Source organism: Streptacidiphilus pinicola (genome assembly GCF_003258295.1).
In the GTDB taxonomy this organism is placed as follows: Bacteria; Actinomycetota; Actinomycetes; order Streptomycetales; family Streptomycetaceae; genus Streptacidiphilus; species Streptacidiphilus pinicola.
Map to the genome: position 1 here is coordinate 1 of NZ_QKYN01000007.1, position 55,699 is coordinate 55,699.

The following is a 55,699-nucleotide window of genomic DNA, read 5'->3' on the forward strand; positions in this document are numbered from 1 at the left end:
GGCCGGGGCCGCGTTCAGGGTCCGGCCGGTGGCGCCGCAGGCCGAGGCCGGGTTCGCGCGCTGGTGCCGGTTGTCCACCAGGCTGACGACCGGCCCCAGCCCGTGGCACCGCCCCCACCGCGCCAGCTTCGCCTGCGCCCCACCCGGCCCGGGCGCGTCCAGCGCGTCGTTGACGCAGACCCCCGCCACGACGGCCAGCACGACGCCGACCCCGAGCGCGGCGTAGGCGACGCGGCGTCGCCGGGAGCGGCGGTCCCGCGCGGGACTGGTCTCGGCGTCGCCGCCGGGCGGGTCGGCTTTCGGGCGCAGTTGCATGAGCGAAGGGGTACCCGGCCCGAGCCGGGCAGCGCCGCACAATCACTCGGGCGGAGCAGTTGCCCTCACCTCAGGGGCGCGGGGCTCTGCGCCCTAGGGGTCGTGCGGCTCAGGCCCTTGCCGTCACCGCGCGGTGCGCGGCGACCGTGCCCCACGCCGTGACGCCCGTGGCCAGCAGCATCGCGGTCAGCGCCACCGCGACCGTGCCGCTCCAGCCCTCGGCGTGGTACGCGCTCGCGCCCACCGCGCCGCCGAGGCTGTTGCCGATGTAGTACGCCGCCAGGTACAGCGCCGAGGCTTGGGCACGACCGTGGGTCGCCGTGCGGCCGACCGCCGCGGAGGCGACGCAGTGGCCGGTGAAGAAGCCCGCGGTGATGAGGACCAGGCCCAGCAGGGTGAGTGGGAGCGACTCCGGCAGGGTGAGCAGCAGGCCGGCGGAGGTCGTGGCCACCGCCGCGTACAGCGCGCCCCGGCGGCCCAGCCGGGCGCCGATCCGGGCGCTCGCCGCGGAGGCGACCGTGCCGACCAGGTAGACCACGAAGATGGACGAGGCCAGCGCCTGCGGCAGGTCGAACGGCGCCGCGACCAGGCGGTAGCCGAGCACCGTGTAGACCGCACCGAAGACCGTCATGAACAGCAGGCCCAGCGCGAAGAGCCGCCCGAGCAGCGGGTTGGTGACGTGGCCGGTGACGGTGTGCCAGAGGGCGCGCGGGTTGACCGGGCCGGGGCGGAAGCAGCGGGCGCGGGGAATCAGCACCCGGAAGGCGACCGCGCACAGCAGGGACGCGACCGCGACGGCGGCCAGACCCGCGCGCCAGCCGTACGCGCCGGCGACGACGCCGGACAGGAGCCGGCCGCTCATGCCGCCGATGCTGTTGCCCGCCACGTAGAGGCCCATGGCCGAGGGCAGCGCCGACGGGTGGACCTCCTCGGCGAGGAAGGCCATCGCCGTGGCCGGCAGGCCGGCCAGCGCCACGCCCTGGAGGGCGCGCAGGGCGGTCAGCGTGCCGAGGTCGCCGGTGAAGGGCAGGACCAGGGCGATGGCGACGGCCGCGAAGACCGCCATCGTCATGATCCGCGTGCGGCCGAAGCGCTCGGACAGGGCGCTGACCGGGATCACCGCGACGGCCAGTCCGATGGAGGCGGCGGAGACGGTCCAGCTGGCCTGACCGGGCGTCAGGTGCAGGTTCGCGGAGAGGTCCGGCAGCAGCGCCTGGGTGGAGTAGAGCAGCAGGAACGTCGCCAGCCCCGCGCCGAAGAGCGCGAGTTGGGTGCGGCGCAGGCCGGGGGAGCCGGGCAGGTGGCGCAGGTCCTGCGGCTGGGCCGCGGAGCCGGAGCCGGAGGCGGCGGGAGCGGAGAGGGGAGTGGGGAGGGTGGCTGAGGCGGGGTCCGCTGGCATGCTTCAGACGCTAGGACTCTGCAATTGATGCGTCCAATACATCAATGGGCGATGATTGATGCTGTGACGTATGACCCCAGTTCGGAGCCGTCGACCCTTCCTGCGGAGCAGGTGGAGCTGTCGCCCACGTCACCCGCGGCCCGGCTGTCGCCCTTGCTCGCGCAGTTCGCCGCCGTCGCCCGCGCCGAGCACGTCACCCGGGCGGCGGCGGAGCTCGGCATGCCGCAGCCGACGCTGAGTCGGGCCGTGGCCAGGCTGGAGGCGGAGCTGGGCCTGGTGCTGCTGGCCCGCGAGGGCCGCACCGTCCGGCTGACCCGGGCCGGGCGGATCTTCCTGGCCGCGACGGAGCGGGCGTTGGCCGAGCTGGAGCGCGGCGCGGACGCGGCCCGCGCGGAGGCGGACCCGACCGGGGGCCGGGTGGCGTTCGGCTTCCTGCACACCATGGGGACGGAGGCCGTGCCGATGCTGCTGCGCGGTTTCCGTGCACGGCTGCCCAGGGTGCGGTTCCAGTTGGTGCAGGGTTATACCGACGAGATGCTGGCCCGGCTGCGGGAGGGCGAGTTGGACCTGTGCCTGCTCTCACCGCGGCCCGAGGCGCCGGATCTGACCGCCCGTCGGATGGGCGAGCAGCGGCTGCGCCTGGTGCTGTCGGCGGACCACCGGCTGGCCGGCCGACGGCGGGTGCGGCTGGAGGAGGTGGCCGAGGACCCGTTCGTCAGCCTGGAGCCCGGCTACGGTCTGCGTCGGATCACCGACGAGCTCTGTGCGCAGGCCGGCTTCACCGCGCGGATCTCCTTCGAGGGGGAGGAGGCCGACACGCTGCGCGGTCTGGTCGCGGCCGGCCTGGGCGTCGCGGTGCTGCCGCCCAGCGCGCTGCCGCGCCCCGGCGTCGTGGAACTGGCCATCTCCTCGCCCCCGGCGCGGCGCGAGCTGGCGCTGGTGTGGTCGTCGGTGCGGCCGCTGCCGCCGCCCGCGGTGGCGTTCCGCGACTACGTGCTCTCGGAGAAGGACCGGCTCCCGCTGCACGGGTGAATTGTCTGGCTTGTGACCATTACCCGCGAGGTGGACGCTGTTCCTGTACCTCTGAAAGGGGGTGGATCGGCATGACGTTCATGCAGGTCATTGAATACGAAACCACCGATGAGAAACGTGTCGACCGATTGATGGACGAGTGGCTGCGGATCACCAAGGGCAAGCGGACCGCCCACCACTCGACGATCGGCAAGGACCGGGACAAGCCCTCCCACTTCATGCAGATGGTCGAGTTCCCGTCCTACGAGGAGGCGATGCGCAACAGCGACCTCCCCGAGACCCGGCACATCGCCGAGGAGATGCGGGACGCCTGTGTCGAAGCACCCCGCTTCGTGAACCTGGAGATCACCCGAGACGAGATCGTCGACGAGGACGCGATGGCGTCCCTGATGGGTCGCGTCGTCACCGACCTGGGGGCGGTGGCCCTCGCTCCGTTGCTGGTCATCGGCGAGCGCTTGGGGCTCTTCTCGAGCCTGGCGGACGGCAGGTCGCGCACCTCCACCGAGCTGGCCGATGCCACCGGTACCCAGGAGCGCAACGTGCGCGAGTGGCTGTCGGCGATGGCGGCCAGCGGTTACGTCACCCTGGACCCGGACGGCCGGTTCCGGCTCACCCCCGAGCAGATGGTCGCCTTCTGCGACCGGGAGAGCCCCTACTACGCGCTCGGCGGCTTCCAGTCGTTCAGCGCCGCGGCCTGGCTGGAGACGCGCGACAAGCTGGAGCGCGCCTTCAGGACGGGTGAGGGCGTTGGCTGGGACCAGCACCACCCGGAGCTCTTCTCCGGCACCGCGCGCTTCTTCCGTCCCGGCTACGCCACCTTCCTGGTGGGCCAGTGGCTGCCGGCCCTCGACGGCGTCGAGGAGAAGCTGCGCACCGGCGGCAGCGTCGCGGACGTCGGCTGCGGGTTCGGCTACTCGACCATGATGATGGCCCGCGCCTTCCCCGAGGCGCGCTGCACCGGATTCGACTACCACGAGCCCTCCATCGAGGCGGCGCGCCGGCAGGCCAAGCAGGAGGGCATCGCCAAGCACTGCGAGTTCGAGGTGGCGGGCGCGGCGGACTTCGGCGGCGGCCCCTACGACCTGGTCACCTACTTCGACTGTCTGCACGACATGGGCGACCCGGTCGGGGCGCTCTCGCACACCCGCGCGCGGCTCGCCGACGGTGGTGTGGTCATGGTGGTCGAGCCCCACGCCGAGGACGACGTGGCGGACAACCTGAACCCGCTGAGCCGGGCCTTCTACGCGGCCTCCTCGCTGATCTGCGTGCCCGCCTCGCAGGCGCAGCCGGTCGGCCGGGCGCTCGGCGCGCAGGCGGGCGAGGCGCGGACCCGCGAGGTCGCGGCCGAGGCGGGCTTCTCGCACTTCCGCCGGGCCACCGAGACGCCGTTCAACCTCGTCTATGAACTGAGGAGCTGAACTGAGGAGCCGAACTGAGGAGCCGAGGAACGCACCTTCATGTCAGTGGCGAATCTACGCGCGTAGGAGCTAGGATCGGGAAATGGTGACCCACAACCCCCAAACCCTCGCGGCGCAGACCCCGCCTGCCACCTCGGAGCAGATCCGACGCGCACCGAAGGTGCTGCTGCACGATCATCTCGACGGCGGCCTGCGCCCCGAGACGATCATTGAGCTGGCCGACGCCGTCGGATACGACGCCCTGCCCGAGCGGGACCCGGCCAAGCTCGGCCAGTGGTTCCGCGACGCCGCAGACTCCGGCTCGCTGGAGCGGTATCTGGAGACCTTCGCGCACACCTGTGCCGTGATGCAGACGCGCGAGGCGCTGATCCGTGTCGCCGCCGACTGCGCCGAGGACCTCGCCCGGGACGGCGTCGTGTACGCCGAGGTCCGCTACGCCCCCGAGCAGCACCTGGAGCAGGGGCTGACCCTGGACGAGGTCGTCGAGGCCGTCAACGAGGGTTTCCGCCTGGGCGAGCAGCGGGCCCGGGAGAACGGCGACCGGATCCGGGTCGGCACCCTGCTGACCGCGATGCGGCACGCCGCCCGCTCCCGGGAGATCGCGGAGCTGGCCAACCGCTACCGCGACCACGGCGTGGTCGGCTTCGACATCGCCGGTGCCGAGGCCGGCCACCCGCCGACCCGGCACCTGGACGCCTTCGAGTACCTCGCGGGCGAGAACAACCACTTCACCATCCACGCCGGTGAGGCCTTCGGCCTGCCCTCCATCTGGGAGGCGATCCAGTGCTGCGGCGCCGACCGCCTCGGGCACGGCGTGCGCATCATCGACGACATCACCGTCAAGGACGACGGGCAGGTCGAGTTCGGCCGGCTCGCCGCCTACGTCCGTGACAAGCGCATCCCGCTGGAGATGTGCCCCACCTCCAACCTGCAGACCGGGGCCGCCGCCTCCTATGCGGACCACCCCATCGGCCTGCTGCGCCGGCTCCACTTCCGGGTCACCGTCAACACCGACAACCGGCTGATGAGCGGCACCAGCATGAGCGAGGAGTTCCAGCACCTCGTCGACACCTTCGGCTACACGCTGGACGACCTGCAGTGGTTCACCGTCAACGCCATGAAGAGCGCCTTCATCCCCTTCGACGAGCGTCTGGCGATGATCAACGATGTGATCAAGCCCGGCTACGCCGCGCTGAAGGCGGAATGGCTCTTCGCCTGAGCCACCCGGCGTCCCCCGCCCCGTTCCGACGGGGCGTCAACCTCCCGAATCCCCGTACGCCGATCGGCTGACGGGGATTTGGGACGGACCCGACCTCGTGGATACCTTGGGCGGCCAGTCGGGCACGCACTGTGATCGCTGCGCTCACAGGGCCGCTCGCAGGACACGAGGAGACTGCTCATGAAGAAGGCCACCCTGCAGGCAGCCGGGACGGCGGTGCTCGGTCTCGCGGCGGTCACCGCCGTCGCCGGTCCGGCCGCGGCGGACCCGCTCGGCGGGGTCCCGCAGGTCAGCTCGCTGACCGACTCGGCCTCGTCGCTGACGGCCCCGAACGGAAGCCTGCACGAGGTGACCTCGACCGCGCAGGGACTCATCAACAGCGCGACGCCGTCCGTGCGGAGCGTCCAACGCGACGGTGGCGTGCCCGCCGTCGGCGGAACGCTCGGCAACCTGCCCGGGGGCCAGCAGATCCAGGGCGGTGTCGGCCACGCGCTGGGTGCGCTGCACGGTCTGCCCGTGCAGGCGCCGTCGATCGGCTGAGCGGCCCTCCCGCAACACCGAATGCCTGGCCGCTGAAGGCGGGCCTCCCGGACCGGGAGGCCCGCCGTGGTGTGGCGTGGGCGCGGCCGGCGAGGATCAGTACTCGGCCGGGAGCAGCAGCCACAGCGCCAGGTATATGAGCACCTGCGGGCCGGGCAGCAGGCAGGAGAGCAGGAACAGCACGCGGACGGTGAGTGCGCTCAGCCCGAAGCGCCGGGCGATTCCCGCGCAGACACCGCCGAGCATGCGGCCGCTGCGGGGGCGGGCGAGGGTGGCGGTCGCGGACATGGGTAACTCCTGTCGCTGAGACTGTCGCCAAGGGCGTTCCCCGTGGTGGGACCGGCCGTCGGCTTGATGACTCAAGCCTCTCGCGCAGGAAGGGCGGTGGCGTCAGCCCCGCCGATGATCCGGACCCTTCCGGGATTCGTGCTCCGGGAGGCCCTGTTCTCAGGGACGCTCTCAGGGTTGCCCTCAGGGGTGTGCGCCATGACGTCCGCCACGGCCGCAGGCCCGGCGGCCGTGGCGGCGCGGTGGCGCAGCCAGGCGCGGGTGGCCGGGACCACCGCGAGGTGGGTCAGCGCGATGCCGATGCAGGGCAGCAGGATGTCGTCGACGTTCAGCAGGCGCAGCGACAGCGTGGTCTGCAGCACCTCCAGACCGGTCGCGATCAGGATGCCGGTCAGCAGGGTCCGGGTGAACGAGGTGACCGGTGACGCGTCCCTGCGGCCGCCGGCCAGCGGCAGCAGCACGCCCAGCGGCGCGAGCGAGAGCAGGCTGCCGAGCAGCTCCAGGTAGTCCCGGGCGGTGCCGCCGGACAGCTCGGCGCGGACCGAGGCGAACGGCGTGAGGTTGCTGTCCGCGAGCCAGACCGACGGGGTGCTGCGGAACGTCGCCCACAGCAGCACGGCCAGATGGACCGTCAGCAGCAGCAGACCGAGCCGCCGGGCGCCCGCGTGGACGGACGGCTGCATGGGACCGCCCGGGCGGGCGGTGAAGGGACGCGGATGGCCGGTGCTCTCTCCGTGCTGCACGCCAGCAGGGACGCGCGCGGTGGCGCGCGTGGTTGCGCGCCGGGTTGTGTGCGCCGTCACGGCGCGCCGGTGGCAGCGCTGGTGCAGTCGCTGACCGAGAAGCCGCCGGAGGACCGCGTCGAGGGCGTGCTCCTCGCTGCCGCCGTCGCCGTGGCGGCCGGTGTCGGCACGGCGGACCTCGCCGCGCGCCCGGAACCGCCGACGCCGGCCGATGAGCCGGCCGACGCGCCGGCGGACGAGTCGGCCCCCGGGGCGGACGTGGCCAGCTCCGAGGCGAGCACGCCCGGCGGCATGGGCAGGGCCGAGGCCAGCGCCTCCCACGGGGTCTCCGAGGTCGGCTGCGACGGCAGGTCCGTCGGGCCGACCGGCAGCACACCGCTGGGCGCGGCCGTGGTCAGCACAGCGGGACCGGTGCTCTCGGCGGACGATGTGCCGGTGGCGCCGGGCGGGGGCGGGCACGCCGTCCGGGAGGCCGGGATGCCCGCGTCGACCGGCACGGCGGTGCTGCGGATGCCGCACCCGCTCAGCGTGACGGCGGCGACCGCCGCGACGACGCAGGCGGCGAAGGCCGTGGCGGTCCCGCGCCGGTGGGGGAGCTCCGCCCGCTCCGGGGCGCCGGCGCGGGTCGTCGTCGTTCTGCGGTGCGCGTGCTGTTCGGTGGTGCTCATTACTCGCTGCCGTTCGTGGTCGGCGGGTTGTTCGGCAGCCGGAGGGTGAAGACCGCGCCGACCCCGTCCGCGGAGTTGGCCGCCGTGATGGTGCCGCCGTGGATGCGTGCGTTCTCCATGGCGATCGACAGCCCGAGGCCGCTGCCCTCGGAGCGGCGGCGCGAGGCGTCCGCCTTGAAGAACCGGTCGAAGACGTGCGGCAGCACGTCCTCGGGGATGCCCGGGCCGCCGTCGGCGACCTCGACGACCAGCCAGTCGCCGTCCCCGTCGGACTCCTCGCGGGCACGGACCCGGACCGGCGAGCCGCCGTGCTTCAGCGCGTTGCCGATCAGGTTGGCCAGCACCACGTCGATGCGGCGCGGGTCCACCCGTGCCACCAGGCCGCGCGGCGCGTCCAGCTCCACCGCGTCCAGCCAGGCCCGGGCGTCGATGGTGGAGGTGATCAGGTCGGCGATGTCGACCTCGTCGACGACGACCTTGGCGGTACCCGCGTCGAAGCGGGTCACCTCCATCAGGTTCTCCACCAGCTCGGTGAGCCGGCGCGTCTCGCTGACGACCAGTCGGACCGCGGGCTCGATCATCGGATCGAGGGCGTCCGCCTCGTCCTCCAGGATGTCCGTGACGGCCGTCATCGCGGTCAGCGGGGTGCGCAGCTCATGGGACATGTCGGCGACGAAGCGGCGGCTGGCGTGCTCGCGCGCGCTCAGCTCGTCGACCTGCGCCTCCAGGGCTGCCGCCGTGTGGTTGAACGTCCGTGACAGCTCGGCCAGTTCGTCCTGTCCGGTGACCTCCAGCCGGGTGTCGAGGTTGCCCTCGCCCAGCCGGCGCGCGGCCTCCGCGAGGCGCGCCACCGGACGCAGCACCGTCGCCGCCGCGGCCTGGGCCAGCAGCGCCGCCCCGACCAGGGCCAGCAGTGTCGCGATACCCAGGGACCAGGCCAGGGAGTTGAGATCACGCTGCTCGTCGTCGAGCGACTTGAACATGTACGCCGTCGGCCCGTTCGGCAGCACCCTGGTGCCGCCGATCAGGTAGGGCACGCCGTCGAGGTTCACCCGCTGCCAGAACAGGTGGTACTGGCCCGGCGCCGTGGTGCAGTGCGCGCACGGCTGCTCCACCTGCTGCTTCAGCACGGCGGGCACGGTCGCGGCCGTGTAGCGGGAGCCCTGCGACGTGACCGTGCAGGTCGGCGAGGTCATCGACACCCCATAGCGCAGCCCGGTGGTGGCCACGACGTTCGCGGCCAGCTGCAGGTCCTGGCAGCTCGGCTCCAGCGGCAGCGCCGTGATGGTGCGGTCCAGCTGGTTGCGGAAGTCAGCCAGCGCCGTGTCCTGGGTGCGCTTGAGCACCGCGTCGCGGTTGAGCCAGTAGGCGATGCCCGAGGACGAGACCGCCGCCGCCAGGGCGACGACCGCGCAGACGGCGATCATCCTTATCCGGAGCGAGGTCAGCCGCAGCCGCCGGGCCAGCCAGCTGGCGCGCGGGTGCGCGGAACGGGCCTCGGCGCCGGGCGTGGTGACGTTGCCGTCGCCGTCCTCGACGCCGTGGCCGCCACGGCCGCCGGAGCGACCGGAGCGGCCGGGACGGCCGGTGGGTGCGGAGTCGGTGGAGCGGCGGGTCATCACGCCGGCGTGTCCAGGCGGTAGCCGACCCCGCGCACGGTGCGGATCAGGGTGGGAGCGGACGGCACGTCCTCCACCTTGGCCCGCAGCCGCTGGACGCACGCGTCCACCAGCCGCGAGTCGCCCAGATAGTCGTGCTCCCAGACCAGCCGCAGCAGCTGCTGCCGCGACAGCGCCTGGCCGGGCCGCCGGCTCAGCTCCAGCAGCAGCCGCAGCTCGGTCGGGGTGAGCTGCAGCTCCGCGCCGCGCTTGGTCACGGTCATCGCGTTGCGGTCGATCACCAGGTCGCCGAAGGCCGCCGAGTCCGAGCTCTCCCGCTCCCCGCGCCGCAGCACCGCGCGGATGCGCGCGTCCAGCACGCGCGGCTGCACCGGCTTGACGACGTAGTCGTCCGCGCCGGACTCCAGCCCGACGACGACGTCGATGTCGTCGGAGCGCGCCGTCAGCAGGATGATCGGCAGCTGGTCGGTCCGGCGGATCCGCCGGCAGACCTCGAAGCCGTCGATGCCGGGCAGCATGACGTCGAGCACGATCAGGTCCGGGCGCTGCTCCTTGAAGAGCTTCAGGCCGTCCTCGCCGGAGGCGGCCACGGAGACCCGGTGACCCTGGCGGGTCAGCGCGAGCTCCAGTCCGGTACGGATCGCGTCGTCGTCCTCGATGAGCAACAGGTGAGACACGCGGTTCATTGTGGCGCACCGCCCGCGCGGGATCGACCCTCCTGTGCGCCGGTGTGCACCGCGACGGGCTCTGTGACACGCCTGTGACAGTCGGCGGACAGGGCCATGAAAACCCCCGGGCAGGATTTTCCATGTCGGACGGAACCAGCAGCCCGACACCGAACACCGACCGGAACCCGAGGGAGTACCCGATGAACGCAGTCCTCGAGGCGCCCGCCGACAAGGCCGCCGCGACCCTGCCTCACCAGACGTACTCCGTCCGTCACCTTCACGCGGTGGGACGCCACGAGGCGGCGTACGGTTCCTCGGGCACCTGGGAGTCGGCGAACGCCGACGACTTCACCGCCTACGTGAAGGAGCGCCGCGCGTCGCTGTACGCCACGGCCTACCACCTCACCGGCGACCGCTTCGCGGCCGAGGACCTGCTGCAGAGCGCGCTCTTCAGCACCTACAAGGCCTGGGACCGGATCTCCGACAAGGCGGCGGTCGGCGGTTACATGCGCCGCACGATGACCAACCTGCACATCTCCGCCTGGCGCCGGCGCAAGGTCAACGAGTACCCGACCGAGGAGATGCCGGAGACGGCGGGCGACACGGACGCCATGGGCGGCACCGAGCTGCGCACGGTCCTGTGGCAGGCGCTGGCCAAGCTTCCGGAGAACCAGCGCACGATGCTGGTGCTGCGCTACTACGAGGGCAAGACCGACCCGGAGATCGCCGACGTGATGGGGATCAGCGTCGGCACGGTCAAGAGCGGCATCTGGCGCGCCCTGCGCCGGCTCCGCGAGGACGAGACGCTGGCCTCCCGGGACGGGGACCTGGGGCACGCGTTCGGCGAGCTCGTCGCCTGAGAGCTTTTCTGAGGGGGACGCTGCGGGTACGGGGGTGGCCCGCAGCAGCACGAGGCCTGAGCCTTGGCGTTGGGGGACGCCGGGGCTCAGGCCTTCTGTGTTTTCGGACGTTGCACCACCCAGGGGCGCGGGGAACTGCGCGAGAAACCACCCGGGTGCGAACGGTCCCGGCAGTTCAGGGCCCTACACCGCAGTGGGTTGCTCGCGCCCCGCGGCGGAGCCGCTGATCGCTGCGGCCTCGCGCCCCTGACGCGCCACGCGCGCAAGGGCATCGCGGCCGTTGCACGGGGTCGCGCCGAGGTCGCGCTGGCGGGTGACCACCGCGCGCTCGGCGCGCATCAGGCGGTAGCCGCGGCGGATCAGGAACGGGACGGACTTGCGGGCTTCGCGCACGTCGCGCAGGAAGCGGCGGTAGGCCGTCGTCAGGGCGTGGTTGCGCAGGCAGATCGCATCCGCGAGCAGGCCTTCGGCCTCGCAGGCGCGGACGATCTCGGCCGCGAAGATGCCCTCGGCGATGAAGACGGGGGTGTCGACCGTCAGCATGCGGGAGCCGGCACGGCCGTTGGCCGGGATGGAGTAGATCGGGACGTCCGCCGCACCCGTGTCACAGAGCGCGCGGATGGCGCTGACCGCCTCGTCGGAGTGCCAGGACCGCGGGTCGTCCCAGTCGACGCTGCCGTCGTGGAGCCGTGGCAGGGTCGGGTCGTCGCCGTCCTTGTAGAAGTCGTCGAGCTGGAGCACTGGGAGCCCGGCGCGCTCGGCGAGGGTGGACTTGCCGGAACCGGAGGGGCCGCAGAGGAGGATGACGCGGGCCGGGGAAGGGTTCACGGAAGAGGTAGCCACGGGACACCAGTGTGACATCCGAAAGCAGCGAACGGGCACGTGCTCACGGCGAGAGAGCACGTGCCCGTGTCAGTGAGGGGAGACTCACATCCCCATCGGGTGCCAGACCGTCTTGGTCTCCAGGAAGGTCAGCAGGCGGTCCGTCCCCGGCGCGGTCGTCCAGTCGTAGGACGCCGACTCCGGGCGCAGGACGCGCTTGAGCGTGTCCGCTGCCGCCGTCTCCAGGGACTTGGCCGAGGCCGGGCCCTCGTCCGCCACCACGCCGGACAGGTCCAGCGCGTTGACGTCGGCGTGGGAGGCCAGCGTCGGGGCGATGTCCTCGGTGCGGCCGGAGATCAGGTTGACCACGCCGCCCGGCAGGTCGGAGGTGGCCAGCACCTCGCCGAGTGACAGGCCCGGGAGCGGGGCGCCCGGGGCCAGGGCGACCACGGCGGTGTTGCCCGTCGCGACGACGGGCGCCAGCACCGAGACGAGGCCCAGCAGCGAGAAGCCGTGGCCGCTCTGCGGGGCGACCACGCCGACGACGCCCGTCGGCTCCGGGGTGGAGAGGTTGAAGTACGGGCCGGCGACCGGGTTGGCGTTGCCCGCGATCTGGGCGACCTTGTCCGTCCAGCCCGCGTACCAGACCAGGCGGTCGACGGCGGCGTCGACGAGCGGCGCCGCCTTCTTCGCCGTCAGGCCCTCGGACAGCGCGACCTCGGCGATGTACTGCTCGCGGCGGCCCTGGAGCATCTCGGCCGCGCGGTAGAGGATCTGGCCGCGGTTGTACGCGGTCGCGCCCGACCAGCCGCCGAAGGCCTTGCGCGCGGCGGAGACCGCGTCGCGGGTGTCCTTGCGGGTGCCCTGGGGGGCGTTGGCGAGCCACTCGCCGGACTTGCGGTCGGTCACCTCGTACACCCGTCCGCTCTCGGAGCGCGGGAACTTGCCGCCGACGAAGAGCTTGTAGGTCTTGTAGACGTCCAGGCGGAGTGCCGTCGTGGGCTCAGACATCGAGGTAGGCCTCCAGACCGTGGCGACCGCCTTCGCGGCCGTAGCCCGACTCCTTGTAGCCGCCGAAGGGCGAGGTCGGGTCGAACTTGTTGAAGGTGTTGGACCACACCACGCCGGCGCGGAGCTTGCTCGCCATCCACAGGATGCGCGAGCCCTTCTCGGTCCAGATGCCGGCCGACAGCCCGTAGGGGGTGTTGTTGGCCTTGGCGACGGCCTCCTCCGGGGTGCGGAAGGTCAGCACCGACAGCACCGGGCCGAAGATCTCCTCGCGGGCGATCCGGTGGGTGGCGGAGACGTTGCTGAACACCGTCGGGGCGAACCAGTAGCCGGCGGACGGCAGCTCGCAGGCGGGGGACCAGCGCTCGGCGCCCTCGGCCTCACCGGCGGCGGTCAGCTCCTGGATCCGCGCGAGCTGCGCGGCGGAGTTGATGGCGCCGATGTCGGTGTTCTTGTCCAGCGGGTCGCCGACGCGCAGCGTCGACATGCGGCGCTTGAGGGCGTCCATGACGTCGTCGTGGACAGACTCCTGGACCAGCAGGCGCGAGCCCGCGCAGCAGACGTGGCCCTGGTTGAAGAAGATGCCGTCGACGATGCCCTCGACCGCCTGGTCGATCGGCGCGTCGTCGAAGACGATGTTCGCGGCCTTGCCGCCGAGCTCCAGCGAGAGACGCTTGGTCGTCCCGGCCAGGGTGCGGGCGATGGCGCGGCCGACCTCGGTCGAGCCGGTGAAGGCGACCTTGTCGATCTCGGGGTGCGCGGTCAGCGCGGCGCCGGTGCGGCCGTCACCGGTGATGATGTTGACGACGCCCTTGGGCAGCCCCGCCTGGCGGCAGATCTCCGCGAAGCGGAGCGCGGTCAGCGGGGTGGTCTCGGCGGGCTTGAGGACGACCGTGTTGCCGGTGGCCAGCGCCGGGGCGATCTTCCACGCCAGCATCAGCAGCGGGAAGTTCCACGGGATGACCTGGGCGGCCACGCCCACCGGGCGCGGGTTGGACCCGTAGCCGGCGAACTCCAGCTTGTCGGCCCAGCCGGCGTAGTAGAAGAAGTGCGCGGCGACCAGCGGCAGGTCGACGTCGCGGGTCTCCTTGATCGGCTTGCCGTTGTCGATCGACTCCAGGACGGCCAGCTCGCGCGAGCGCTCCTGGATGATCCGGGCGATGCGGAACAGGTACTTGCCGCGCTCGGCGCCGGGCAGGGCGGACCAGGAGGTGAACGCCTTGCGGGCGGCGGCGACGGCGCGGTCCACGTCGGCCTCGGTGCCCTGGGCGAACTCGGCGAGGACCTCCTCGGTCGAGGGGTCGATCGTCTTGAGCGCCTCGGAGCCGGTGGACTCGACGAACTCGCCGTCGATGAAGTGCCCGTACGTCGAGGCGATGTCGCCGGCGGCGGCGCGCGACTCGGGCGCGGGGGCGTAGTCGAACAGTGCCATGGTGATCAGTCCACCGTCACGTAGTCGGGACCGGAGTAGCGGCCGGAGGCCAGCTTCTGCCGCTGCATCAGCAGGTCGTTGAGCAGGCTGGAGGCACCGAACCGGAACCAGTCCGGGGAGAGCCAGTCGTCACCGAGGATCTCGTTCACCATGACCAGGTACTTCATGGCGTCCTTGGTGGTACGGATACCCCCTGCGGGCTTCACTCCCACCTGGACGCCGGTGGCGTTGCGGAAGTCGCGCACGGCCTCCATCAGCACCAGCGTGTTGGCGGGCGTCGCGTTGACGGCGACCTTGCCGGTGGAGGTCTTGATGAAGTCGGCCCCGGCCAGCATCGCCAGCCAGGAGGCGCGGCGGATGTTGTCGTAGGTGACGAGCTCGCCGGTCTCGAAGATCACCTTGAGGTGGGCGGCGGTGCCGTCCGGGCGTTCGCACGCCTTCTTGATCTCGGCGATCAGCTCGTAGATCTCCAGGTACCGGCCGGAGAGGAAGGCTCCCCGGTCGATCACCATGTCGACCTCGTCGGCCCCGGCGGCGACGGCCTCGGCGGTGTCGGCCAGCTTGACCGGCAGCCCGGCCCGGCCGGAGGGGAAGGCGGTGGCCACGGCGGCGACGTTGATCGGCGCGCCGCCGAGGGCCTCCTTGGCGAAGGGGACCATGTCCGGGTAGACGCAGACGGCCGCGGTGTGCGGGACGTCCGGGTTCCCGGGGTCGGGGTTCTTGGCCTTCTGGCAGAGCGAGCGCACCTTGCCGGGGGTGTCCGCACCCTCCAGCGTGGTGAGGTCGATCATGGAGATGGCCAGATCGATGGCGTAGGCCTTGGCGGTCGTCTTGATCGACCGCGTGCCGAGCCCGGCGGCGCGAGCCTGCAGGCCGACGGCGTCGATGCCGGGCAGCCCGTGCAGGAAGCGACGCAGGGACGCCTCGGAGGAGGCGACCTCGGCCAAGCCGCTGGCGGAGAGGGAGGAGGAGGACATGCTCACCAGCGCAGCATATCTACACGCGTAGCGTTTCGTCATGGGGGCGTCCGTGTGACTTTGACCGGCTGATGCGAGAACGAGACCGGCCCCTCCCGTGGTGAACGGCCTGAACTGCGGCAGAATCGGTGACCATGAGCGACACCCCGGCCCGTGAGAACACGGCCCCTACGTTTCAGGACAAGGTCTACCGCAGCGGGGGCGGCATCGTCGGCGGCGTCCTGCTCCTGGCCCTGCTCCTCTGGCTCTGCATCGACGCGATGGTCCGCGGCGCGGGCACCGCGCCCGGCCTCGCGGCGGCGGTGCTCGTCCTGGGCATCCCGCTGATCTGTGCCTTCACCCTGTGGCCCCAGGTCCGCGCGGGCGCGGACCGGCTGCTGGTGCGCAACCCCTTCCGCACGATCGAGACCCGCTGGGACGGCGTGGAGTCCCTGTCGGCCGCGCTCTCCGTGGAGCTGCGCGCGGGCGGGCACAAGTTCGTCATCTGGGCGCTGCCGGTCTCACTCCGTCAGCGGAAGCGCGCGTCCCGGCGCGCGATGATCGACACCGGCGACCGCGCGACGGTCTCCCGCACCCCGCGCCCCTCCCTCTTCGGCGCGCCGGCCACGGCGTCGACCGGCCCGACGGCCGCCTACGCGGACAAGGCGGTGGACGAACTCAACGAGCGCGTGACCGCGTACCGCGAGGAGCTGGCCGCGGATGCGGGCGAGCCGGAGGTCAAGGTCCGCTGGACGTGGTGGATCATCGCCCCGATGGTGGCTGGCGCGGCGACCCTGATCATCCTGCTCGCCGTCGGCTGAGCCCCGTCAGGGGCGCGGGGCTCTGCTTGATTAACTGCCTGCGCGAGAAACCACTGACATGCGGATGGCTCTGCGCGTTGAGGACCATCTGGCTCGGGTGGCTTGTCGCGCAGTTCCTCGCGCCCCTCAAGGTGTTGCAACTACAGGAAGGCTGCGTGCAGCGCTTCCAGCTCCCCTGCCTTCACCCCGTGCGCCAGCAGGTACTGCGACGCGTTGCCGTGGGTGGCGCGGAGGGAGGCGAGGAACGTGGTGATCAGGCCCTCGTGGACCGGGCGGGAGCGGCGTTCGTTGCCGTGCTCGTCGACGTAGTAGACCGGGCCGAGGTCGAGACCGAGGCCGGTGTTGGAGAGGTGGTAGTCCGCGACGATGTCGGCGTCGGCGACGCCGAGCGCGGAGAGCAGGGTGGCGACCGTGACGCCGGTGCGGTCCTTGCCGACCGCGCAGTGGACCAGTGCCGGCAACGCGCCCGGCGCGGCCAGCGCGCTGACGGTGGCGGCGATCGCCGGGCCCGCCGTCGCGGACATGAAGGCGTAGAGGTCCTCCAGCGTCTCCTCGCCCGCCTCGGCGTCCCGTTCCTTCGCCGCCTCGGCCGCCGCCTCGGCCTCGGCCTCCGCGTCAGCGGCATCCGCGTCGGCGCGCTCCCGCGGGGGGAACGTCGGCAGGTGCAGGAAGACGACCTCGCCGTCGAGCCGGTGGTCCGGCCAGACCTCCAGCTCGGGCGCGGAGCGCAGGTCGATCACGGTGCGCAGCCCCAACTGCGCCAGGCGCTGCGCGCCCTCGGGGGTGAGCTCGTGGAGGGAGCCGGCACGGTACAGCAGCGACTCGGCGACGCGCGCGCCGCCCTCGGTGAGGAAGCCCCCGGCGTCGCGCAGGTTGCGCACGCCGGGGACGGGGATCAGGCGTTCGGCACCAGAAATCGACACGCGGACAGCATGTCAGATCAGATGCCCGCGGCGGCTGCCAGATCGGTCTTCAGTGAGGCCAGCAGCGCCGCCGCCTGCTCGCGCGCGGTGGCCAGCCCGGCGGCGTCGGGGACCGGGACGACGACCTCCAGGTAGCACTTCAGCTTCGGCTCCGTCCCGGAGGGGCGGACGACCACCCGCGCCGAGGAGACCCCCTCGCCGCTCAGGTGGTACCGCAGGCCGTCCGTCGGCGGGAGCTTGTCGGAGCCCGTCTCCAGGTCCTCCGCGGAGTCGACGTGCAGGCCCGCGAGCCGCGTGGGCGGCTGCTCGCGCAGGCGGGCCATGGCGTCGGCGATCAGGCGCAGGTCGGCGACGCGGACGGAGAGCTGGTCGGTGGCGTGCAGGCCGTGGGTGGCGGCCAGGTCGTCCAGCAGGTCCTGCAGGGTGCGGCCCTGGGCCTTCAGGGTCGCGGCGAGCTCGGCCAGCAGCAGGGCGGCGCTGACGCCGTCCTTGTCGCGGACGGCCTCGGGGTCGACGCAGTAGCCGAGCGCCTCCTCGTAGCCGTAGCGCAGGTCGTCGACCCGGGAGAGCCACTTGAAGCCGGTCAGCGTCTCGGTGTAACCGAGGCCCGCGGCCTCGGCGATCCGGCCGAGCAGGGAGGAGGAGACGATCGTCGTGGCGAAGGTGCCCTTCGCGCCCTTGGCGACCAGGTGCGCGGCGAGCAGCGCGCCGACCTCGTCGCCGCGCAGCATGCGCCAGCCGGAGGCCGTGGACGGGTCACCGGCCGGGACGGCGACGGCGAGGCGGTCCGCGTCGGGGTCGTTGGCGATGACGATGTCCGGGCGGTGCTCGGCGGCGGCCGCGAACGCCAGGTCCATCGCGCCGGGCTCCTCCGGGTTGGGGAAGGAGACCGTCGGGAAGGCCGGGTCGGGGTCGCCCTGCAGGGTGACCACGGTCGGCGCGGGGAAGCCGGCGCGCTCGATCGCGGCGAGGAAGGTGTCCCGGCCGACGCCGTGCATGGGGGTGTAGACGACGGACAGGTCGCGCGGCGCGTGTGCGTCGACGACGGAGGCGGCGCGGGCGAGGTAGGGCTCCAGCACGTCCTCCTCGCTCAGCACGTGCCAGCCCTCGACGGCGAGCGGCACCTCGTCGAGCGTGCCGACGGCCTCGATCTCGGCGGCGATGCCGCTGTCGTGCGGCGGGACGATCTGCGAGCCGCCGAACGCGCCGCCCAGGTAGACCTTGTAGCCGTTGTCGCGCGGCGGGTTGTGGCTGGCGGTGACGGCGACGCCGGCGGCCGCGCCGAAGTGGCGGACGGCGTAGGCGAGCACGGGGGTGGGCAGCGGGCCCGGCAGCAGCGCGGCCTTGAGCCCCTGGGCGACCATCACGGCGGCGGTGTCGCGAGCGAAGGCCAGGGAGTTGTGGCGGGCGTCGTAGCCGATGACGACAAGACCGGAGGTGGCCTCCCGCTTGAGGTAGGCGGCCAGGCCGGCCGCGGCGCGGATGACGACGGCGCGGTTCATTCGCATCGGGCCCGCGCCCATCTCGCCGCGCAGGCCGGCGGTGCCGAACTGCAGCGTGCCGTCGAAGCGTTCGGCCAGTTCCGACCAGGCCTTCTCGCTGCCCTCGTTCGGGTCGCCCTCGGCGGCGGCGAGGAGCGCGGAGAGCTCCTCGCGGGTCTCCGGATCCGGGTCCTCGGCCAGCCAGGTGCGGGCCCGGGAGAGCAGATCGCCGTCGTGGTTGGCAGTCATCGCGTCACGTCCTCGTCTTCGATGCGGGCCGCACCGTGTGCGCGGTACGGGAGCCGCAAAGCCGTGGAAAAAGCCGTACAAAAAGCATGGCATCCGGCGTGCGGAGCGTCGGATGCCATGCGGGGGAACTCGGGAAAGTGCGTCAGATCCGTTCCAGGACCTTGGCCAGCAGGCCGCCCATGCGGGTGGCGGAGGTGCGGCCGGCCTCCAGGACCTCTTCGTGGTTGAGCGGCTCTCCGGTGATGCCGGCGGCCAGGTTGGTGACCAGCGACAGGCCGAGCACCTCGGCGCCAGCCTCGCGGGCGGCGATGGCCTCCAGCGTGGTGGACATGCCGACCAGGTCGCCGCCGATGGCGCGGACCATGCCGATCTCGGCCGGGGTCTCGTAGTGCGGGCCGGGGAACTGGACGTAGACGCCCTCCTCCAGGGAGGGGTCGACCTCCTTGCACAGCGCGCGCAGCCGCGAGGAGTACAGGTCGGTGAGGTCCACGAAGTTGGCGCCGACGATCGGGGAGGCGGCCGTGAGGTTGATGTGATCGCTGATCAGCACCGGCTGGCCGGGCTGCATGCCCTGGCGCAGACCGCCGCAGCCGTTGGTCAGCACGACAGTGCCGCAGCCGGCAGCGACCGCGGTGCGCACGCCGTGGGCGACGGCGGCGACGCCGTGGCCCTCGTAGAAGTGGGTGCGGCCGAGGAAGATCAGGGCGCGCTTGTCGCCGACCTTGATCGAGCGGATCTTGCCGGAGTGCCCGGCGACGGCCGGCGGCGGGAAGCCCGGCAGCTCGGTGATGGCGAACTCGTAGTCGGGCTTGCCGAGTTCGTCCGCGGCGGGGACCCAGCCGGAGCCCATCACGAGCGCGACGTCGTGCGAGTGCCCCTCGGTGAGCTCACGCAGACGCGCGGCGGCGGCAGCGGCCGCCTCGTAGGGGCTGACGGGGGTGGAGCCGGCGTTCGGCTGGGGGAAGGCGTTCACGAAACGAGGATAACCAGAATCTCCTACGCGCGTAGAGCACAAAAGGATGACATTCGGGTGGGTCGGCCCGGTTCATTCGGAGGAACGCACAGCGAACAGCTCAGCAGGGGCGCTTGCGCAGGTCCATCACGTAGTCGTGCGGGGCGCCCGCGGACTCGGCGGCGTCGGCGATCAGGCCCAGGTAGCGGGCCGAGGGCAGGCCGCCCTCGTAGTCGTTGAGGACGTAGGTCCAGGCGGTGACGTCGCCGTCCAGGGTGTGCACCCGGATCCGGAGCTTGCGGTAGTGCCCGAGCGGGATGCCCTCCCAGCGGTCCAGGCCCTCCTGGTCCATCGGGGCGATGTCGTAGAGGGCGACGAAGACCTGGTCCTTCTCGTCCTCGACGATCGTCGCGATCGAGCCCTCCCAGCCGAACTGCTCGCCCCCGAAGGTGAGCCGCCAGCCGTCCAGCCAGCCGGTGCCGCGCAGCGGCGAATGAGGGGCGCGACGGCTCATCTGCCGCGCGTCGAGGTTGCTGGCATACGCGGCGTAGAGCGTCATGGCTCCCAGGGTACGGGCCGGTGCAAGGTCCGACCGATTCTTGCGGGACAATGGGCTACGTGACTCGGATTGTGATCATCGGTGGCGGACCTGGTGGCTATGAGGCGGCGCTGGTCGCCTCGCAACTCGGCGCGGAGGTGACCATCGTCGACCGCGACGGCCTCGGCGGCGCCGCGGTGCTCACCGACTGCGTCCCCTCGAAGACGCTCATCGCGACGGCCGAGGTGATGACCACCTTCGACAGCTCCTACGAGGAGCTCGGCATCGTCGTCGCCAACGACGACGACGCGAAGGAACGGTTCATCGGCGTCGACCTCGGCAAGGTCAACCGGCGTGTGAAGCGCCTCGCCGTCGCCCAGTCGCACGACATCACCCAGTCCGTCACCCGCGCCGGAGTCACCGTGGTGCGCGGGTCCGGCCGCCTCGAGGGCGGGCAGGCGCTCGACGGTTCGCGCGGCGTGATCGTGGAGACCGCCGACGGGGAGCAGCAGGAACTGCGCGCCGACGTGGTGCTGCTGGCCACCGGCACCCACCCGCGCGAGCTGCCCGACGCCAAGCCGGACGGCGAGCGGATCCTCACCTGGACCCAGGTCTACAACCTGGAGGAGCTGCCCGAGGAGCTCATCGTGGTCGGCTCCGGCGTCACCGGCGCCGAGTTCGCCGGCGCGTACCAGGCGCTCGGCTCCAAGGTCACCCTGGTCTCCAGCCGTGACCGCGTGCTGCCGGGCGAGGACCCGGACGCCGCCACCGTGCTGGAGGACGTCTTCCGTCGCCGCGGCATGAACGTCATGGGCCGCTCCCGCGCGGAGTCCGCGCGCCGGGTCGGCGACAAGGTCGAGGTCACCCTCTCCGACGGCCGGGTCATCACCGGCTCGCACTGCCTGATGGCCGTCGGCTCCATCCCCAACTCCGAGGGCCTGGGCCTGGAGGCGGCCGGCGTGCAGACCGCCGACTCCGGCCACATCAAGGTCGACCGGGTCTCGCGCACCTCCGCGCCCGGCGTCTACGCCGCCGGCGACGTCACGGGCGTGCTGCCGCTGGCCTCCGTCGCGGCCATGCAGGGCCGCATCGCGATGTACCACGCGCTCGGCGACGCGGTCGCGCCGCTGAACCTGAAGACCGTCTCCTCCAACGTCTTCACCGACCCCGAGATCGCCACCGTCGGCTACAGCGCCGCGGACGTCGAGTGCGGGAAGATGGACGCCGTCTGCGTCAAGCTGCCGCTGCGCAGCAACCCGCGCGCCAAGATGCAGGGCATCCGCGACGGCTTCGTGAAGCTCTTCTGCCGCCCGGGCACCGGGATCGTCGTCGGCGGCATCGTCGTCGCGCCGAAGGCGAGCGAGCTGATCCACCCGATCTCACTGGCCGTCGACCTCAATCTGACGGTCGAGCAGATCGCCAACGCCTTCACCGTCTACCCCTCCGTCTCCGGCTCGATCGCCGAGGCCGCACGCCAGTTGCACGTGCGCAAGCGCGCACAGGAGAGCTGACGGAGCGTTAGGGGAGCGCGTCGAGCCGTTTGTGCGGCGCACAGTGTAGAGCCGTGCGCCGGTCCGCTGCGGACGTTTTGGGCAACTAGGCGCAATCGCCTGAAAGCTAACGGTCGTGCACGTTACCGTCTGTTTCGTGTTCGCAGCAGAACGTCGCCAGTTGATCCTCGAAATGGTGCGTGCGAACGGAGCGGTGTCGCTCCGGGAGCTCGCCCGCGTCGTCCAGACCTCCGAGGTGACCGTACGCCGAGACGTACGCGCCCTGGAGGCCGAGGGCTTGCTCGACCGCCGGCACGGGGGCGCGGTGCTCCCCGGCGGATTCTCGCGTGAGCCCGGATACCCCCAGAAGACTCATCTCGCCGCCGCCGAGAAGAGTGCCATCGCCGACCTCGCCGCGACCATGGTCGCCGAGGGCGACGCCATCGTGGTGGGCGCCGGCACCACCACGCAGGAGCTGGCGCGCCGCCTGGCCCGGGTCCCGGGTCTAACCGTCGTGACCAACTCCCTGCTGGTCGCCCAGGCCCTGGCGCACGCCAACCGCGTCGAGGTGGTGATGACCGGGGGGACGCTGCGCGGGTCCAACTACGCCCTGGTGGGCAGCGGCGCCGAGCAGTCCCTGCAGGGGCTGCGGGTCACCCGTGCGTTCATCTCCGGCAGCGGGTTGAGCGCGGAGCGCGGTCTGTCCACGACGAACATGCTGAGCGCGTCCGTCGACCGCGCGCTCGTCAACGCCGCGGCGGAGGTCGTGGTCCTGGCGGACCACAGCAAGCTCGGCAACGACACCATGTTCCAGACCGTCGCCAGCGAGGCGATCACCCACCTCGTCACGGACGAGCAGGCCACGCTGGTCGAGCCCGCGGCGAGAGAGCTGGACGCCCTGGCCGACCGCGGCGTCCAGGTCCAGGTCGCCCCGCTGACGCCTCCGGCGAGCTTCCCCGCGTCATCCCCGCAGGACGCTCCGCGCCGCCCCGCCACGTTCCCGGGCCAGCGACGCGGGCCCGTCCCGGTCGCTTCCGGGAGGAGGTGACCTCAGGGGCGCGAGGAACTGCGCGAGAACCACCGGCGTGCGGATGGCCCTGCGCGTTCGGCCTGCTCCCTGGCTGGGTGGCTTGTCGCGCAGTTCCCCGCGCCCCTAGGCGGTGCCGCCATCCGGCGTGCGACAACCGTGCACGCCATGAGCTGGATCTGGTGAAAGAGCATCAGCGGTAGCACCGCCAGGCTCACCGCTGAGGCGGGGAACAGCACAGCGGCCATCGGCAGCCCGCTGGCCAGGCTCTTCTTGCTGCCGCAGAAGGTCAGCACGATCCGGTCCGCGCGGGCGAAGCCCAAGCGCTTGCCCGCGAACGTGGTGATCCCGAGGACGGCGAAGAGCAACGCCACGCAGACGCCCAGTAGCAGGCACAGCCGGACCACGGACAGCGCACTCCAGACGCCGTTGACCACGCCCTCGCTGAACGCGCCGTAGACCACCAGCAGGATCGACCCCCGGTCGACCAGGGTCAGAGCGGGCTTGTGCCGGGATATCCACCCGGCGATCCAGCGCCGGGCGAGCTGGCCGAGCAGGAAGGGCAGCAGCAGCTGCAGGACCAGGGTGACCGCCGAGCCGCCGTCGATGCGGGCGCTGCCGCCGATCAGCCAGGCGGCCAGCAGCGGCGTCAGCACGATGCCGATCAGGCTGGAGAAGGACGCCGCGCAGACCGCCGCGGCGACGTTGCCGCCCGCGATCGAGGTGAAGGCGATGGACGACTGCACCGTGGACGGCAGCAGCGTCAGGAACAGCACGCCCTTGGCCAGGGACGCGCCCAGCAGCGGGGTGGTCAGCGCCTGCGCGGCGACGCCCAGCAACGGGAAGAGCGCGAAGGTGGCGAGCAGGATCGTCAGGTGCAGCCGCCACTGCCGCGCGCCGTCCAGCGCGGCCCGGGGTGACAGGCGCGCGCCGTAGAGGAAGAACAGCAGGCCGATCGCGACCTGGGTGGCGACGGAGACCGCGTGCGCGGCGCCGCCCCGGGCGGGCAGCAGGGCCGCGACGCCGACGGTCGAGAGGATCGCGAGCAGATACGGGTCGACGCCCGCCCGGCCGAGCGCGGAGCGCAGGGCCGGGACGAGCGTCGAGGTGGTGCCGTGGTGCGGGCGCTGCCGGGATATCAGGACACTCAGTCCTTGATCTCGCAGATCGCCGCGCCGGAGGTGACCGTGGCGCCGACCTCGGCGGTGATGCCGACGATGGTGCCCGACTTGTGGGCGTTCAGCGGCTGCTCCATCTTCATGGCCTCCAGGACGACGACCAGGTCGCCCTCGGCGACGGTCTGGCCCTCCTCGACGGCGACCTTGACGATGGTGCCCTGCATCGGCGAGGCGAGGGTGTCGCCGGAGACGCCGGCGCCGCCCTTGCCGGAGACCGCGCGGCGCTTGGCCTTGCCGCCCGCGGCCTTGGCCGGGGCCGCCGAGGAGACGCCCAGACCGGCCGGGAGGGAGACCTCGATGCGCTTGCCGCCGACCTCGACGACGACGGTCTCGCGGCCGCCCTCGCCGTCCTCCGCGCCGACGCCGGGAGCGGCGAACGGCGGGATGGTGTTGTCGAACTCGGTCTCGATCCAGCGGGTGAAGACCTGGAACGGCTCGTCGCTGCCGGTGAGCTCGGGCGCGAACGCCGGGTCGACGACCACCGCGCGGTGGAACGGGATGGCCGTGGCCATGCCCTCGACCTGGAACTCGGCCAGCGCACGCGCGGCGCGCTGCAGCGCCTGCTTGCGGGTGGCGCCGGTGACGATCAGCTTGGCCAGCAGGGAGTCCCAGGCCGGGCCGATGACGCTGCCGCTCTCGACGCCGGAGTCCAGGCGGACGCCGGGGCCGGACGGCGGGGCGAACAGGGTGACGGTGCCGGGGGCCGGCAGGAAGTTGCGACCCGGGTCCTCACCGTTGATGCGGAACTCGAACGAGTGACCCCGCAGCTCGGGGTCGTCGTAGCCGAGCTCCTCGCCGTCGGCGATGCGGAACATCTCGCGGACCAGGTCGATGCCGGTGACCTCCTCGGAGACCGGGTGCTCGACCTGGAGGCGGGTGTTCACCTCGAGGAAGGAGATGGTGCCGTCGTTGGCGACCAGGAACTCACAGGTCCCGGCGCCGACGTAGCCGGCCTCCTTCAGGATGGCCTTGGAGGCCCGGTACAGCTCCGCGATCTGCGCCTCGGAGAGGAAGGGCGCGGGGGCCTCCTCGACGAGCTTCTGGTGGCGGCGCTGCAGCGAGCAGTCACGGGTGGAGACGACCACCACGTTGCCGTGCTGGTCGGCCAGGCACTGGGTCTCGACGTGACGCGGCTTGTCCAGGTAGCGCTCGACGAAGCACTCGCCGCGACCGAAGGCGGCGACCGCCTCGCGGACGGCGGACTCGTACAGCTCCGGGATCTCCTCCAGGTTGCGGGCGACCTTGAGGCCGCGACCGCCACCGCCGAAGGCGGCCTTGATCGCGATCGGCAGGCCGTGCTCCTGGGCGAACGCGACGACCTCGTCGGGGCCGGAGACCGGGTCCGGCGTCCCGGCGACCAGCGGCGCACCGGCGCGCTGGGCGACGTGACGGGCGGTGACCTTGTCACCGAGGTCACGGATGGCCTGCGGCGGCGGGCCGATCCAGATCAGTCCGGCGTCGAGGACGGCCTGGGCGAACTCGGCATTCTCCGAGAGAAAGCCGTAGCCGGGGTGGATGGCGTCGGCACCGGAGTCGGCGGCGGCCTTGAGCACCTTCGCGATGTCGAGGTAGCTGGTGGCCGGAGTGTCTCCACCCAACGCATAGGCCTCGTCGGCAGCGCGGACGTGCAGCGCGTCCCGGTCCGGCTCGGCGTAGACGGCGACGCTGGCGATTCCGGCATCACGGCAGGCACGGGCGACGCGGACGGCGATTTCTCCGCGGTTGGCGATGAGCACCTTGCGCACTGTGGCTCCCTTCTTTGAACCCCGGAGAGTCTAGGGAATCCCGAGGACTACCCACGAGTCCGTTCCGGTGGTGACCTTGCCCACACGCAGGGTGAGCAGTGGTTCCACGGTACGCCGTCCGGGTTGTGGGGGGCTCGAGCACACCCCCTTCCGCCGTTGACTACTACTCAGTAAGGTTCGCCCATGCGGAGATGGACGGCGATATCCACGACGGTCCTGCTGGTGCTCGAGGCGGGAGTCTCGCTGCTGGCCGCGCTGCTGCTGGGCGGGGCCGCGAGCCGCGGTCACATGCAGTTCGCGGGCGTTTCCTACCGCGCGATCGCCGGTGCGGCCTACATCGGTCTGAGCCTGCAGGCGGCCTTCCTGCTGCTGGTCGCGGGCGTGCTGGTGCGCGTGGCGGTGCGGGCCCAGGACCGCGAGTTCGGCCGTCCGACCCGGCTGCTGCTGATCGCCGCCGCGGTCTTCCACGGCGTGCTGGCGGCGCTGATGCTGGCCCTGTCGGGGGTGTGGACCTTCCTCGTGCTCGCCCTGACCCTGACGCTGCTGGTGCTGCTCTTCTTCATTCCGACGCGGCCGGGGTCAGCGCCTTCGCCGGCGCCGGCCCCCGCTGCACCTGCTTCGTGACATCCGCCACGAATTCGACGACGTCCGAGCCGTAGTTCTCCGGCTGCAGCACCTTGAAGAGCAGCGCGAAAGTGCTGTCACTGCCGTGTTTGTGATTCAACTCACGGTAGGAACGCCGCAGATGCCGCACCCCGGCGAGGTTCGAGACGGCGGTCTGACCGCAGACCAGGAACGTCGGCTGCCCCTGTGCGCCGACCGCGATCCGGGCGAGGAGCACGTAGTCGGCGACCCCCGCCTCGCGGGCGTAGTGCGTGTCGCCGATGACGAACTCGTTGGTCTTGGTGGCCTCCCACTCGGCGTGATGGGTGAACCCGGGGAACTTGAGCTTCAGATGCGCGGCCGTGCGCTCGTTGGACACGGGGCCGCCGATGCAGAATTCGGCGCGGTCGCCGATGCCCTGCCGGATCTGGTGGGCCGGCAGCACGGTGTACTGCGCGCCGCACTCGTACACGAGCGCGGAGAGCTCCATCAGGCCGTAGACGTCGTTCTGCGCGACGATCCGCTCGCCGTCGGCGGAGCCTGCCTTCCGTGGCACCACCAGCAGCGCGTCGCTCCCGCTCCGCAGTCCGAAGAAGGCCCGCTTGCGGTTCAGCTTCCGCCGCCGCAGCAGCGCCTGCACCAGCCACGCGACGGTGGCGCTGATGGCACTGGAGGCCACTCCGAGCACGATGTTCCATATGTCGCCGCTGTTCACTGGCCTGCCCCCAGCAGAAGTTGAGACTCCAACAGAGAGCATGCACTACATCAGGGGCGCGAGGAACCGCGCGGCCCCTGGGGGGTCCGTGCGGGGCCAAGCCCAGAGGGTGGTGATCCGGACGTCCAGTTCCGCGAGGAGCCTGCGCAGCAGCGGCAGCGACAAGCCGATGACGTTGCCCGGGTCGCCGTCGATGCCGTCCACGAAGGGGGCCGAGCGACCGTCCAGGGTGAAGGCGCCGGCGACGTGGAGGGGTTCGCCGGTGGCGATGTAGGCGTCGATCTCGGCGTCGTCGGGGGTGCCGAAGCGGACCGTCGTGGCGGCCGTCGCCGAGGCGCGGGCGCCGGTGCCGGTGTCGATGACGCAGTGGCCCGTCTGCAGCACGCCGCTGCGGCCGCGCATGGAGAGCCAGCGGGCCTTGGCGTCCGCCGCGTCGGCGGGCTTGCCGAGGGCGACGCCGTCCAGCTCCAGCACCGAGTCGCAGCCGACGACCAGCTCGCCGTCGGCGAGCGCCGCGGCGACCGCCGCGGCCTTGGCCTCGGCGAGGACCAGGGCGAGCTCGGCCGGGGTGGGTGCGGAGAGCGCGTCCTCGTCGACGCCGCTGACGATCACCTTCGGGTCCAGGCCGGCCTGGCGCAGCAGGCCGAGGCGGGCGGGGGAGGCGGAGGCGAGCACGAGGGTGCGCTTGTCGGTCATGGCGTCCAGGGTAGTGAAGCCCGGCCGGGGCCCGTTCGGGTCATCCCCACGAGGCCATGACCACGATCATCGCCAGGGACGCGCAGAGCGCGACGAGGATGCCCACCCGGCGCAGCAGCCCGCGAATCCGCGCCGCCTCCGCCGGGGTGTCGTCCACCGGGTCTGACCAGAGCATTCCCCCAGGGTGCGCCGCGGGCCCTGAGCGGCGCATGAGTACGGGTACTCAACTTGCGCCGCACAGGGCCCGCTTGCGGAAAACACCAGGGTTCGACCGGGGGTCAGCGACCCGCCCAGGCGGAGGTGCGCCAGGCGTTGGGCCCCGGTTGGGGCATGCGGCGCACCAGCGCCGCACGGTCGCGCCAGACGCCGGCGGGCGGTTCCTCCGGGGCGGCAGCGGCGCCGGCTGCCGCCCGGGCCGAGACCACCGCCAGGACGGCGGCGAGCTCCTCGGGGTTGGGCTGCCCGTGCAGGACGCGGATGGGGGCCATCAGGCCGTACCTCTCTTCTGAAGCGACGGGCGGTTACAGCGGGATGTTGCCGTGCTTCTTCGGCGGCAGGGTCTCGCGCTTGTTGCGCAGCGCGCGCAGGCCCTTCACCACGTGCTGGCGGGTCTCGGACGGCAGGATGACGGCGTCGATGTAGCCGCGCTCGGCCGCGACGTACGGGTTGAGCAGGGTGTCCTCGTAGTCCTGCATCAGCTCGGCCCGCTTGGCCTCGGGGTCGTCCGCGGCGGCGATGGTCGCGCGGTGCAGGATGTTGACCGCACCCTGCGCGCCCATGACGGCGATCTGCGCGGTCGGCCAGGCCAGGTTGAGGTCGGCGCCCAGGTGCTTGGAGCCCATGACGTCGTAGGCGCCGCCGAAGGCCTTGCGGGTGATCACGGTGATCAGCGGGACCGTCGCCTCGGCGTAGGCGTAGATCAGCTTGGCGCCGCGGCGGATGATGCCGTCCCACTCCTGGCCCGTGCCGGGCAGGAAGCCGGGGACGTCGACGAAGGTCAGCACCGGGATGTTGAACGCGTCGCAGGTCCGCACGAAGCGGGAGGCCTTCTCGGAGGCGTCGATGTCCAGGCAGCCGGCGAACTGCATCGGCTGGTTGGCGACGACGCCGACCGGGTGACCCTCGACGCGGCCGAAGCCGGTCAGGATGTTCGGTGCGAACAGGGACTGCGTCTCGAGGAATTCGCCGTCGTCGAGCACGTGCTCGATGACCTTGTGCATGTCGTACGGCTGGTTGGCGGAGTCCGGGACGATGACGTCCAGCTCCTCGTCCTCCGGGGAGGTCTCGAGGTCGGCCTCCTCCGGGAAGGCCGGGGGCTCCTCCAGGTTGTTCGACGGCAGGTAGGACAGGAGCGCCTTGACGTACTCGATGGCCTCCTTCTCGTCCGCGGCCATGTGGTGGGCCACGCCCGACTTGGTGTTGTGGGCGCGCGCGCCGCCCAGCTCCTCCATGCCGACGTCCTCACCGGTGACGGTCTTGATGACGTCCGGGCCGGTGATGAACATGTGCGAGGTCTGGTCGGCCATCACGATGAAGTCCGTGATCGCGGGGGAGTAGACCGCGCCGCCCGCGCAGGGGCCCATGATCAGCGAGATCTGCGGGATCACGCCGGAGGCCAGCACGTTGCGGCGGAAGATCTCGCCGTACAGGCCGAGCGAGGCCACGCCCTCCTGGATCCGGGCGCCGCCGGAGTCGTTGATGCCGATCATCGGGCAGCCGGTCTTCAGGGCGAAGTCCATCACCTTGACGATCTTCTCGCCGAAGACCTCGCCGAGGGAGCCGCCGAAGACGGTGAAGTCCTGGGCGAAGACCGCGACCTGGCGACCGTCGACGGTGCCGTAGCCGGTCACCACGCCGTCGCCGTAGGGGCGGTTCTTCTCCTGGCCGAAGTTGGTGGAGCGGTGCCGGGCGAACTCGTCGAACTCGACGAAGGAGTCCTCGTCCAGGAGCTGGCGCACCCGCTCACGGGCCGTCATCTTGCCCTTGGCGTGCTGCTTCTCCACGGCGCGCGCCGAGCCCGAGTGGACCGCCTCGTCGATACGGCGGCGCAGGTCGGCGATCTTGCCGGCGGTGGTGTGGATGTCCACGTCGGCGTTGGCGTGGTCGGCGGAGGACATGGGTGGGCGGCTCCCGTCAGGAGGGCCGGTGCCGCTCACGTTCCACGCGGACAGGTCCACGGGCGGATACGTGCGGCACCAACGGTGGGGGTTTCCGATCAGTAGGTTAGCCACGACGGCCTGCCTCGGATATGGCGAGTGACAGGGGTCATACGCTAGGTGTCGTGACCGAATCCCCCTGGAGTGACCTTGACCGCCCGCCGCTGCGGGCCGCTCAGCTGAACCGCGATCCCGGCCGGCTGGGCGCGCTGTGGAGCAGTGTCGACGTCGTCACCGAGACCGGCTCGACCAACGTCGACCTGGCGGAGCTCGCCGCGAAGGGCGCGCCGGAGGGCACCGTGCTGGTCGCCGAGGTGCAGTCGCACGGCAAGGGCCGGCTCGACCGCTCCTGGTCCGCCCCGGCACGCTCGGGGATCTTTCTGTCCGCGCTGCTCCGTCCGAGTGATGCGGGCGTGCCGCGCGACAACTGGAGCTGGCTGCCGCTGCTGGTCGGTGTCGCCGCGTCCACCGCGCTGTCACGCGCGGCGGAGACGCGGGTGCGGCTGAAGTGGCCGAACGACCTGCTGGTCAGTGTCGGCAAGGAGGAGCGCAAGCTCGGCGGCATCCTCACCGAGTTGGCCGACAACGGACGCGCGGTGGTCGCGGGCGTGGGCGTCAACGTGACGCTGCGCGAGAGCGAGCTGCCGGTGCCGACCGCGGGCTCCCTGGCGCTGGCCCAGGCGGCGGTGACGGACCGCGAGATCCTGCTGCGCGAGCTGCTGCGCACCCTCTCGGAGCTGTACCAGGAGTGGTGCGCGGACGGCGGCGACCCGACCGCGACGCGGCTGCGCGAGGCGTACCTGGACCAGTGCGCGACGATCGGCAAGCACGTGCGGGTGCTGCTGCCCGGCGACACACAGGTGGTCGGCGAGGCGGTCGACGTCGACGACCTCGGCCGGCTGGTGCTGCGCGAGCCGAGCGGCGCGGAGCACGCGGTCTCCGCGGGCGACGTGATCCACGTGCGCGGCGCGTGAGGCCCACGGCGTCGTTTACGGGTTCTCACCGGGGCGGATGCCCCAGACGGGCCTTTTCCGTGCGAGTATCACTGGGCGAGGTGTGAGCAAGGACACGCCTGTCGCGGGGGCAGGGGCGGCAGGGCGCGTCACGAGGACGGACGGGACGGCGAACAGGTGGGCGACCGGGAACGGGAGCGGGATCAGCAGGGTGCGGAACAGCACTACCGCGATTCCGTGGCCCTGCAGCTGGAGCAGCTGATCCTGGACTCCGAACGCCAGTACACCCCGTACCAGGCGGCCCGGGCCGCCGGCGTCTCGATGGAGCTGGCCTCCCGTTTCTGGCGGGCGATGGGCTTCGCCGACATCGGCCAGTCGCGTGCGCTGACCGAGACCGACGTGATCGCGCTGCGCCGGCTGGCGGGCATGGTCGAGGCCGGTCTGCTGAGCGAGCGGATGGCCATCCAGGTGGCCCGCTCCACCGGCCAGACGACGGCGCGGCTGGCCGAGTGGCAGATCGACACCTTCCTGGAGCACCTCACCTCCGCGTCCGAACCCGGCCTCACACGTGCCGAGGTGGCCTATCCGCTGGTCGAGTTGCTGCTGCCGGAGCTGGAGCAGTTCCTCATCTACGTCTGGCGGCGGCAGTTGGCCGCGGTGACCGGGCGTGTCGTGCAGGCGGAGAACGACGAGGAGATGCAGAGCGGGCGGCTGGCCGTGGGGTTCGCCGACCTGGTGGGCTTCACCCGTCTGTCGCGCCGTCTGGAGGACGACGAGCTGGGCGAGCTGGTGGAGAACTTCGAGTCCACCTGCGCCGACCTGGTCGCCGGCCGGGGCGGACGGCTCGTCAAGACCCTCGGCGACGAGATCCTCTTCGTCGCGGACGAGGCGGGTACGGCCGCCGACATCGCCCTCGCGCTGGTCGAGACGCTCGGCAAGGACGACTCGATGCCGGCGCTGCGGGTCGGCATGGCCTTCGGCACGGTGACGACCCGGATGGGCGACGTCTTCGGCACCACGGTGAACCTGGCGTCCCGCCTCACGTCCATCGCTCCGAAGGACGCGGTCCTGTGCGACGAGGAACTCGTCGCGGCGCTGGAACGCGAGGGCGCGGTTCCCCCACCCGACGGCGACGGCGAAGGCGCGGACGCCCTGCAGACCATCTCCTCCGTCGGGGTCGTCCCGTCGGGCGAGGGCCAGCACATCCAGCCCCCGCTCCCGGACGCGGAGTACCGCTTCGCCCTCCAGCCGATGTGGCGCCGCCCCGTGCGTGGCCTCGGCCTGGTGGAGCCATGGCTGCTCACGCGGCGTGCGCCGGAGGCATGACTCGTGGTGGCTAGTCTGCCGTCATGACGGACAGCGAGCTCATCGTTGACCTGCGCGGTCGGCCGATCGGGACACTCGACGACTTCTGGGACGCGGTCATGGAGCCGTGCGGGCTGCCGGATTGGTTCGGTCGGAACCTCGACGCGTGGTCGGACACGATCGTGACACGGGGCATCTCCGAGGTGATCGACAAACACCACGTCCTGATCGTGCATGTCGATCAGCGGGGTCTCTTCGCCGGCGGGAAGCGGGAGGCCGAGGTCCTGGCCGGCATCTTCGACGGAGACCAGAACCGGCTCATCGTCCACAGCCCGGCCTGACGCGAACGGCCTCGCGTCAGTTCGTGGAGCAGCGGCCGGAAGCCGGCGTGGGAGCCGTCATGCGCTCGCGTGGATGCGGGCGCGCAGGTGCTCGGGCAGCGGGTACGGCTGCTCGGCGGGGATGAGGGTGTCCGCCTTTGCCGGGTCGCCGGCCCGGACGAGGGCGTGGGCCTCGTGGGCGAGGGCGGTGGCGTCGGTGATGTCGACGATCCAGTCGTCGACATAGCGGTGGACCGCCTCACCGGTGAGGCCGATTTGGATGGCGCGGTGGGAGAGCTCCTGCTGGTTCGTCGAGCGCTCCGGGTCCCACTGGATCCGCACCGGGCTCGCGCGGAGCTGCTCCTTCCACGCGGCGGCGTCGGGGTGCAGGTCGCGGTCGTAGTGGCTCAGGCACGCGTGCGCGAGCGCCCACTCGAACCCGCTCCGGCGGATCCGCACGGCCAGTACCCGCTCCTGCCCCGGCTTCTTCCCCCAGCCCGAGCGGTACATCATCCAGCGGAACGACGGTTTGATCCACGTCATCCGCTCCCGCTTGAACGGCGCGACGAATGTCCGCGCGTCGAGGGCGGGTTGAGCGATGGCGGGGGAGTAGGCCTGATAGACGGTCAGGGCGTTGTCGTCAAAAGCAGCTCGGATCTGTCGCAGGGGCACGGATTCCATGGCAAGTAGCGAAGCATCCGAACGGCGTCGCCGTCGAACGGATTCCGCGGCCTTCAGAGCTCGTAGGGGTACACGTCGATTGCGCGCGCGGCGAAGGTGACGCAGTCGCCTGGACGAGCTGCCATCTCCAGCAGAACGACGTCACCGCCGAGCGAGAGTGTCGTGACGTTGTCGTCCACGGCCACGACGTGGGCGGTGACAGTCATCAGGTCGCCGCCCAGGGCGAGAGAGGCCGGGGCTGCCGTGTCGCAGACGAAGAACTCGTGTACTGGATCCGGGAATTCGAGCTCCGCATGCCACTGCCCACCGAGCACTGGTGGGCCCGACGATCGCCACCAGCCACAGCCCTCGCCGACGTCGGTGACGAAGACGACCCATGTGTGCGCTCCGCGCGGCTCGACGGCCGTGATCTGGATCCTCACTGCTGCGCGGCCTTTCGCAGCGCCGCACGGACCGTGGCGATGACGTCCTCGTCCTTCGAGTCCCCGGGCTCCCGTAGGGCCGGGTCGAGTGGGTACTCCTCCAGCGCCCAGAACACCGCGTCGAGGACGCCCTGCAGGGGCTCCCGCACGTGCTCGCCCGCGTCGCGGGCACGCCACCAGGCATGACCGAATGCCGGAACGGAGATCCACCCGGCATCCAACTCGCGCATCAGTCGCAGCTGTTCCGCGACGCCGGGCGGAGGCGGTGGTGGGCCGGGCAGCAGCGCCTCGAAGCGGCGCAGCTCGTCATGGAGGTCCCGGGACGCGCCGTCGTCCGGGTCGAGCCGCGCGGTCTCGGTCCCCGCGAACGCCCGCGCGGCGCGCAGCGCCGAGCGCATCAACTCCAGCCGCCGCACCGTCCCGAGCTCGGCTTCGCTCGTGCGGGCGGTGATGTCCATGCCGCGCACGACGAAGAGGAGCTGGAACGACGAGTCGCACCCCACGAACTCGAAACGCCCGCGCCGCGCCGCGTACGCCTGCCGGAGCTGGGCCAGCAGGTCCGCGACCGCGACGTGGATCATCATCGCCTGGTCGGGCACGTGCCCTTCGGACGTCGCGACCCCGTCGCCCCCGCGGACGAACACGTCGCCGAGGTCGAACTGATGCGGCGACCCCTGATCCTCCCGGACGGAGAAGGTGAACTCGATCAAGTGTCGGCTCCCTGCCGGCGCGCTCAAGCCATCTGACGGATCGTATGTCAGCAGGGAGGGCATTGACCGTGGTCCGGTTCCCAGGTGTCACTCGGAGGGTGTCGGGACCGGGTGAAGAGCCGTCCGGCCATGTCCGCCCCGATGTTGGTGCCGTCGGCGTCGCGGGTGAGGAAACCGCGCTGGCCGATCAGGCCGCCGCCGGTGACGATGTACTCGTCGCCGTTCCCGGGGAGCAGGCCGAGGCCGGCCGGCGGCAGGTCCGGCGGCAGTTCCCCCGCCGACCGTCGAGGATGTCCATCGAGGCTCCACGACACCGATCCGTCACAGCCCCGGCAGCTCAGCCAGGGTGAGCACGCAGGCGAGGTGGGCGATCACCGGCCGCTGCCTTCGGCAATCACCCAGGGCTGGTCCTCAGGTGCGAACAGGGCGTTGTAAACGGTTGGCTCCGCTACGTCAGGCAGGTGAAGGCCGACAGGCTCGGCGAGCATTGGTTCGGAGAGACATCGCAGGCCATGCCGCGCGAGGATTCGCAGAACGTCGCGCGCAGCGGGGGAGTCCAGCTCCTCCTCGGAGGTGATGACGCGCGGTCGAGAAGCGGTGCTCGTTCCGTCGTCGAGTGCCTGGACCAGGGCGTAGGGACCCACCATGGAGAGTCTGACCGCGAGCAAAGGTGTAACGCTCACAAGGTATGTGAAGCACACGTCACAGTTTTCGTCGGTGTCGTCAGTCAGCGCGCCCAGTGTCGCGAGCTCGGCTCTGGGCGTGCGATAGGGGTCCCGTCGCATGGCGTCCATCACGAACGCGCGGCGAGGTGCTGCCAGATCGCCATAGCTGTCCAGAAGCCTGCGGTTCAGCTCCTGGCGCGACTTCCAGTTCCACTGCAGGGCGGTGGCGTGTGACTTGTTTCTCGTCATCGTGTCTCAATCGTAGTGAACCGGTCCGACGGGATGGCCATGGATCTTCCCGGCGCCGTCCATGTGGACGCGGACCCGGGTCTGCCAGCCGATCTTCGGGCCGTTGCGGGGAGCGGTTCCGACCGGTCGGCCGTACTCGAAGTCGCGCACATTCGGACGCCCGGGAACCGGTGTGCCGTGGTCCCAGGCGTGCTGGGCATATGCGTCGGCTTCGGCTCGGCTCGCGAACGCCGAGGTCGGAGTCCCGGCGTCGATTCGTTTCTGGTACTCACGCGTCCCCACGACATGCTGGTCCTGCTTCTGCCGCGCTACGTGTGGTGACAGGCCGAGAGGGTCGGCCCAGGTGAGCGGATTGAGCACGTAGGCGTCAGGGTTCCCGGCCGGCTCCAGGCCCAGCGGGTCGGGGCTGGTGTAGCGGGCCGTCTCCGGGTCGTAGTACCGGGCGACGTTGTAGTGGAGCCTGGTCTCAGGGTCGAAGAATTGCCCCGGGAAGCGGAGCGGCGTGTAAGCACGACTGCCAGACGCCCAGCTGGTGTTGCCCCAGACGCTGCGAGTCGCGTGCCAGGCGATGGCACCGGATGACGGTTCGATGAGTTCGAGCGGGGCGCCGGTAAGGTCGGTGACGATCGCGAAGAAGGCCCGGTCGACCTGCTCGTCGCTGAGTTCGAGACGGCCGGTGCGTCGGATGGACTCGCTTTGCGCAAGCGGGTGCAATCCGTCGTAATCCCAGCTGACGGTATGGGGACCGGGCAGGTAGGACGCGCTGGTCGTCTGCTCGATGAGTGTTGTGTCGGCCCAGGTGAACTCCGTCCGCTCCAAGACCTCTCGTTCGTCCGCTGTTTCACTTGCCAGGCGAACCTTGGCAGTCCGGCGGCCCAGAGCGTCGTATTCGTATCGCCAGCGTGAGCCGTCAGGAGTGGTGACGCCCACGAGGTGGTCCTCGACGCTCCAGGTGAACCGCCACGTGTCCGGTCGGCGGGAGAGGCGAGTCACTTGACGCATCGTCATTCGTCCTGCGCCGTCGTACTCGTAGCGAACGCGACCGGCCGAACGCAGGGCGGATCCTGCGTAGGCACGAGCGCCGCGGGCCGCCTCCGAGCCCGCGGAGCCGCGCCAATCCGCCGTGGTCAGATTGCCCGCCTCGTCGTAGGCGTATGTCTCCGGCTGCCGACTGGAGCGGACCGCAGTGATTCGACCGACCGGGTCGAAGGTGAAGTCCTGACGACCGGAGAGCAGATCGTGTGTCCAAGCGGGCGTTCCGTCTGGTTGATACTCGTACTGGCGCCGCTGAACTTCTGAGCCACCGCGGCGACGGACTGACTGCTCGGTGAGCCAGTGGCGGGGGTTGCGGGCGCTCTCGATCGTCAGGCCGTCGCCGATGCTCCGAAGGCGCTGGTGTCCTGCCTCGTCGTAATCGATCTCGATCCTGCCATCGGGCAGGGTCATCGCGACTCGGCGGCCCGCCGCATCGTAGGTTGACTGGCTGAAGTGTCCGCCAGGGGTGGTGCGCTGTACCTCGTGGCCGAGTTCGTCATGTCCGTAAGTGACGGCTCGACCGTTGACGGTTTCACTCAGAAGGTTGCCCAGCGAGTCGAATGTGCGCTCCAGGACGGCGTCCGCGCAGGAAGCGCCGGTCAGACGTCCGGCGGCGTCGTACTGGAAGCGGGAGATCAGGCCTTCGGCGTTCTTCGCCGCCATTCGGCCGGTCGAGTCGTATTCGTAGAGGATGCGCTCGCCCAACGGGCTGAGCTTCGACGTAAGTTGGCCGGCTGCGTCGTAGTCGTAGGACGTCGTCCGCCCGAGGAAGTCCTGCTCGCCGGTCAGTCTGCCGCAGGCGTCGTACTGGTACGTCCATCGCTCGCCGATGGGGCTGACGACCGAAATGAGCTGCATGTGCTCGTCGTAATCGAAGGTGGTGCGGGTGCCATCCGGATCTGTTCGGGAGGCCAGATTTTCGAAGTGGGTGTGCTCGAACGCGGTGAGGCGTCCGACCTGGTCCCGGTGACTGAGGAGGTTCCCTTCGCCGTCCCAGGACCAGGCCTCCGCTGCGCCATCCGGATGGGTACGTACGGCTGGCTTGCCTTCTACCGTCCAGGTCGTTTCGGTCCCGTGGCCGAGCGGATCGACGACGCGGACTGGTCGGCCGAAGGCGTCACGCTCGGTCCGCGTGGTGGCGCCGAGAGCGTTGGTGATCTCGACCGGCAGCCCGGCCGGATCGCAGAGGATGCCGGTGATGCTTCCCCGCGCGTCCGTGACGGAGACGAGGTGGCCGCGCTCGTCGTAGGTGTAGCGGGTGACCGCGCCCAGCGGGTCGGTGAGGGACGTTCGGCGTCCCGCTTCGTCGTAGGTCTGCAGCCAGACCGCCCCGCCCGGTTCGACGATCCGGGTCGGCAGGCTGAGCTCGCCCGCGTACTCCGCCGTTGTCCGCTCGCCGTCCGGGCGGATGACGGTGGTGAGGTCGCCGGCGCCGTCGTACTCGTAGCGGGTGGTGCGGTCGAGAGGGTCGGTCTCGCTGAGGAGGCGGTTGAAGTCGTCCCGCTCGTAGCGGGTGGTGTTGCCCAAGGGGTCGACGATCGCCACGACTTGGTGGCGGTCGTTGATGTGGTACCGCGTCGTGTGCCCGAGGGCGTTGGTCTCGCTGTGGACACGCAGCCCCGTCGCCGGGTCGGGTTCGCCGTAGTGGAAGGTGAAGCGCAGCGCGCCGTCCTCGCCGCCCTCGTCGACGACGCGCCCGTGGTTGTCGTAGACGTACCAGTAGCGGCTGTTGTTGCGGTCCGTCCAGGAGGTGACGCGGTCCCAGGCGTCGTAGGTGAACCGCATCGGCAGGCCGGAGGAGTTGTAGACCTCCGTGAGGTTGCCGTCCTCGCCGTAGGCGTAGCGCAGCAGCTCCTGGTCGCCGCCGTCCGGGGCGGCGTTCGCCAGCAGGAGGGCGGTGATGCGGCCGGAGTCCGTCGTGACCAGGAGGCGGTAGCCGCCGGAGTGCTGGATGGCCTGCGGGGTACCCGCGCCGTCGTACTCCAGGTCGTAGTGGCGGCCCGAGCGGTCGCGGACGCGGGTGAGCAGGGCCGTCGCGCCGTCCGGTTGTGCCGTGAACTCGCGGACCAGGCCGGTGCCCGGTTCCGTGACGGTGTAGAGGCGGCCGCGGGCGTCGACGCCCAGGAGCCGGCGGTCGCCCGCCGAGGCATGGACCCGCTCGCCCGGCTCCGGGTGGGGGTAGGCCTGGGTCACCCGGTCGGCGCGGATGTGGACGACGCCCTCGGCGTCGATCTCCAGGCGCTCGTCGAAGGTGCAGACCCAGCGGCGGCCCATCCACCGCCCCGCCCGGTAGCCGGACTCGAAGTTGCGGGTGAACAGCAGCGGCAGCGAGCCGGGCAGGGAGGCGTCGACCTGGTCGATGTACATCCGCCCCGTCGCCATGTCGACGGGCTCACCGCCGCCGCACACGGCGTCCTCGTCCCGGCCGGCTTCGTGCGGGTCCTGGACCTGGTCGCGGCCCGCTCCTGTGGGCTCGCCGCCCTCGCCCGGAGGGGATGACGGGTGCTCTCCGGACGCCGTGTGCGGGTCGTGCGGGGTGGTGCCGGGGTGCTCAGCCGCCTTCTCGAGGTCGGCGGCGGTGCGCTCCTCGTCCCTGGCGGCGCCCTCGGCGACCTGCTTGGACTTCTTCTCGGTGTCCTTCAGGATGTCGTGGTACGCCTTGGTGAAGTCCTGAGCCAGGCCCTGTTCCGCCTTCTTCGCCGCGTCCTCGACCGCGTGTGCGATCTCGCCCATGCCCCCGTGCCCCCGTTGTGCTCTCTGTCGACTCGCCGTGCCCTGAAGAGTTGGTGCGGTGAGCTGCTACTCGAAGGTCATGCCGGACAGGTTGCCGCTCAGGGTCTGGGCGTGGCCCTGGACCATCTCCGCGTGGACGGCGAAGAGTTGGGCGTGGGAGGCGAGGTTGTCCGGGTGGATCATGAAGCCGTCGCCCGGGCCGTTGCCGGAGACGCCGAGCATGTCCTCCAGCGCCGAGTACGACATGCCCGCGACGGCCTTCTCGACCACGCCCAGCAGCGGCGTCAGCGCGGCCTCGATGACCTCGCCGATGATGTACTGGACGAGCTGCTGCTCCAGGAAGTCGACGGCCATCTCCGCCGCCTTGACGATGAGCGCCATCGCCGCCTCGGCGAGGCCGAGTGTCGCCACGGCCGCCGCCTGGTCGGCGACGAAACTCGCGGCGAGGCCGATGAGTTCGCCGATGCACTCCATCTTCATCGCGATGATGTAGTCCGCGCCCGCCTCGAGCGCGGCGGAGAGCACCTGGCAGCCCTCGATCAGGTCCTGCATGTGGCCCTGGGAGAGGTGGGCCCACTTGGAGACCAGCAGCTCGTACGAGTTCCCCTGGTAGTGCTCGCTCATGGAGTTGATCGAGTCGGTCGCCTGCTGGTGCGTGTTCTGGATGTTGTTGCCGAAGTCCCGGACGTGGCCCGCGAACTCGCGGACCTTGTCCTCGTTGATCTGCGGCCAGTTGATCCCGATGAACTGCAGGAACTGGGCGACCTCGCTGGGCAGTTCGATGGCCATGAATATCCCCCCGTGACCGTCGGATCATGTGATCGTGTCGCGTTCTCGTCACCGTAGCAGCGCGGGCGGACATGCGGTCAGGTGTGCCGCCCGGCGGAACGGCCGCCTCCGCCGGAGCGGCCACGCCCCGGAAGGTGGCGGGCGGGGCCGGCCAAGCAGGGGAGGCGGTGCTCGCGCGACGCCTCGGCAGTCGTTCGCCTGCGTGGTATTTGTCCCATATATCCGTAGTCTCGGTAGTGGCAGAGCTGCGATCCAGGAACGAGGAGCACCGTGCAGGCCAGTGCCAGTGAGGACGCCCCGCCGGCCGCGCCGGTTCCGGCCGGGACCGACGGCGACCCCGACGCGCGGCTGCGCGCGGTGGTCGGGCTCGCGCAGGCGATGGCGGCCGCGCCGGACGGGCGGTCGGCCGCGCAGGTGGCGGCCGGGCTGGCCCGGGAGGCGATGGGCGCGCAGTTCGCGGCGATCTCGATGTGGGAGCGCGAACGCGGCCGGCTGCGGGTGCTGGTCAACGACGGCCTACTCGCGCCCGGCGAGGAGGCGCTGCCGGCGGACGAGTCGTACCCGCTGGCCGAGTACCCCGAGATCGCCCAGTTCCTGGCCCAGCGCGGCCTCGGCGAGACCTTCGCGCCGGACGGGCTGCCACGGGCCTGGATGCAGAGCGCTGACGGCGGCGCCGCCAACGGGCCCGTCAGCCGCGCCCGGGCCGCGTCCCTGCGGCGACGCGGACGTGCCTGCTGCCTGGTCGCGCCGATCCTCCTCGGCGGCCGGGCCTGGGGCGAGCTCTACCTGGCCCGGACGGAGGGCCGGCCCGTCTTCGACGACGCCGAGGCGTCGTTCGCGACCGCCCTCGCCGCACAGCTCTCGGCGGGCCTCGCGCAGAGCGAGCGGCTGGAGGAGGTCAGCCGGCTGGCCTTCACCGACCCGCTGACCGGCCTCGCCAACCGCCGCGCCGTCGACGCCCGGCTGGACGCCGCGCTGGAGCAGCACCGGATCGACGGCGCCGTCGTCTCCCTCGTCGTCTGCGACATCAACGGCCTCAAGCGCGTCAACGACGAGAAGGGCCACGAGTGCGGCGACCGGCTGCTGGAGCAGTTCGCCAACCAGCTCTCGCTCTGCGGCGCCATGCTGCCCGGCGCACTCGCCGGGCGGCTCGGCGGCGACGAGTTCTGCCTGGTCTCCACCGGCCCGAGCGCGGACGAGGTGGTCCGCGTCGCGGAGGAGCTGTGCGCGCAGGCGCTGACGATCGATCAGGGTGAGGGCGTCGCCTGCGGGGTGGCCTCGACGGGCGACCCGATCGGCCCGGTCACCACCGCGGACCGGTTGTTCCGGCTGGCCGACGCGGCCCAGTACCGGGCCAAGTCCGGCCCGGCCACGCAGCCCGTCGTCGCCGGTCGCGGCAGCCTGCCGGACCCGACGGTCAGCCTCGCCGACAGCGGCTCGCGGCCCGGCGGCGGGCGCCGCACGGAGCGCCGCCGCTTCCGCGGCGCGCGGCACACCGCCGACCCGGGCCAGCTGCTCGCCGCGGCCACGGCCGCGCTCGACGACCGCCCGGCCCCGGCCGGGACGCTGGCCCGGCTGGAGACCGTCGCCGAGACGGCCTCCCAGCTGCTCGACGCCGTCGCCTGGTGGGTCTCCTACGTGCCGCCGGGCGCGACGACGATGCACACGGCGGGCTACGGCGTCCGCCGGATGACCCGCGGTCCCGGCAGCGTCCGCGCGCAGGTCCAGCGTGCGATGAACGAGGCCCCCGACGCCGTCTTCGACCTGCAGGCCTACCCGCTGACGGCGCTGGCGATCCGCGGCGGCAGCTTCGGCCTGCGCACGGGCGTGCCCGGCAACGACCCGGCGGAGGAGGCCGTCCTCGCCGTCGGCGGCTACCGCGCGATGGTCGCCGCGGGCGGCGCGAACGCCGCCGGCGGCTGGCTGCTGGAGCTCTTCGCCGACGACGCCACGCTCTCCCTCGCCGGTGTCGGCCCGACGCTGCGCGCGCTCGTCGCCGTCGCCCTCTCGGGCCCCCCGAGCGCGCCGTGAGTCACCGCGGGGACTGACGCTGCGTCAACCTCGGCCCTTGCGACGTTGACCGGCATGCCATGACTCGATCATGCTTGTGCATCCAGCAACGGACTCGGGGGAGTTGACACAACATGACCATCTCGTCCTCGTCGGAGGCGAGCCCGACAGCGGCGGCCGGCGGCGCGGCCGGCGACCAGGCCGGGGGTGGCGCCGCCACACCCGTTCCGGGCTGGGTCGAGGAGCAGGCCGGTCCCGGCGGAGGCCAGGCCACCCGGCATCTGCAGGCCGCGGCGCACCTGAGCCGGCCGTTCCGGCGCGCCGTCATCGCCGAACTCGTCGAGGAACGCCACCGCGTGCCGGCCCCCGCGCCCGGCACCGACATCGGCGCTGTGCTGGCCGAATGCCTGCGCGCCCGGCGCCACCACCTGTGGACCGCCCTGGCCTGCTTCGTCGTCCTGCTCGTCGGACTCGCCTTCGACGCCGTGGGCACCGCCTTCGCGCTCGGCGCGCTCCTCCAGGTGCTGCTCTGGGGCTTCGGGTCGCGCGCGGTCACCTGGGCGGTGGTGCGGCTGGAACCCCGCCTCGACACGCCCTGGCTGCGCGAGCGGGTGCGCCGCACCGTCCTCGCCGTGTTCTGGGCGCTGTACGCGGTGGAGCTCGTGTTCGGCGTCGCGATCCTGACCAAGCTCGCCCAGTCCGACACAGCCGGCTACGACGGGTACGACGGCTACGGCGGGTACGCGGTCACCCCGCAGCCGAGCGTGGGCGGCTCGCTGGCCGTGCCGGTCCTGCTGGTCGTGGTCTGGCTGCTGATCGGCGCCGTCTCCCGCTACCTGCAGCTGGGACGCCTCGCCGAGATCGGCGACCCGCGCTCCGCCGAGCCGCCGTACCAGCCGCCGGCGGGGCTGCGCCCCGTCTTCGAGCGGCTGCGCTCCGGTGCGCTCGAGGCGGAGACCGTCTTCGGCGCCTTCCAGCCCTTCGTCGGCTCGGGGGTCCTGTACGACGACTGGACCCTGCACACCGAGCTGCGCCCGGCGGAGGCCGGCGTCACCGCCACGCCGCTGACCGTCGCCGAGGCGCACGAGACGATCACGTCCTGGCTGCGCGGCCTCTCGTTCGGCGCCGACTACCCGGGCGACGCGCTGCACGCGCTGACCGTCCGCGACCGCGTCTTCCGCTCCGGCCTGCGGGTCGAGAGGTCGGAGGCCTGGCACGGCTCGCTCTCCCCGGTCGGCCCCGACGGTCGGCGCGGCCTCGCCCCGGACGCGGTCCGCGTGCTCGACGGGGCGGCGCACCCGCGGCTGCGCCACTACGTCGAGGCGCGCGCCGAGCTCTGGGGCGGGCAGGTGATCGTCTCCACCTTCGTCCGGGTGACGCTCCAGGGACAGCAGCTCTACCTGGAGGGCCTGCAGTACGTCCTGCCCCCGGTGGCGGAGCGCTACCGCGCCGTGGACCAGGCGCTGCGTCCGGACGGCCTGGACCTGCTGCGCTGCCTGTGGCAGGCGTCCACCCACCTCGGCCGCGACCTCGCCGACAACACACTGGAGGTCTGGTCGGCGCTGGGCTCCGCACTGCGCGGCCGCTGGAAGGAGCGCTGGCGCGACCGCATGCTCGCGCACGACCGCAAGGTCGATCAGTCCCCCCGGGTGAGCGTGCGCGAGCTGGGCGCGGACAGCCACTACGAGGTGCTCTTCCAGCATCTCGACGCGAAGCGCGTCTGGTCGGCGGTGGCGGAGCGGACGCAGGCGGCGCTGCTGTTCGTGCTGAAGCAGCACGGTTACAGCACTGAGCAGTTCGAGGCGGTCGTGCAGAACATCCACATCAACAACGGTGTCCAGAACTACAACAGCACCGTCTCGGGCGCGCAGGCCGCGGGCCGCGGCGCGCGGGCGAGCACGCATCCGACGGTGCCGCAGGCACGGATGGGAACGAACTGAGATGGCGTCTCCCGAGTACCGCAACGAGTCGGGGATCCAGAACATCAACAGCACGGTCAGCGGCGCGCAGGCCGTCGGCACGGGCGCGGTCGCGTCCGTGGGAACCCCGCCCGAGGCCAACGCGCTCGCCGAGGCGGTGGGGGTGCTGCTGCGTCAGCTGCCCGCACTGGGCCTGGACACGGAGACGGCGGAGGACGCGGAGGCGCACCTGGAGGACCTCCACGCGGAGGCGACCGCGGCGGAGCCGAGCCCCGGCCGGGTGCGGCGGGCGTTGAGCGGCCTGAAGGGCGTTCTGGCCGGAGTGGCCGCAGCGGCGGGCGCCCTGACGGCGGTGGAGAAGGCTGCGGAGCCGCTCCTCAGGCTCCTCGGCTAGTTCCCCGCGCCCCTAGGTGGTGCAGCTGCCTGCGGGAGCATCCGTGACCGGTCGCGCCCGGGCGGCGGAGCGGCATATCGGTGGAGCCCCGCGCCCCTAGCGTGCTGCAAGGTCCCTCAGAGGACCCGCTCGGCTCCGGTGTAAAGGTTCGCGCTGCGGCCACGCAAAAAGCCGACCAGCGTCATGCCGGCCTCGTCCGCCAGGTCCACCGCGAGAGCGGACGGCGCGGAGACCGCCGCGAGCAGGGGGATGCCGGCCATCGCCGCCTTCTGGACGAGCTCGAAGGACGCGCGGCTGCTGACCATCAGCAGGTGGCTGCGGAGCGGCAGCAGGTCCTCCCGCAGTGCCCAGCCGATGACCTTGTCGACCGCGTTGTGGCGGCCGACGTCCTCGCGGACGCAGAGCAGGCGGCCGTCGGCGGCGAAGAGGCCCGCCGCGTGGAGGCCGCCGGTGGCGTCGAAGGCGCGTTGCGCGGCGCGGAGCGCGTCGGGGAGGGAGAAGAGGAGCTCGTCGGTGACCGTGAGCGGGTCGTCGGAGAGGTCGGCGGGAAGCCGCTTGCGGACGGCGTCGACCGTCTCCGCGCCGCACAGGCCGCACGCGCTGCTGGTCAGCAGCGAGCGGTACGCGGAGACCGGGACGGTCTCGGGGCGGGCGACGCGGGCGTCGACGACGTTGTAGGTGTTGATCCCCTCGGCGTTGGTGCCCGCGCAGTAGCGCAACGCGGGGACGTCGTCCGCGGTAGCGGCTATGCCCTCGGCGACGAGGTAGCCGGCGACGAGGTCGAAGTCGTGGCCGGGGGTGCGCATGGTGACGGTGAGCGCGCGGCCACCGACGCGGATCTCCAGGGGCTCTTCGGCGGCCAGCGCGTCGGGGCGTGCGTCGCGGCGTCCGTCGCGCAGACGGGTCACGCGGCGGCGTTCGGTCACCCGGCCCATGGCCCGGCCTCCTTCGTTCGGCTCTGCCGCCATTCGGCTCAGCTGCGACCCACCGTACTTCGGCGGCCCCACTCCTGTTGTCATAGCGCCATTCACATGGTGTGATTTCGCATATGGATATGCACAACGTCGTCATCGGCAAGGCCAACGTGGGCCCGGCCGACGTCATCGCGGTCGCGCGCGGCAACGCCAAGGTGGAGCTCTCCGGGGACGCGCTGGCCGAGATGGCCGCGTCTCGCGCGCGGATCGACGCGCTCGCCGCCGAGCCGCGCCCGGTCTACGGGGTGTCCACCGGCTTCGGCGCCCTGGCCGTCCGTCACATCAGCCCGGAGCTGCGCGCGCAGCTGCAGCGCTCGCTGGTCCGCTCGCACGCGGCCGGCATGGGCCCGCAGGTCGAGCGCGAGGTCACCCGCGCGCTGATGCTGCTGCGTCTGAAGACCCTCGCCTCCGGCCGTACCGGCGTGCGCCCGGTCGTCGCCGAGACGATGGCGGCGATCCTCAACGCCGACATCACCCCGGTGGTGCACGAGTTCGGCTCGCTCGGCTGCTCCGGCGACCTCGCGCCGCTCTCCCACTGCGCGCTGACGCTGATGGGCGAGGGCCTCGCCTACGGCCCGGACGGCACCGTCCGCGACGCGGGCGAGCTGCTGGCCGAGGCCGGCATCGCGCCGATCGAGCTCGCCGAGAAGGAGGGCCTGGCCCTCATCAACGGCACCGACGGCATGCTCGGCATGCTGGTGATGGCGATCGCCGACCTCGGCCGGCTCTTCACCGTCGCCGACATCACCGCCGCCATGTCGCTGGAGGCGCTGCTCGGCACCGAGCGCGTGCTGCTGCCCGAGCTGCACGCCATCCGGCCGCACCCGGGCCAGGCCGCCTCCGCCGGCAACATGCTGAAGGTGCTGGAGGGATCCCGCCTCACCGGCCACCACCAGGACGACGCGCCGCGCGTCCAGGACGCCTACTCGATCCGCTGCGCCCCGCAGGTCGCCGGCGCGGGCCGGGACACCCTGACCCACGCCCAGCTGGTCGCCGACCGCGAGCTCGCCGCCGCCGTCGACAACCCGGTGGTGCTGCCCGACGGCCGCGTCGAGTCGAACGGCAACTTCCACGGCGCGCCCGTCGCCTACGTGCTCGACTTCCTCGCCGTCGCCGCGGCCGATCTCGGCTCGATCGCCGAGCGCCGCACCGACCGGCTGCTGGACAAGAACCGCTCGCACGGCCTGCCGCCGTTCCTGGCGGACGACCCGGGCGTCGACTCCGGCCTCATGATCGCCCAGTACACGCAGGCCGCGCTGGTCAGCGAGAACAAGCGGCTGGCCGTTCCGGCCTCGGTCGACTCCATCCCGTCCTCGGCGATGCAGGAAGATCACGTCTCCATGGGCTGGTCCGCCGCGCGCAAGCTGCGCCAGGCCGTCGACAACCTGGCCCGCGTGCTCGCCGTCGAGCTGGTCGCCTCGGCCCGCGCACTGGAGATCCGCAGCTACAGCCACACCGGCGAGGACGCCAGCCCGCTCGCCCCGGCCACGGCCGCCGCCGTCGCCGCGGCGCGCGAGGCGGGCGTCGGCGGTCCGGGCTCGGACCGCTTCCTCGCCCCCGACCTGGAGGCCGCGTACGCGTTCGTGCGCAGCGGCGGCCTGGTCGCCGCGGTCGAGACGGTCACCGGCCCGCTGGCCTGACCGCTCACCCGAACGGTCACCCGATCGACCTCGGCACGACAGTTCTGGTTCCCGTTCCGGCAGGCGAGAAGGGACTTGCCGACTCTGCATGCGGTCATGCAGAGTCGGCACCTACTGAATCGCCCGCCCGCCCGCTGGAGGCGCACATGAGCGTGACACCGCCCCAGCCGATGACACAGTCGGTGGAGGCCCCGCAGAGCAGCGGGCCCTCCAGCAGGCTGCTCCGGCTCTTCGAGGGCTACCGGCTGACGCCGACTCAGCGCCGGATCGCGCACTGCCTGGTGCGCAACGCCGCCGAGGCGCCCTTTCTGTCCAGCGTCGAGGTGGCCGAGCTGGCCGGCGTGAGCCAGCCCTCGGTCACCCGTTTCGCCGTCGCGCTCGGCTTCGACGGCTACCCGGCACTGCGGCGCCGGCTGCGCGAGCTGGGCCTGGCCGAGCCGGGCGGCGAGTCCGGCGGGCGCGCCGGCGGCGTGCGCGAGACGGCGGGGGAGATCGTCCGCAACGAGCAGCAGCAGGCGGTGCTGAGCGAGATCGCCAACCTGCAGCACCTGGCCGCGGTGCTGGCCGATCCCGAGCCGGTGCTGCAGGCGGCCAGGGTGCTGGCCGCGTCGCAGCCGCTGATCGTCCTCGGCCTGCGCGCCGCCTCCGCCCAGGCGAACGGCTTCGCCTACTTCGCCGCCAAGGTCCACCCGGACGTGCGGCTGCTGGACGAGGGCGGTTCGCTGCTGCTCGACCGCATCGAGCAGGCCCGCGTCGCGGGCGCGACGGCGCTGATCTGCTTCGCGCTGCCGCGCTACCCGCGCGAGCTGCTCGACGCGCTGAACGCGGCCAAGGCCGCCGGGCTCACCGTCGTCACCGTCGCCGACAGCGCGTTCGCGCCGGTGTCCTCGGTCTCCGACCTGCTGCTCCCCGCGGCGGTCGGGTCCAGCCTGGTCTTCGACACCGCCTGCGCGCCGATGATGCTGGGCCGCGTCCTGCTCCAGGCCATGTGCGACGAACTGCCGGGCTCGGTGCTGCGGCTGGAGGAGTTCGAGCAGCAGGCGGCGACGCGCGGGCTCTTCTTGGGATGACGCAGCTTGGGATGACGGAGCTTGGGATGAAGCGGTTCGGGATGACGCGGCTCGGGATCAGTGAGCCCGGGTGCCGGGGATGACCGGGGCCGGGACGGCTCAGCCGGGAGCCGGTCGGGAGCTCCGCTCGGTCGAGGAGATCGCCGCCCTCACGGGCGGGGACACGCTGGTGCTCTGGGCTGCGCAGGGCCTGGAGCGTGGTGGCCGGGCCTGGGCCGGCGAGGACGCGGTGATCTCCGCCGCGCCGGCGATCTCGACGCGGGACCGCGCCGCCGTCTGGGCCCGCTCGCCGCAGGCCGCGGCCGCGCTCGCCCGCGAGGTGCTGCCGCAACTGCCGCGCAGCTTCCGTCCGTTCGGTGACCGGCCGGTGATCGAGGCGGTCGCCGCGGCGGTCCCCGGTCTGGAGGTCGTCGGCCGCTTCGGCTGGATGGACGCGCGCGAGACGGCGCCGCCGGAGGCCCCGGCGGAGTGGCTCACCGACGTGGACGCGGAGGCGGTCAGCGGCATCCTCGACCGCGCCTACCCCATCTCCTACGCCCGCCCGGGCGTCACCGGCGTCACCCACTGGGCCGGCATCCGCGACGACGCGGGCCGGCTCCTCGCCGTCGGCGCCCTGGCCTGGCCCTCCCCGCAGGTCAGCCTGCTCAGCGGCATCGCCGTCGACCCGTCCGCCCGAGGCAAGGGCCTGGCCCTCCCCCTCTGCGCCACCCTCGCCCACGCGGCCCTCGCCACCCACGACGCGGTGGCCCTGATGGTCGAGGACGCCAACACCTCCGCGCGCCGCGTCTACGAGCGCCTCGGCCTCCACCACCGCCCGGTCGCGGCGGCGGCCTTCGCGTAGCGAACTTCCCCCCTGCACACCCCAAGACTTTTCTCATGCGGCGGCGTTATCGTCCGGCCATGCGTGGGACCTATGCGCGCGCCCGGGTTGTCGTGATACGGGGCACCGTGGCGCGGACAGTGATGTGGATCGGGGCGGTCGGGGCCGTGGCGGGGTTGCTGATACCCGCTCTGACCGGGCTCGGGCGTGGGGCGTTGATCGGTGCCGGGCTGTTCGTGGTCGGCCTCGTGGCCGGGGTGCTGCAGCGGCGGCGGTGGTTCGCCCGGCGGGCGGTGGCGGCCGGGAAGGCGGCGTTCGCGGTGACGCTGGAGCCGCCGCACGAGACGCGGCAGCGGCTCGCGCGCGGGCACGCGCTGTGGCTGCTGGTCGGCATCAGCGTGACCGCCGCGCTCGGCGTCGTCGCCGGGCCCGCCGCCGGGCTCGGGGTGCTGGGCTGCGGTGTCGGACTGCAGCTCTCGGTCCTGCTGCTCGCGCGCTGGGAGCGCCGCGAGGAGAAGCTGCTGTGGGCGCGCACCGACGACGGACGGCTGCTCGGGCGTCGGGGTACGGTGGGGGAGTTCGTGACCACCGGGCCGTCGGCGGGGAATGTGAAGGCCGTCGTTCACGGCTGACACCGGCCGCGACTGCTGCACTAGAGTCCCCTGGGCTGTCGGCGCCCGTGTGGTCGGGCGCCGGGGACGGGGGACGCAGTGGTGAAGGACCGTGACATCGACCCGGAGGCGGACGCACGCGCCTGGCGCGAGGCGGACCTGCCCGAGCTGACGCCGGAGCAGGAACAGGCGCTGAAGCTCGCCGGCTTCGAGACGAAGAAGCTGCGGCACCTGGCGGCCGGGGGCCGTTACGGGCGCTCCCTCGCCATCAGCGTGCTGATCTGCTTCACCGACGCCTACCCGCAGGCCGCCGCCGTTCAGGACATCGCCCGCGCGGGCGAGGCGAACCGGATGATCACCTCACGCAGCGCCGACGAGTTCGAGGCCGTGCTCCAACTGCGCGGCCTGCACAGCAGACGCGGTCCCGGGGGCGACCCGAAGGTACGGAAGGCGAAGGCCCGCCTGACCGCGACGCCCGCCACCGGCGTGCGCTGGTGGTCCGCCTGGGTCCTGGTCGTTGTCCCCACCCTCCTGCTCACCAGCGGCCTGGCCGCGATGGACGTCGGCGTCGGCGTGGTCTTCGGCATCATCTGGCTGATCATCGGCTGGGTCCTGGTGGTGCGTCGGCTGGCTTACCGGCGTGCACCCACCGGCCACCTGGTCGGACAGCTCTACGTGATGGCGTCGATCTGCTTCGTCGTGGCGGGGATGGGCGCCTCCAACGCGGCCCTGCTCGCTCTGGGACAGCAAGGCGTCGGCAGCGTGGACTCGCAGTCGGAGGGGGTCGGGGGCCACGGCACGCACTACTTCCAGTGCACGGTGCGGCAGCCGGACGGCGCCTACGTCGACCTGCGGTCGACCGGCGCCTGTCCGGGTCCGGTCGGCACGCCGGTGACGATCGTCTACGTTTCCGGCGGGCAGGTCCTGCGTCCGGCGCTCGGCACCGCGAGCTCGCTCATGCCGTGGGCGGGTCTGTGGGGCCTCGGCACCCTCGGCGGCTGTGGCCTGCTCGCGGGCGCGGCGGTGCGCGGCCGCCGCGGCTGACCGGCCCGGCCGGTCAGCGCAGCTCGCCCTCGTCGGGCGCGATGCGGACCGAGGCCGCCACGCGTCCCTGGGCCGACTCGAACGCGGCCGTCAGCTCGGCTGCCCAGACGTGCTCGACGAGCAGCAGCAGCGCCGACTCGTCCGGGCTCAGCAGCTCCTCCGCCTCGGCGGCGTCCTCGTCCGTGATCAGCCCGGACTCCCCTGGGCGCGTGGTGAGCGCGCCCTTTCTGTCGCGGCGCAGCTCCCGCACGTCCAGCAGCCGGACCCCGCCGTCGCGGCGCAGGCGCTCCAGCGGCTCCAGGACGGTCGCGGTACTCCCGTCGCCGGGGAAGGCGAGTACCAGGAACTCCACTGGGCCCACGAGGTCTCCTCTCGGTCGTCCGTGTCGTGAAAGCATAGGTGCCGAATGCTAAGAAATAGGACATAAGCGAAACCTGGCCGCCGGGCTCTGGTGGAGCCCTGAATGAACGGCTACATTCAGACTCGTCAATGGTGAATGAATCTATCCAGGTCACCGAAGAGAGGATGGGAACCATGGCGCAGCAGCAGAGCGGCCCGCGCACGGTCCGTGCCGCACGTGGCACGCAGCTGAGCACCCTGGGCTGGCAGCAGGAGGCCGCCCTGCGGATGCTGAACAACAACCTCGATCCGGAGGTCGCGGAGCACCCGGAGAAGCTGGTCGTCTACGGCGGCACGGGCAAGGCGGCGCGTGACTGGCGCTCGTACGACGCGATGGTGCGCACCCTGCAGACGCTGAAGCAGGACGAGACCATGCTGGTCCAGTCCGGGCGTCCGGTCGGTGTGATGCAGACCCACGAGTGGGCGCCGCGGGTGCTGATCGCGAACTCGAACCTGGTGGGCGACTGGGCCAACTGGGAGGAGTTCCGCCGGCTGGAGTCCCTGGGTCTCACCATGTACGGGCAGATGACGGCCGGTTCGTGGATCTACATCGGCACCCAGGGCATCCTCCAGGGCACCTACGAGACCTTCGCCGCGGTCGCGGCCAAGCGTTTCAACGGGACCCTGGCCGGGACGATCACGCTCACCGCCGGCCTGGGCGGCATGGGCGGCGCCCAGCCGCTCGCGGTCACGATGAACGACGGCGTCGCGATCTGCATCGACTGCGACCCCTCCCGCATCGCCCGCCGCATCGAGCACCGCTACCTCGATGTCGAGGCGAAGGACCTCAAGCACGCGCTGGACCTGGCGGTCGAGGCCCGCGACGCGCGCAAGCCGCTCTCGATCGGCCTGCTCGGCAACGCGGCCGAGATCGTCCCGGCGCTGCTGGCGATGGACGCGCCGATCGACATCGTCACCGACCAGACGTCCGCGCACGACCCGCTGGCCTACCTGCCGGTCGGTGTCGCCTTCGACGACATGGCCTCCTACGCGGCCGAGAAGCCGGAGGAGTTCACGCAGCGCTCGCGCGAGGCGATGGCCAAGCACGTCGAGGCCATGGTCGGGTTCATGGACAAGGGCGCCGAGGTCTTCGACTACGGCAACTCGATCCGCGGTGAGGCGCAGCTGGCGGGCTACTCCCGGGCGTTCGACTTCCCCGGCTTCGTCCCGGCCTACATCCGTCCGCTGTTCTGCGAGGGCAAGGGCCCGTTCCGGTGGGCGGCGCTGTCGGGCGACCCGCGGGACATCGCCAAGACCGACCAGGCCATCCTCGACCTGTTCCCGGAGAACGAGTCGCTGCACCGCTGGATCAAGATGGCGCAGGAGCGGGTCCACTTCCAGGGCCTGCCGGCGCGGATCTGCTGGCTGGGTTACGGCGAGCGGGACAAGGCCGGTGAGCGGTTCAACGACATGGTCGCCTCCGGTGAGCTGTCCGCGCCGATCGTGATCGGCCGCGACCACCTCGACTGCGGCTCCGTCGCCTCCCCCTACCGCGAGACCGAGGCGATGCTGGACGGCTCGGACGCGATCGCGGACTGGCCGCTGCTCAACGCCATGGTCAACGTCGCCTCGGGTGCGTCGTGGGTGTCCATCCACCACGGTGGTGGCGTCGGCATCGGCCGTTCGATCCACGCGGGTCAAGTGACGGTCGCCGACGGCACCAAGCTGGCGGGCGAGAAGATCCGCCGGGTGCTGACCAACGACCCGGGCATGGGCGTCATCCGCCACGTCGACGCCGGCTACGACCACGCGGTCGATGTCGCCGACGACCTGAACGTCCGCATCCCGATGCGTGAGGGTGAGTGACCGTCACATGACTGAGGCTTACGAGGAGGAGCTCGGCGACGCCGCGGACGGCTATCGCCGGATGTGGCGCGAGCTCCTCCCCGTCGGCCGCTTCCAGGAGACCGGCGGCTACCGCCGGTTCGCCTGGACCAGCGCCGACGCCGAGTGCCGGGCCTGGTTCGCGGAGCAGGCCGCCGCGCGCGGGCTGACCTACGAGCTGGATCGCAACGGCAACCAGTGGGCCTGGTACGGGGACCCAGAGGCCGGCGACGCCGTCGTCATCGGCTCCCACCTGGACTCCGTCCCGGACGGCGGCGCCTACGACGGCCCGCTGGGCGTGGTCTCCTCGTTCGCCGCGCTCGACGCCGTGCTCGCGCGCGGCGGCCGGCCGACGCGTCCGGTCGCGATCACCAACTTCGTCGACGAGGAGGGCGCGCGATTCGGTGTCGCCTGCGTCGGCTCGCGGCTCACCGCAGGGGTGCTGACGCAGGACCAGGCATTCCGGCTGCGCGACGCGGACGGCGTCTGGCTGCCCGACGCGATGGCCGCCGCCGGGCAGGACCCGTCCGCGATCGGCAAGGACGAGGCGCGGCTGGCCCGCGTCGGTGCCTACGTCGAGCTCCATGTCGAGCAGGGCCGCTTCCTGGACGCGACCCCGCACCCGGTCGGTGTCGCCTCGGCGATCTGGCCGCACGGCCGCTGGCGCTTCGACTTCCACGGCGAGGCCAACCACGCCGGTACGACGCGGTTGGAGGACCGCCGCGACCCGATGCTCACCTACGCCAACACCGTGCTCGCGGCCCGCAAGAAGGCGCGGCTGGCCGGTGCGCTGGCCACCTTCGGCAAGGTCAGCGTGGAGCCCAACGGCACCAACGCGATCGCCTCGCTGGTGCGTGGCTGGCTCGACTCGCGCGCCGCGGACGAGGCGACGCTGACGGCGCTGGTCGACGAGATCACCACCGCCGCGACCGAGCGCGCCGAGCGGGACGGCGTGCGCGCGGAGATCGTGCGCGAGTCCTACACGCCCGTCGTCGACTTCGACGACGCGCTGCGCGACCGGCTGGTCTCCATCCTCGGCCCGGGCACCCCCGTCCTGCCGACCGGCGCGGGTCACGACGCGGGAATCCTCTCCGGGGTCATCCCGACTGCGATGCTGTTCGTGCGGAACCCGACCGGCGTCTCCCACTCGCCGGCGGAGTCGGCCACCGAGCCCGACTGCCTCGCCGGAGTCGCCGCGCTGGCCAAGGTGCTCGAGGAGATGACCTGCCGATGACGACCTTCTGGGCTCCGCACGCGTGGCTGCGCCGCGAGGGCGGCTCGCTGACCGCCGTCGAGGACGACGTGCGGATCGACGTCGACGCGACCGGGCGGATCAGTGCGATCACCCCCGACAGCGGCCCGGCGCCCGAGGGCGCGACCGTGCTGACCGGGCTGACCCTGCCCGGCCTGGCCAACGCCCATTCCCACGCCTTCCACCGCGCCCTGCGCGGTGCGGTGCAGGTCGGCAGCGGCACGTTCTGGACCTGGCGGGACACCATGTACCGGGCGGCCGACGCGCTCGACCCGGACAACTACCTGGCGCTCGCCACCGTGGTCTACGCCGAGATGGCCCTCGCGGGTGTCACCTCGGTCGGCGAGTTCCACTACGTCCACCACCAACCGGGCGGCGCCCCCTACGCCGACCCGAACGCGATGGGCGAGGCACTGATCGAGGCGGCGGCCCGCGCCGGCATCCGGATCACCCTGCTGGACGCCTGCTACCTCTCCAGCGGCTTCGGTGAGGCCCCGAACCGGCATCAGACCCGTTTCAGCGACGGGACGGCCGAGGCCTGGGCAGCGCGCGTCTCGCTGTTGAAGGACCGCGACCACGCGAAGATCGGTGCGGCGATCCACAGCGTCCGGGCGGTCCCGGAGGAGGAGCTCGGCACCGTCGCCGCCTGGGCGAAGGAGCGGCAGGCGCCGCTCCACGTGCACCTGTCGGAGCAGGTCGCCGAGAACGAGCACTGCCTGGCGGCCCACGGCGTCACCCCCACGCAGCTGCTGGCCCGCCACGGTGTCCTCGGCCCGCGGACCTCGGCGGTCCACGCGACGCACCTGTCCGAGGAGGACATGCGGGTGCTGACCGACACCTCCACGGTCATCTGCATGTGCCCGACGACGGAACGCGACCTCGCCGACGGCATCGGCCCCGCCCGCCAGCTGGCCGGCGGCGGCTGCCCGATCTCGCTCGGCTCCGACAGCCACGCGGTCATCGACCTCTTCGAGGAGGCCCGCGCCCTCGAGCTGAACGAGCGTCTGGCGACGCAGCGCCGCGGCCACTGGACCGCGGCCGCGCTGCTGCGCGCCGCGACGGAGGACGGCCACGCCTCCCTCGGCTGGACCGAGTCCGGCCGCCTGGAGCGCGGAGCGCTCGCGGATTTCTGCACGGTCGCGTTGGACACGCCCCGGACGGCGGGGCAGTCGCCCCGCCTCGGCGCGGAGACCGCGGTCTTCGCCGCGACGTCCGCGGACGTCCGCGACGTCGTCGTCGGCGGACGGATCGTCGTGCGGGACGGCGTCCACCTCTCAGTCCCGGAGACGGGGCGGACTTTGAACGAAGCGATCGCTGCACTCCGCTAGGAGTTGCACCGCCTAGGGGCGCGGGGAACTGCGTGACAAGCCACCCAGGGTGGTGAGTCCCCGAACGAGCAGGGCCATCGGCACAGGGTGGTTGCTCGCGCAGTTCCTCGCGCCCCTGGGGCCCCATCCGAAGGAGTGACATGACCACCCTGATCACCAATATCGGTTCCCTGCTCACCAACGACCCCGAGCTGGGCACCCTGACCGACGCTGCGATCGTGCTCGACGGTGACCAGGTGGCCTGGGTCGGTGCGGCCGCTGCCGCGCCCGACGCGGACGAGCGTGTCGACGCGGAAGCGCGGGCCGTCATTCCTGGGTTCGTCGACTCGCACTCGCACATGGTCTTCGGGGGCGACCGCACCGCCGAGTTCAACGCGCGGATGTCCGGGAAGCCGTACACCGCGGGTGGGATCCGGACCACCGTCGCGGCGACCCGGGCGTCGAGCGACGAGGCGCTCGAACGCAATCTGCGCCGTTTCATCGGCGAGATGCTGCGTCAGGGGACGACCACCGTCGAGGTGAAGTCCGGCTACGGGCTGACCGTCGAGGACGAGGCCCGTGCGCTGCGGATCGCCGCCGCGCACACGCCGGAGACCACCTACCTCGGCGCGCACGTGGTCGCGCCCGAGTTCGCGGACGACCCGGCCGCGTACGTGGACCTGGTGACGGGGCCGATGCTCGACGCCTGCGCGCCCTACGCGCGCTACGTGGACGTGTTCTGCGAGCGCGGGGCCTTCGACGGGGACCAGGCGCGGGCGGTCCTCACCGCCGGTGCGGCCCGTGGGCTGACGCCGCGCGTGCACGCGAACCAGCTGACGGAGGGGCCGGGTGTGCAGCTCGCGGTGGAGCTGGGCGCGGCGAGCGCGGACCACTGCACACACCTGTCCGACGCGGACGTGAAGGCGCTCGCCGACGCGCACGCGACGACCGTCGCCACCCTGTTGCCGGGCGCGGAGTTCTCCACCCGCGCGGTCTACCCGGACGCGCGCCG

The 55,699-nt window shown here is 72.0% G+C and carries 53 protein-coding genes and 1 pseudogene (1 of these 54 cut by a window edge); 24 read left to right on the forward strand and 30 right to left on the reverse strand.

Annotated elements, in window-relative coordinates:
• A partial coding sequence (locus tag DN069_RS00855) for a hypothetical protein (RefSeq protein ID WP_207892010.1) occupies positions 1-315 on the reverse strand: 315 nt, incomplete at its 3' end.
• A 109-nt stretch (positions 316-424) separates the two neighbouring features.
• Complete coding sequence (locus tag DN069_RS00860; protein WP_111498731.1) at positions 425-1,714, reverse strand: MFS transporter; 1,290 nt, start codon at positions 1,712-1,714, stop codon at positions 425-427.
• A gap of 63 nt (positions 1,715-1,777) precedes the next feature.
• Here DN069_RS00860 and DN069_RS00865 point away from each other — a divergent pair, with 63 nt between their 5' ends.
• The 4 genes from DN069_RS00865 to DN069_RS00880 all read left to right on the forward strand — a co-directional run bounded on the left by DN069_RS00865 (position 1,778) and on the right by DN069_RS00880 (position 5,923).
• The gene (locus DN069_RS00865) at positions 1,778-2,746 is read left to right on the forward strand and encodes a LysR family transcriptional regulator (RefSeq protein WP_243638812.1); all 969 of its coding nucleotides are present in this window, start codon (positions 1,778-1,780) and stop codon (positions 2,744-2,746) included.
• 131 nt (positions 2,747-2,877) lie between these two features.
• Complete coding sequence (locus DN069_RS00870; RefSeq protein WP_243638813.1) at positions 2,878-4,164, forward strand: methyltransferase; 1,287 nt, start codon at positions 2,878-2,880, stop codon at positions 4,162-4,164.
• Between the two features lie 82 nt (positions 4,165-4,246).
• Positions 4,247-5,383, forward strand: coding sequence for an adenosine deaminase (locus tag DN069_RS00875; RefSeq protein ID WP_111498733.1), 1,137 nt, complete (start codon positions 4,247-4,249; stop codon positions 5,381-5,383).
• A 180-nt stretch (positions 5,384-5,563) separates the two neighbouring features.
• Complete coding sequence (locus DN069_RS00880; RefSeq protein WP_111498734.1) at positions 5,564-5,923, forward strand: hypothetical protein; 360 nt, start codon at positions 5,564-5,566, stop codon at positions 5,921-5,923.
• A gap of 96 nt (positions 5,924-6,019) precedes the next feature.
• Here DN069_RS00880 and DN069_RS00885 read toward each other — a convergent pair whose 3' ends face one another.
• The 5 genes from DN069_RS00885 to DN069_RS00905 form a co-directional block, all read right to left on the reverse strand.
• On the reverse strand, positions 6,020-6,211 hold the full coding sequence (locus DN069_RS00885; protein WP_111498735.1) for a PspC domain-containing protein: 192 nt from the start codon (positions 6,209-6,211) through the stop codon (positions 6,020-6,022).
• A gap of 71 nt (positions 6,212-6,282) precedes the next feature.
• On the reverse strand, positions 6,283-6,954 hold the full coding sequence (locus tag DN069_RS00890; RefSeq protein WP_111498736.1) for a VanZ family protein: 672 nt from the start codon (positions 6,952-6,954) through the stop codon (positions 6,283-6,285).
• Positions 6,955-7,010: 56 nt separating this feature from the next.
• Positions 7,011-7,622 (reverse strand): hypothetical protein, encoded by a 612-nt coding sequence (locus tag DN069_RS00895; protein ID WP_111498737.1) that lies wholly within the window; start codon positions 7,620-7,622, stop codon positions 7,011-7,013.
• Positions 7,622-9,241, reverse strand: a complete 1,620-nt coding sequence (locus DN069_RS00900; RefSeq protein WP_111498738.1) for a sensor histidine kinase — start codon at positions 9,239-9,241, stop codon at positions 7,622-7,624. The genes DN069_RS00895 and DN069_RS00900 overlap by 1 nt, the downstream gene beginning before the upstream one ends.
• Positions 9,241-9,918, reverse strand: a complete 678-nt coding sequence (locus DN069_RS00905) for a response regulator transcription factor (RefSeq protein WP_111498835.1) — start codon at positions 9,916-9,918, stop codon at positions 9,241-9,243. Before DN069_RS00905 ends, DN069_RS00900 begins: the two co-directional genes overlap by 1 nt.
• Positions 9,919-10,109: 191 nt before the next feature.
• Between DN069_RS00905 and DN069_RS00910 the strand changes: the two genes are divergently transcribed.
• Entirely contained in the window at positions 10,110-10,769 is a 660-nt protein-coding gene (locus DN069_RS00910) for a SigE family RNA polymerase sigma factor (protein ID WP_111498836.1), read from the forward strand.
• A gap of 183 nt (positions 10,770-10,952) precedes the next feature.
• Here the strand turns inward: DN069_RS00910 and DN069_RS00915 are convergent, their stop codons facing one another.
• The 4 genes from DN069_RS00915 to deoC form a co-directional block, all read right to left on the reverse strand.
• Positions 10,953-11,630 (reverse strand): uridine kinase family protein, encoded by a 678-nt coding sequence (locus DN069_RS00915; protein ID WP_111498739.1) that lies wholly within the window; start codon positions 11,628-11,630, stop codon positions 10,953-10,955.
• A 66-nt stretch (positions 11,631-11,696) separates the two neighbouring features.
• Positions 11,697-12,602 carry an aldehyde dehydrogenase family protein gene (locus DN069_RS00920; RefSeq protein WP_111498740.1) on the reverse strand — a complete coding sequence of 302 codons (906 nt, stop codon included), beginning with the start codon at positions 12,600-12,602 and terminating at the stop codon, positions 11,697-11,699.
• A complete protein-coding gene (locus DN069_RS00925) occupies positions 12,595-14,031 on the reverse strand; it encodes an aldehyde dehydrogenase family protein (protein WP_111498741.1) in 1,437 nt (478 codons plus the stop codon). The genes DN069_RS00920 and DN069_RS00925 overlap by 8 nt, the downstream gene beginning before the upstream one ends.
• Before the next feature lie 5 nt (positions 14,032-14,036).
• The gene (gene deoC / locus DN069_RS00930; protein ID WP_243638825.1) at positions 14,037-15,008 is read right to left on the reverse strand and encodes a deoxyribose-phosphate aldolase; all 972 of its coding nucleotides are present in this window, start codon (positions 15,006-15,008) and stop codon (positions 14,037-14,039) included.
• 134 nt (positions 15,009-15,142) lie between these two features.
• On the opposite strand from deoC, the gene DN069_RS00935 reads away from it, so the two are divergent.
• Positions 15,143-15,808: a PH domain-containing protein gene (locus DN069_RS00935; RefSeq protein ID WP_111498743.1), complete on the forward strand. Its 666-nt coding sequence runs from the start codon at positions 15,143-15,145 to the stop codon at positions 15,806-15,808.
• Positions 15,809-15,948: 140 nt separating this feature from the next.
• Here the strand turns inward: DN069_RS00935 and DN069_RS00940 are convergent, their stop codons facing one another.
• The 4 genes from DN069_RS00940 to DN069_RS00955 form a co-directional block, all read right to left on the reverse strand.
• Positions 15,949-16,731 (reverse strand): tyrosine-protein phosphatase, encoded by a 783-nt coding sequence (locus tag DN069_RS00940; RefSeq protein ID WP_111498744.1) that lies wholly within the window; start codon positions 16,729-16,731, stop codon positions 15,949-15,951.
• Between the two features lie 17 nt (positions 16,732-16,748).
• Positions 16,749-18,461, reverse strand: coding sequence for a phospho-sugar mutase (locus DN069_RS00945; RefSeq protein ID WP_111498745.1), 1,713 nt, complete (start codon positions 18,459-18,461; stop codon positions 16,749-16,751).
• Positions 18,462-18,603: 142 nt separating this feature from the next.
• A complete protein-coding gene (locus tag DN069_RS00950; protein WP_111498746.1) occupies positions 18,604-19,434 on the reverse strand; it encodes a purine-nucleoside phosphorylase in 831 nt (276 codons plus the stop codon).
• Positions 19,435-19,534: 100 nt separating this feature from the next.
• Positions 19,535-19,972, reverse strand: a complete 438-nt coding sequence (locus DN069_RS00955; RefSeq protein WP_111498747.1) for a gamma-glutamylcyclotransferase family protein — start codon at positions 19,970-19,972, stop codon at positions 19,535-19,537.
• 50 nt (positions 19,973-20,022) lie between these two features.
• Here DN069_RS00955 and DN069_RS00960 point away from each other — a divergent pair, with 50 nt between their 5' ends.
• Both DN069_RS00960 and DN069_RS00965 read left to right on the forward strand, forming a co-directional pair.
• A complete protein-coding gene (locus DN069_RS00960) occupies positions 20,023-21,462 on the forward strand; it encodes an NAD(P)H-quinone dehydrogenase (RefSeq protein ID WP_111498748.1) in 1,440 nt (479 codons plus the stop codon).
• Between the two features lie 172 nt (positions 21,463-21,634).
• A complete protein-coding gene (locus DN069_RS00965) occupies positions 21,635-22,489 on the forward strand; it encodes a DeoR/GlpR family DNA-binding transcription regulator (RefSeq protein WP_481557180.1) in 855 nt (284 codons plus the stop codon).
• Positions 22,490-22,491: 2 nt separating this feature from the next.
• On the opposite strand, the gene DN069_RS00970 is transcribed toward DN069_RS00965, so the two are convergent.
• Together DN069_RS00970 and DN069_RS00975 are read right to left on the reverse strand one after the other, a co-directional pair.
• Positions 22,492-23,556 carry a bile acid:sodium symporter family protein gene (locus DN069_RS00970; RefSeq protein ID WP_111498750.1) on the reverse strand — a complete coding sequence of 355 codons (1,065 nt, stop codon included), beginning with the start codon at positions 23,554-23,556 and terminating at the stop codon, positions 22,492-22,494.
• Between the two features lie 59 nt (positions 23,557-23,615).
• Complete coding sequence (locus DN069_RS00975) at positions 23,616-25,391, reverse strand: acetyl/propionyl/methylcrotonyl-CoA carboxylase subunit alpha (protein WP_111498751.1); 1,776 nt, start codon at positions 25,389-25,391, stop codon at positions 23,616-23,618.
• A 183-nt stretch (positions 25,392-25,574) separates the two neighbouring features.
• Between DN069_RS00975 and DN069_RS00980 the strand changes: the two genes are divergently transcribed.
• A complete protein-coding gene (locus DN069_RS00980) occupies positions 25,575-26,015 on the forward strand; it encodes a hypothetical protein (protein ID WP_111498752.1) in 441 nt (146 codons plus the stop codon).
• On the opposite strand, the gene DN069_RS00985 is transcribed toward DN069_RS00980, so the two are convergent.
• From DN069_RS00985 to DN069_RS01000, 5 genes are all read right to left on the reverse strand, one after another.
• Positions 25,951-26,673, reverse strand: coding sequence for a hypothetical protein (locus DN069_RS00985; protein ID WP_243638814.1), 723 nt, complete (start codon positions 26,671-26,673; stop codon positions 25,951-25,953). The two genes, DN069_RS00980 and DN069_RS00985, sit on opposite strands and share 65 nt — an antisense overlap.
• Positions 26,674-26,754: 81 nt before the next feature.
• A complete protein-coding gene (locus DN069_RS00990) occupies positions 26,755-27,405 on the reverse strand; it encodes a Maf family nucleotide pyrophosphatase (RefSeq protein ID WP_111498754.1) in 651 nt (216 codons plus the stop codon).
• Between the two features lie 40 nt (positions 27,406-27,445).
• Positions 27,446-27,580, reverse strand: coding sequence for a morphogenic membrane protein MmpB (mmpB, locus tag DN069_RS42270; protein ID WP_279387862.1), 135 nt, complete (start codon positions 27,578-27,580; stop codon positions 27,446-27,448).
• Between the two features lie 103 nt (positions 27,581-27,683).
• The gene (locus tag DN069_RS00995; RefSeq protein WP_111498755.1) at positions 27,684-27,893 is read right to left on the reverse strand and encodes an acyl-CoA carboxylase epsilon subunit; all 210 of its coding nucleotides are present in this window, start codon (positions 27,891-27,893) and stop codon (positions 27,684-27,686) included.
• Positions 27,894-27,926: 33 nt separating this feature from the next.
• Positions 27,927-29,522 carry an acyl-CoA carboxylase subunit beta gene (locus tag DN069_RS01000; protein WP_111498756.1) on the reverse strand — a complete coding sequence of 532 codons (1,596 nt, stop codon included), beginning with the start codon at positions 29,520-29,522 and terminating at the stop codon, positions 27,927-27,929.
• 131 nt (positions 29,523-29,653) lie between these two features.
• Here DN069_RS01000 and DN069_RS01005 point away from each other — a divergent pair, with 131 nt between their 5' ends.
• The 3 genes from DN069_RS01005 (at position 29,654) to DN069_RS01015 (ending at position 32,160) form a co-directional block, all read left to right on the forward strand.
• The gene (locus DN069_RS01005; RefSeq protein WP_111498757.1) at positions 29,654-30,535 is read left to right on the forward strand and encodes a biotin--[acetyl-CoA-carboxylase] ligase; all 882 of its coding nucleotides are present in this window, start codon (positions 29,654-29,656) and stop codon (positions 30,533-30,535) included.
• Between the two features lie 156 nt (positions 30,536-30,691).
• Positions 30,692-31,840, forward strand: coding sequence for an adenylate/guanylate cyclase domain-containing protein (locus DN069_RS01010; RefSeq protein ID WP_111498758.1), 1,149 nt, complete (start codon positions 30,692-30,694; stop codon positions 31,838-31,840).
• Positions 31,841-31,863: 23 nt separating this feature from the next.
• The gene (locus tag DN069_RS01015; protein WP_111498759.1) at positions 31,864-32,160 is read left to right on the forward strand and encodes a barstar family protein; all 297 of its coding nucleotides are present in this window, start codon (positions 31,864-31,866) and stop codon (positions 32,158-32,160) included.
• A 57-nt stretch (positions 32,161-32,217) separates the two neighbouring features.
• On the opposite strand, the gene DN069_RS01020 is transcribed toward DN069_RS01015, so the two are convergent.
• The 6 genes from DN069_RS01020 to DN069_RS01050 form a co-directional block, all read right to left on the reverse strand.
• On the reverse strand, positions 32,218-32,820 hold the full coding sequence (locus tag DN069_RS01020) for a DUF4291 domain-containing protein (RefSeq protein ID WP_111498760.1): 603 nt from the start codon (positions 32,818-32,820) through the stop codon (positions 32,218-32,220).
• A 53-nt stretch (positions 32,821-32,873) separates the two neighbouring features.
• The gene (locus DN069_RS01025) at positions 32,874-33,242 is read right to left on the reverse strand and encodes a hypothetical protein (protein WP_111498761.1); all 369 of its coding nucleotides are present in this window, start codon (positions 33,240-33,242) and stop codon (positions 32,874-32,876) included.
• Positions 33,239-33,952: a hypothetical protein gene (locus DN069_RS01030; RefSeq protein ID WP_111498762.1), complete on the reverse strand. Its 714-nt coding sequence runs from the start codon at positions 33,950-33,952 to the stop codon at positions 33,239-33,241. The genes DN069_RS01025 and DN069_RS01030 overlap by 4 nt, the downstream gene beginning before the upstream one ends.
• A gap of 371 nt (positions 33,953-34,323) precedes the next feature.
• On the reverse strand, positions 34,324-34,866 hold the full coding sequence (locus DN069_RS01040) for a hypothetical protein (protein WP_111498764.1): 543 nt from the start codon (positions 34,864-34,866) through the stop codon (positions 34,324-34,326).
• A gap of 6 nt (positions 34,867-34,872) precedes the next feature.
• On the reverse strand, positions 34,873-38,634 hold the full coding sequence (locus tag DN069_RS01045) for a DUF6531 domain-containing protein (protein WP_111498765.1): 3,762 nt from the start codon (positions 38,632-38,634) through the stop codon (positions 34,873-34,875).
• Between the two features lie 66 nt (positions 38,635-38,700).
• On the reverse strand, positions 38,701-39,423 hold the full coding sequence (locus DN069_RS01050; RefSeq protein ID WP_111498766.1) for a WXG100-like domain-containing protein: 723 nt from the start codon (positions 39,421-39,423) through the stop codon (positions 38,701-38,703).
• A 378-nt stretch (positions 39,424-39,801) separates the two neighbouring features.
• Between DN069_RS01050 and DN069_RS01055 the strand changes: the two are divergent.
• The 3 genes and pseudogenes from DN069_RS01055 to DN069_RS01065 form a co-directional block, all read left to right on the forward strand.
• Positions 39,802-40,923 (forward strand): annotated as a pseudogene (locus DN069_RS01055) (GGDEF domain-containing protein); the annotation flags it as partial.
• Positions 40,924-41,567: 644 nt separating this feature from the next.
• A complete protein-coding gene (locus tag DN069_RS01060) occupies positions 41,568-43,373 on the forward strand; it encodes a hypothetical protein (RefSeq protein WP_111498767.1) in 1,806 nt (601 codons plus the stop codon).
• A gap of 1 nt (position 43,374) precedes the next feature.
• Positions 43,375-43,746, forward strand: a complete 372-nt coding sequence (locus tag DN069_RS01065) for a DUF5955 family protein (RefSeq protein WP_111498768.1) — start codon at positions 43,375-43,377, stop codon at positions 43,744-43,746.
• A 116-nt stretch (positions 43,747-43,862) separates the two neighbouring features.
• On the opposite strand, the gene fdhD is transcribed toward DN069_RS01065, so the two are convergent.
• Positions 43,863-44,681: a formate dehydrogenase accessory sulfurtransferase FdhD gene (gene fdhD, locus DN069_RS01070; protein ID WP_111498769.1), complete on the reverse strand. Its 819-nt coding sequence runs from the start codon at positions 44,679-44,681 to the stop codon at positions 43,863-43,865.
• Positions 44,682-44,800: 119 nt separating this feature from the next.
• Between fdhD and hutH the strand changes: the two genes are divergently transcribed.
• From hutH to DN069_RS01095, 5 genes are all read left to right on the forward strand, one after another.
• A complete protein-coding gene (hutH, locus tag DN069_RS01075; protein ID WP_111498770.1) occupies positions 44,801-46,360 on the forward strand; it encodes a histidine ammonia-lyase in 1,560 nt (519 codons plus the stop codon).
• A 170-nt stretch (positions 46,361-46,530) separates the two neighbouring features.
• Positions 46,531-47,430, forward strand: a complete 900-nt coding sequence (locus DN069_RS01080) for a MurR/RpiR family transcriptional regulator (protein WP_111498838.1) — start codon at positions 46,531-46,533, stop codon at positions 47,428-47,430.
• Positions 47,431-47,509: 79 nt separating this feature from the next.
• Positions 47,510-48,271, forward strand: a complete 762-nt coding sequence (locus DN069_RS01085) for a GNAT family N-acetyltransferase (RefSeq protein WP_111498771.1) — start codon at positions 47,510-47,512, stop codon at positions 48,269-48,271.
• Between the two features lie 59 nt (positions 48,272-48,330).
• Entirely contained in the window at positions 48,331-48,882 is a 552-nt protein-coding gene (locus tag DN069_RS01090) for a hypothetical protein (protein WP_133259797.1), read from the forward strand.
• A gap of 81 nt (positions 48,883-48,963) precedes the next feature.
• Positions 48,964-49,905 carry a hypothetical protein gene (locus tag DN069_RS01095; protein ID WP_111498773.1) on the forward strand — a complete coding sequence of 314 codons (942 nt, stop codon included), beginning with the start codon at positions 48,964-48,966 and terminating at the stop codon, positions 49,903-49,905.
• A gap of 13 nt (positions 49,906-49,918) precedes the next feature.
• On the opposite strand, the gene DN069_RS39760 is transcribed toward DN069_RS01095, so the two are convergent.
• A complete protein-coding gene (locus DN069_RS39760) occupies positions 49,919-50,266 on the reverse strand; it encodes a DUF1269 domain-containing protein (RefSeq protein WP_165845328.1) in 348 nt (115 codons plus the stop codon).
• A gap of 173 nt (positions 50,267-50,439) precedes the next feature.
• Between DN069_RS39760 and hutU the strand changes: the two genes are divergently transcribed.
• The 4 genes from hutU to hutI form a co-directional block, all read left to right on the forward strand.
• Positions 50,440-52,110, forward strand: a complete 1,671-nt coding sequence (gene hutU, locus DN069_RS01105; protein WP_111498775.1) for a urocanate hydratase — start codon at positions 50,440-50,442, stop codon at positions 52,108-52,110.
• 7 nt (positions 52,111-52,117) lie between these two features.
• Positions 52,118-53,362 carry an allantoate amidohydrolase gene (locus tag DN069_RS01110; RefSeq protein ID WP_424556232.1) on the forward strand — a complete coding sequence of 415 codons (1,245 nt, stop codon included), beginning with the start codon at positions 52,118-52,120 and terminating at the stop codon, positions 53,360-53,362.
• The gene (locus DN069_RS01115) at positions 53,359-54,708 is read left to right on the forward strand and encodes a formimidoylglutamate deiminase (RefSeq protein ID WP_111498776.1); all 1,350 of its coding nucleotides are present in this window, start codon (positions 53,359-53,361) and stop codon (positions 54,706-54,708) included. The genes DN069_RS01110 and DN069_RS01115 overlap by 4 nt, the downstream gene beginning before the upstream one ends.
• Before the next feature lie 140 nt (positions 54,709-54,848).
• On the forward strand, positions 54,849-55,699 hold the 5' portion of the coding sequence (hutI, locus tag DN069_RS01120; protein ID WP_111498777.1) for an imidazolonepropionase. The gene runs 307 nt beyond the window's last position; the window shows 851 of its 1,158 coding nt (coding positions 1-851); the start codon lies at positions 54,849-54,851; its stop codon lies off the right edge, out of view.

What these genes read in the sequence shown, in the direction of transcription:
- DN069_RS00860 (WP_111498731.1), bottom strand. Translation starts at nt 1,714, where the DNA reads ATGCCAGCGGACCCCGCCTCAGCCACCCTCCCCACTCCCCTCTCCGCT.
- DN069_RS00870 (WP_243638813.1), top strand. Translation starts at nt 2,878, where the DNA reads ATGGACGAGTGGCTGCGGATCACCAAGGGCAAGCGGACCGCCCACCAC.
- DN069_RS00875 (WP_111498733.1), top strand. Translation starts at nt 4,247, where the DNA reads ATGGTGACCCACAACCCCCAAACCCTCGCGGCGCAGACCCCGCCTGCC.
- DN069_RS00880 (WP_111498734.1), top strand. Translation starts at nt 5,564, where the DNA reads ATGAAGAAGGCCACCCTGCAGGCAGCCGGGACGGCGGTGCTCGGTCTC.
- DN069_RS00885 (WP_111498735.1), bottom strand. Translation starts at nt 6,211, where the DNA reads ATGTCCGCGACCGCCACCCTCGCCCGCCCCCGCAGCGGCCGCATGCTC.
- DN069_RS00895 (WP_111498737.1), bottom strand. Translation starts at nt 7,622, where the DNA reads ATGAGCACCACCGAACAGCACGCGCACCGCAGAACGACGACGACCCGC.
- DN069_RS00900 (WP_111498738.1), bottom strand. Translation starts at nt 9,241, where the DNA reads ATGACCCGCCGCTCCACCGACTCCGCACCCACCGGCCGTCCCGGCCGC.
- DN069_RS00910 (WP_111498836.1), top strand. Translation starts at nt 10,110, where the DNA reads ATGAACGCAGTCCTCGAGGCGCCCGCCGACAAGGCCGCCGCGACCCTG.
- DN069_RS00915 (WP_111498739.1), bottom strand. Translation starts at nt 11,630, where the DNA reads ATGTCACACTGGTGTCCCGTGGCTACCTCTTCCGTGAACCCTTCCCCG.
- DN069_RS00920 (WP_111498740.1), bottom strand. Translation starts at nt 12,602, where the DNA reads ATGTCTGAGCCCACGACGGCACTCCGCCTGGACGTCTACAAGACCTAC.
- DN069_RS00925 (WP_111498741.1), bottom strand. Translation starts at nt 14,031, where the DNA reads ATGGCACTGTTCGACTACGCCCCCGCGCCCGAGTCGCGCGCCGCCGCC.
- deoC (WP_243638825.1), bottom strand. Translation starts at nt 15,008, where the DNA reads ATGTCCTCCTCCTCCCTCTCCGCCAGCGGCTTGGCCGAGGTCGCCTCC.
- DN069_RS00935 (WP_111498743.1), top strand. Translation starts at nt 15,143, where the DNA reads ATGAGCGACACCCCGGCCCGTGAGAACACGGCCCCTACGTTTCAGGAC.
- DN069_RS00945 (WP_111498745.1), bottom strand. Translation starts at nt 18,461, where the DNA reads ATGACTGCCAACCACGACGGCGATCTGCTCTCCCGGGCCCGCACCTGG.
- DN069_RS00955 (WP_111498747.1), bottom strand. Translation starts at nt 19,972, where the DNA reads ATGACGCTCTACGCCGCGTATGCCAGCAACCTCGACGCGCGGCAGATG.
- DN069_RS00960 (WP_111498748.1), top strand. Translation starts at nt 20,023, where the DNA reads ATGGGCTACGTGACTCGGATTGTGATCATCGGTGGCGGACCTGGTGGC.
- DN069_RS00965 (WP_481557180.1), top strand. Translation starts at nt 21,635, where the DNA reads ATGGTGCGTGCGAACGGAGCGGTGTCGCTCCGGGAGCTCGCCCGCGTC.
- DN069_RS00980 (WP_111498752.1), top strand. Translation starts at nt 25,575, where the DNA reads ATGCGGAGATGGACGGCGATATCCACGACGGTCCTGCTGGTGCTCGAG.
- DN069_RS00990 (WP_111498754.1), bottom strand. Translation starts at nt 27,405, where the DNA reads ATGACCGACAAGCGCACCCTCGTGCTCGCCTCCGCCTCCCCCGCCCGC.
- mmpB (WP_279387862.1), bottom strand. Translation starts at nt 27,580, where the DNA reads ATGCTCTGGTCAGACCCGGTGGACGACACCCCGGCGGAGGCGGCGCGG.
- DN069_RS00995 (WP_111498755.1), bottom strand. Translation starts at nt 27,893, where the DNA reads ATGGCCCCCATCCGCGTCCTGCACGGGCAGCCCAACCCCGAGGAGCTC.
- DN069_RS01000 (WP_111498756.1), bottom strand. Translation starts at nt 29,522, where the DNA reads ATGTCCTCCGCCGACCACGCCAACGCCGACGTGGACATCCACACCACC.
- DN069_RS01005 (WP_111498757.1), top strand. Translation starts at nt 29,654, where the DNA reads ATGGCGAGTGACAGGGGTCATACGCTAGGTGTCGTGACCGAATCCCCC.
- DN069_RS01015 (WP_111498759.1), top strand. Translation starts at nt 31,864, where the DNA reads ATGACGGACAGCGAGCTCATCGTTGACCTGCGCGGTCGGCCGATCGGG.
- DN069_RS01020 (WP_111498760.1), bottom strand. Translation starts at nt 32,820, where the DNA reads ATGGAATCCGTGCCCCTGCGACAGATCCGAGCTGCTTTTGACGACAAC.
- DN069_RS01040 (WP_111498764.1), bottom strand. Translation starts at nt 34,866, where the DNA reads ATGACGAGAAACAAGTCACACGCCACCGCCCTGCAGTGGAACTGGAAG.
- DN069_RS01045 (WP_111498765.1), bottom strand. Translation starts at nt 38,634, where the DNA reads ATGGGCGAGATCGCACACGCGGTCGAGGACGCGGCGAAGAAGGCGGAA.
- DN069_RS01050 (WP_111498766.1), bottom strand. Translation starts at nt 39,423, where the DNA reads ATGGCCATCGAACTGCCCAGCGAGGTCGCCCAGTTCCTGCAGTTCATC.
- DN069_RS01060 (WP_111498767.1), top strand. Translation starts at nt 41,568, where the DNA reads ATGACCATCTCGTCCTCGTCGGAGGCGAGCCCGACAGCGGCGGCCGGC.
- DN069_RS01065 (WP_111498768.1), top strand. Translation starts at nt 43,375, where the DNA reads ATGGCGTCTCCCGAGTACCGCAACGAGTCGGGGATCCAGAACATCAAC.
- fdhD (WP_111498769.1), bottom strand. Translation starts at nt 44,681, where the DNA reads ATGGGCCGGGTGACCGAACGCCGCCGCGTGACCCGTCTGCGCGACGGA.
- hutH (WP_111498770.1), top strand. Translation starts at nt 44,801, where the DNA reads ATGCACAACGTCGTCATCGGCAAGGCCAACGTGGGCCCGGCCGACGTC.
- DN069_RS01080 (WP_111498838.1), top strand. Translation starts at nt 46,531, where the DNA reads ATGACACAGTCGGTGGAGGCCCCGCAGAGCAGCGGGCCCTCCAGCAGG.
- DN069_RS01085 (WP_111498771.1), top strand. Translation starts at nt 47,510, where the DNA reads ATGACCGGGGCCGGGACGGCTCAGCCGGGAGCCGGTCGGGAGCTCCGC.
- DN069_RS01090 (WP_133259797.1), top strand. Translation starts at nt 48,331, where the DNA reads ATGCGTGGGACCTATGCGCGCGCCCGGGTTGTCGTGATACGGGGCACC.
- hutU (WP_111498775.1), top strand. Translation starts at nt 50,440, where the DNA reads ATGGCGCAGCAGCAGAGCGGCCCGCGCACGGTCCGTGCCGCACGTGGC.
- DN069_RS01110 (WP_424556232.1), top strand. Translation starts at nt 52,118, where the DNA reads ATGACTGAGGCTTACGAGGAGGAGCTCGGCGACGCCGCGGACGGCTAT.
- DN069_RS01115 (WP_111498776.1), top strand. Translation starts at nt 53,359, where the DNA reads ATGACGACCTTCTGGGCTCCGCACGCGTGGCTGCGCCGCGAGGGCGGC.